This is a genomic window from Prevotella sp. tc2-28 (assembly GCF_900107705.1).
Lineage (GTDB): Bacteria > Bacteroidota > Bacteroidia > Bacteroidales > Bacteroidaceae > Prevotella.
Genome location: NZ_FNRE01000005.1, coordinates 1 through 57671 on the forward strand (window position 1 = coordinate 1; position 57671 = coordinate 57671).

Here is a 57671-nt window from a genome sequence, read left to right on the forward strand (position 1 = left end):
CAGGAGCATCACGCAGCCGTAGACCATGTTCGCCACGTGCTGCAGCGTGGGCTTGTTGCACGGGTACTTCTGCGTGTTGACGAATTCCTCCAACGTAAAGTGCTTACTGAGTCTTGTGTGCTCCATGATCGTTGCGCTTGATGATTTTGATGTATTGGTCGAGTCCGAAGATGGAGCCAGCCAACAGGAACGACTGCGCCACATAATAGAGCAGTCCGCCGGCGACGTCCTCGATGCTGACCACTTGATAGGCTACGAGCGCGATACTGCTCACGATGAGCAGCACCGCACAAGCATACTGAGAGATTTTGAATCGCGTGTTTTCCATCGTCGTTTTCAGAACACGAATTTCACGATTTCCTATCCGTTTTCTGTCCTTTGTCCCTTGCCAGCAGGAAGCTGATGACGAGCTCGATAAATGTCAGAATTGTTTTCCATGTCTTGTTCATAATCGTGTGTTTTTTAAGGTGAATTATTAGGGTTATTAGCATCTCTGTTGCTACGGCAAAGATACGAAAAAAAAGCGAGAAAAGCAAATATTCCGGGCATTTCTTTGCCGTTCAGGAATAAATTACTATCTTTGCCTGCGAATAAAGACCTAATAGGATGATGACTAATCAAGCTATAACGCAGCAAATCGTTGATTACTTCAAGACACAACCCGTCGTGAAGGTATGGATTTTTGGTTCCTATGCACGAGGTGAGGAGAACGCCCAAAGTGATGTAGATTTGTTGATTCAGTTCGACCACAGCACCCCCATTGGCCTGTTTTCTTTTGTCCGTATGCATCGTGAATTGGAAGAGCGCCTTGGACGTAAGGTTGACCTTGTAGAAGAAGGTACTCTTCGCCCTGCCGCTGCTGCCGCCGCTGCAAAAGACCTAAAGATAATCTATGAGAGAGGCGCTTAGAGACATAGATCGACTGCTCCATATCAAGGAGCGTATCGGAAACGTTATGAGCTTCCTTGAAGGAAAAACTTTCGAGGACATGAAGTCTAATGTCATGTGCTATCATGCTGTGGTTCATAACATCATGATTATTGGTGAAGCTGCAAATCTTCTCACCAAGGAATTCAGGGACAACCATCCCGAGGTGCCCTGGCGTGATATTGTTGATATGCGCAATGTGTTAGTGCATGGTTATTACACCACGAGTCCCATATTTATCTGGGAAACATACACTAAGGACTTGCCCGTTCTTCTGCAACAGATAGAGCAATATATCAAGGAGATGGAAATGAATTTATAATAATAACATTATGTTTAACCCTTTAAAACAGTAGTTGCCTATGGGCTGAGAGAATGATTTAATTAAAATGGACATATAGGATTTGAACATCCACTTTTAGATTCTTGTTCTAGAAAATCGCCAAATTTAATAGAACGTAATCAAGAACTGAAGTTGGAGTTCACGTCATTAGACGTGGGCTTTTACTCGTTTAAGATTACAAGGTGTTTGGCGATACCTCTAGAACGTAGACGAAGTAAATTGTCCACGTTTCTTTTTGTGTGTATTCAAACAAACAATAATAACTTAAAACAAAATCATTATGAAAAAAATTAAGATTTGGAGCATGATGATGCTCGTAGCAATGACACAAACAATGATGGTGGCTTGTGGTGGTGATGACAGCGATGGCGGTGGTAGTATAAGTCTTACTCCGTCTAGTGTGGTGATGTATTATGATGGCACTCAACAATTAAAGGCTGATGGGGCTACTAATTGGTTGTCGGAGGATGAGTTTGTTGCTAAGGTGGACCAAAACGGCCTTGTTTCTGGTAGACACGTCGGTACGACAACGATATTAGCAACCAATGGGAATAGTAAAGGGACATGTGAAGTGACAATTAAACCCAAATATAGTTTAGTTGATACGCCATTGTTTAAATGGGGAGCTTCAAAATCTGCTATTCAGTCAGATGAGACACATAAAATATACGAAATGTCGAACCTTGACGCATTAGTGTACGACTATACTTATGGCACCACAGCATGTTTAGTAATGTATGTTTTTGATAATGACAAACTGAAATCAGTAAATGCATTACTTAATAAATCAATGTATGCAACTGCAGGTTATTATCTTTTAGAACGCTATCAGCCTGTAGGAATAGGTAGTGGAACTGATGTCTATTTTATTGATGCTATGACAATGGAGGAAGCGAAGACTGCTGGTATGCTTGATTACCTTGACTGGAAAAATACCACTATGACAAGTATATTTTATACTGATATTTCAATAATAAAACAATCTTCAGCTCCTAAACGCAGTTTATTGCAAAGATTTAAAATTACTGAGGATATAGAGAAAGTTCTTCTAAATAAGATGGATTAATATTATCATTCAAGTACACAAAAGGGACAGTTCTTTTTGTGTATAGTTATTGAACTACAGAAATTCAATTCTGATCCATTTTGAACATTACCCGTGGCTATTGTGACCACGGGTATTTTTGTTATTAATGACAAAAGTACACAGGCATACTGGGAGATTTTGAATCGCGTGTTTTCCATCATTGTTTTCACAACCTTAACACACTGGCTGCTGAGATTTGTGCCTTTGATGGTGATGCAAGGATACTTGGATGACAAGTGCACAGCGTAACCTGTCCCGTTGTGCGTTTGTGTACTGAAAAGATTTTGACAAGGGTAAAAATGCCCTTTTTTAAAAATGTTAAAACCGGAAAGAAATCTTCCGTTGCATGATGGATTGTTGGCGGATTTTTTGTAATTTCGCAACCTCGTTTCGCCTTTCCGGAAGGCGGGATGATTTGCAACTGACGAACAATAATCTACTAATCAATTTTTTCTGGTTTTAATTATGATTGAAGCAATTTTGAAGCAGGGTAACGAGGACCCTTTACAGGAAGCAATGGCCTTTATGGCTCAGTTGATGAAACATTTCGGCACCATCCAGCAGGCGTTGGAGGAGAACGTGCAACTGAAGCAGCGGGTGGCTGCGCTGGAGAGCGAGAATGCCGCTCTGACGGAGACGCTGGAACAATGGAAGCATAACGACGAGTGGTCGAACCGTGTGACCTACGACAACGTGGTGGACCAGATAGCATCGCTCGAGGATGCGTCGAAGCGTGACGATGCGCGCAGGATGTTCGAGGCGCTGCTGAAGAAAAGCCAGGTGGCCCAGTTTCGCCGTGACATCAAGAAGCGCGTGAAGGAGTTGAACGAGGAGGGCGACACCTACAGCGACGCTCAGGTGGCCGAGGCGCTGGAGTCACTAGTGGGCAAGGGCCAGGTCATCGACGCCAAGTGGAAGTGGGCTGCCGTCTACTGGTATCTTCGTTGGACGTGCAACTACCCGGTGGATGTCAAGGAGTTCTGTGTCAGGATCAAGCGTCTTGAGCTAGCCATTCCCGATGACTGCGACTGCAGCTACGAGAGTATCCGCAAGATTTGCACGCTGTCGTTCATGAACTACGACCCGCGATGGATGGACGTGGTGCGAGTGAGCAAGAACGACCAGAGCATGTTTTCCCAATGTCGGGAAATCGTGCTGAAACTGGCTGAAGAGCTGGGCAAGACCGGTCTTCCGAAGGAGTAGATTTCCCAAATCCTTCCCAAATCCTTCCCAAAACGTTCCAGACCATCTGGGGCGTTTTTTTTATGCGTATTTTTGCACTCGGAATCCACCACCGGAGAAAAAGCTGAGCACGGCTCCGGGCACGAGATGAAGTACGCCTATCTATGTCATCGTGCATGTGCGAGAAGGCATTTTTATACCTATTATAATTATGTCAAAAGTACAAAACTCCAACCTTGAGGGTTGGCACCGTAACACGGATTTGTCCGTGAATCTGAAAACCATCCTGTACAGCGACCGCAAGATGAAACCATGTAAGGACTATCAGGGCGTGCTGCGCCTGGACGCCGAGGGCACCGTAGAAGAGTTCCTCAGCCGCGATGCACACTACACGTTTGTCGAGACGCTGCCCTGGACCACGAAGCGCAACCCGCGCCTCTTCAACGGCAAGTACATCTCTATCACGCGACGTCCTGACGGCAGCCTGCGCCCGAACTTCAAGCCGATGAACATCGGTAGTGACTTCAACCTAGAGCACTATGCCTTCAGGGTTTACCTGGAACTTCATCAGGCATTGAAAGGCCTGGTAGGGAATGAGTGAACCGACCCAAAATCACAGTATCACAAATCACAGTTTTAAAAAAGGGTACCCCCTATATCGGCTTCCCCTTCTTTTATTACTTATAACTTATTGATTATTAGATATATATATAATATATATAGATATAAAAGAGGGGAATGGGATACCCTTAAAAAAAAACTGTGATACTGTGATTTGTGATAGCATGGAATAATTAACAACTTAATTTATTAAGAATCAATGAATTACGATATTTTTAGTCGCACCGCTCCGGCGATGCCAAAGCCTGGAAAAGGCACAGAAATAGTGAAATTACTGCTCTCACAAGTCTCTAAAGGCATGCAGGAACCTATTCTTCCCATGACTTTACCTGCACTTGCTGCTCATGTATCTGGCGCAGAATTCAAGTATCCGGACAACAAATACTATGAATTATGTGGTCAGATGGGGCACTTGATAGGTCCTTCGGGCATAGGTAAGGATGAGTTGCACGATCTTGTAGAGGCTATTATGCGCTCTTTTCGCGACCATGATGAAGAAGAGTATAAGAAGCTGGAGAACTGGCAGCACGTGAAAAATACCAAAGGTGACAACAAGGACAAGCCCGACCGCCCCGAGGTGGCTATCTGGTTTCCACCGATTGACGTGACCAGCGCGGCATTCCTTCAGAACGCCCTGGGCTTGGAAAAACTGGGGGGCAGGACGCAGTATCTGAACCTGCCCGAGGTGGAGATGGTTGAAAAGATGTGTGGTGGACGCAAGAATGTCAGCGTGATGGTTCGTAATATCTTCGACCGCAAGCGTGTGGGTGCCCTTAGAGCTACTGCCGAGGGCGTGACGGGAAATCCTCTGATTCGGGCTAACCTGACGTTCAGCTCAGTCCCTGAGGTCGCCCGATTGTTCTACAAACGTGATATGACAAACGGATTCTTCGCCCGTATTCCTTTTGTCTACAAGGCACGTGGAGAGCGCAAGGGCAAGATTCCCCGCAAGGGTGAATATGACGAAGCGTTCCTCCAGAAGCTCGACGAATACCTGCTGCGCCTGGACAACTGCAAGGGGCGCTTTGTGGTTAAGCCGCTGAACAAGGTTGCCGACCAGTTGGCAGAAGAGATGGCCAGTTTAGCCGACCTTGCTGACGATGATGTGCTCTTTGAACTTTCGCACCGCAGTATCATTTCTGCATGGAAAAAAGCCGCTACGCTGTGGATACTGAACGACCAGACATGGACGCGCTCCATCGGCGAGTTTATGGTGTGGTTTTGTTATTACGACCTGTGGTCTAAAGTCAAGGTGTTTGGTGACATGTTTAAAGGCGGCGAAGCCTCAGAGGATGATTCACAGAAACGAGGTCCTAAGAACATGCTCGACAGTCTCCCCAACAGCTTCAACGAGGCTCAACTCGAAGCAATACGCTTGGAGTTTGGCAAGAGCAAGGAGGGTACTAAACATCAACTCAGTTCTTGGAAGAACCGCGGCTTCATCGAGTACTCCAGCGAGACTGGACTGTACACGAAAACGGAGAAATACCTGAAGATGTCTGATGTAAGAGGTAAGATGTAAGATGTAAGATGGAGAAGTATGAACTGCAAAAGCTTCGCGACCTGCCCATCGAGGGGGTCGCGGAGCGACTTGGACTCTATGTTTCGCGACATAAATGCCTGTGCCCGTTCCACGACGACCACCATGCCTCAATGTCGTTCCGCGTGAATAAGAACACCTATCGCTGCTTCGTCTGCGGAGCCTCGGGCGGACCGATAGACCTGGTGATGAACTATCTGAGGAAGGATTTTCTCGAGGCCATAAAATGGCTGCAGACCCTCCCCTCTGCCCCTCCCTATAGGGAGGGGAATGGTTACTCTTGCAATGGTATTTACTCCTCTCCCTACAGGGAGGGGTCGGGGGTGGGTCTCTTCGATGCCTCGCGCTACGAGCGCTTCTTTGAGCATCCTTGGCTGAACGACGAGGCGCGGCGGTTCCTCTTTGACGAGCGCAGGCTGGATGCGAGGGTGGTGCGCTGGTGCCGGCTCACCTCGTGGAAAGACCGGCAAGGGGTGCCGTGGCTGCAGATACCTTATTATAATCAGGAGGGGCAGCTCATTGGCGTGCAGAACCGCAACCTGATCAAAGGCGCCTTGCCTCGCTTCCGATTCCCGCAGGGCTCCAGGTGTGGCGTCTACAACCTGCCCGTGCTCAACATGCTGCAACCGGGCGACGACCTCTACATCACCGAGGGCTGCTCCGACTGCTGGGCGATGCTCTCAGCCGGTCACAAAGCCATCGCCATCCCGTCGGCCACGCTGCTGACGCGCAAGAACGCAGAGCAATTGTTATCGTTATCGTTATCGTTAACTTTCCACATGTACCCCGACCGCGATGCTCCCGGCGAACGCCTCTTTCTGCAACTGCGCGAGATGCTGCCCGCCTTGGTTCACCATCAACTGCCGCCAGACTGCAAGGACTTCAGCGAGTACTATTTGAAATTAAGAGCGAAGAATTAAGCGCCACTTATTGTGCAATAACATGCCCTTATCGTGCAATAAGGATGGGTTATTGACGATGCAAAAAAGCGTGTGTTTTTCTGCGAAAAAAGTGGTGGAAATGTTTGGTGGTTTCGGGAATTTTTTGTATCTTTGTAGTGTAGTTGAAAGGTAGTCTAATGCCATGAAACACACATAGTTAACTTTAGTTATTCACCATAAAAAACACAACAAAAGGTATGATTGAACTTTATCTTTCAAAGGTTACCGAGAATTCGGAATCTGAACAGGCGGGCAAGCTGTACGCCCGCGTGAGTTACAAACAAACCATGGACCTGCACGACATGGCTCACCACATGGCGGAACACAACACGGCCTTCTCCGAGGGTTTGATAGTGGGTGTGCTGACCGACTTCGTGAAGTGCGTGCGCGAGATGGTGCTCAACGGCAACACGGTCAAGGTGGGCAACCTGGCTATCTTCAAGGCTACCGTGGAGTCGAACGGGTTGGAGGTGCTCTACGATGCTCAGAGCGACAAGGTGGCTTCGGCTACGATGGGCACGCTGAAGGAGGGCGACAAGACCGGTCCCGCCGTGAAGACCATCAAGTTGCTGGCGCAGTCGACGGGCGACTTCACGCGCGAGGAGCTGAAGAAGGACGCCAAACTGGCGTGGACCGACAAGACCAAGGCGGAGATTGCAGCGGCTAAGGGGGACCCTAACCCTAACGCTAACCCTAACCCTAACGATAACGGGAACGGGAACGGGAACCCTAACGCTAACCCTAACCCTAACGATAACACTGGTGGCGACAACCAAGGCGGTGGCGGTGACAGCGGCAGCATTGTCGACGGAGTTGACGAGGGTTAAGCGACTGAACCTTAACCAATGGGAAGAGGGGACTGGCAACGATGCTGGCCCTCTTTTTGTTACTGACAAATTGACATAAAAATCCGTCATTTTGTCGGTCTTGCGCACTTCGGCACGTTGTTTGTCCGCCTATCGGCAGAAACGAATTAAAATAATAGGAGGACAAAAGTATGACATTAGACAAGTTTACGATTAAGGCGCAGGAGGCGGTACAGGAGGCCGTCAACACGGCGCAGCGCAACGGGCAGCAGACCATCGAACCGGTGCATCTGCTGGCGGGCGTACTGAACAAGGCGAAGGACGTGACCGCCTTCCTGTTTCAGAAGTTGGGTGTGAACGCACAGCAGATAGACATGCTGGTGCAGACGGAGCTGCAGCACTTGCCCCGCGTGACGGGTGGCGAACCATACCTGTCGGGCGATGCCAACCGCGTACTGCTGAAGGCGCAGGAATATGCGCAGAAGCAGGGCGACGAGTTCGTCTCTTGTGAGCCAATTCTATTGGCTTTACTGACCGACGGTGCCACCGCAGGCCGCATTCTGAAGGATGCCGGCATCACGGAGAAAGACCTGCGCGCTGCCATCCAGGAGTTGCGCCAGGGTCAGAAGGTGCAGTCGCAGTCTGCCGACGACAACTACCAGAGCTTGGAGAAATATGCCAAGAACCTGGTGGACATGGCTCGACAGGGCAAGCTGGACCCCGTCATCGGACGAGATGACGAGATACGCCGTGTGCTGCAGATCCTGTCGCGCCGCACGAAGAACAACCCCATACTGATTGGTGAGCCGGGTACGGGTAAGACCGCCATCGTGGAAGGACTCGCCCAGCGTATTGTGCGCGGCGACGTGCCCGAGAACCTGAAAGACAAGCAGCTATACTCGCTGGACATGGGTGCGCTGGTGGCTGGCGCGAAGTACAAGGGTGAGTTTGAGGAGCGCCTGAAGTCCGTCATCAACGAGGTGACGAAGGCCGAGGGTCGCATCATCCTCTTCATCGACGAGATTCACACGCTGGTAGGTGCCGGTGGCGGTGAGGGAGCGATGGACGCTGCCAACATCCTGAAGCCAGCCCTGGCCCGTGGTGAGCTGCGCAGCATCGGAGCCACGACGCTGAACGAATACCAGAAATACTTCGAGAAGGACAAGGCCCTGGAGCGCCGATTCCAGACGGTCATGGTGGACGAGCCCGACGAGCTGTCGGCCATCTCGATCCTGCGTGGTCTGAAGGAGCGCTACGAGAACCACCATAAGGTGCGCATACAGGATGATGCCTGCATCGCCGCCGTCCAACTGTCGGAGCGTTACATCTCCGAGCGCTTCCTGCCCGACAAGGCCATCGACCTGATGGACGAGGCTGCCGCCAAGCTGCGCATGGAGCGCGACTCGGTGCCCGAGGAACTGGACGAGATTATGCGTCGTCTGGCTCAGCTGGAGATTGAGCGCGAGGCGATTTCTAGAGAAACTAGAGATTCTAGAGAATCCAGCAAACTAGAGCAACTCGACCGCGAGATAGCCGAGCTGAAAGAGCAAGAAACCCAGTTCCGCGCCAAGTGGGAGGGCGAGCGCCAGCTCATCAACAAGATTCAGCAGGACAAGCAGGAAATAGAGAACCTGCGCCTGGAGGCTGACCGCGCCGAGCGCGAGGGCGACTATGGCAAGGTGGCTGAGATACGCTACTCGAAAATCAAGACGCTGGAGGATGACATCAAGTCGATACAGTCGCAGCTGGCTTCTGCCCAGGACGGCAATGCGATGGTTCGCGAGGAGGTTACTGCCGACGATATCGCCGAGGTGGTGAGCCGCTGGACGGGCATCCCCGTCACCCGCATGCTGCAGAGCGAGCGCGAGAAGCTGCTCAACCTGGAAGAGGAACTGCACAAGCGTGTCATCGGACAGGACGAAGCCATCACGGCCGTCTCTGATGCCGTACGCCGCTCACGTGCCGGACTGCAAGACCCGAAGCGCCCGATAGCCTCGTTCATCTTCCTCGGTACCACGGGTGTCGGTAAGACCGAACTGGCGAAGGCACTGGCAGAATACCTGTTCAACGACGAGACGATGATGACACGTATCGATATGTCGGAGTATCAGGAGAAGCACACCGTCAGCCGACTGATTGGTGCACCTCCGGGCTACGTGGGCTACGACGAGGGTGGCCAGTTGACGGAGGCCGTACGCCGCAAGCCGTACTCGGTGCTGCTGTTCGACGAGATAGAGAAGGCGCACCCCGACGTGTTCAACATCCTGCTGCAGGTATTGGACGACGGCAGGCTGACCGACAACAAGGGCCGTACCGCCAACTTCAAGAACACCATCATCATCATGACGTCGAACGCCACCCGTGAACAGCTGCGCGCAACGATGCGCCCGGAGTTCCTGAACCGTATCGACGAGATCATCACCTTCCAGCAGCTGACGCAGGAGCAGATAGCCGATGTGGTACGCCTGCAGATGAAGCGCGTGACCGACATGCTGGAGCCGCAGGGCATCCGCCTGGAGACTACCGACGCCGCCATCCGCTACCTGGCACAGGAAGGCTACGACCCCGACTTCGGAGCACGTCCTGTGAAGCGAGCCATCCAGCAACTGGTGCTGAACGACCTGTCGCGTAAGATATTGGCCGACCAGATAGACCGCGAGAAACCCATCATCATCGATGAGTTCGGCGACGGACTGGTGTTCAGGAACTAAGCCTAGCGCGTCAGCGAGAATTTGAGCGACAGTCCGAAATCGTGGGTGGTGGTAGGATAGCTGCTTGACGACAGCAACGGCGTGTTGGTCTGCCTGTCGTAATAAGCCGAGAGCGTCATCAGGCGCGACAAGGTATAGTCGGCCATGAACGACATCTTAAACGCTGAGTTACCGCTGGACGCTGCCGAGGTGCGCGTGGCAATGTCGCGGGTGATGGCAGCCTGGTCGCGCAGCGAGATGTCAAGGCGCAAGTTGAGGTCGTGGTTGATGCCCGACTTCCGATTACTGGTAGAACTGGTCTGAGTTGTCTGACTGGTTCTACTATTTTTTCCGCTCTGTGCCTTCCTGATCTTCCGCGTAGCCCCGCTGCCGAAAAGGCGGAAATCGCTGACCTTATAGCCGACGCCGATAACGATATCGTTGGAACGACTCTCGTTGATCTGCACACTGGTCATCGAGAGGTTCAGCACACGGGTGCGCCGATACTCAGCCTTGAGCGTCAGGTTGTTGAGGAAAGTGACATCAGCACCTATCAGCGGTGAGAACGACTCGTTGATGCTCACCGTAGGCACGTTCCACCCCAGCAGCGACGCCGTCTCCGTGCTGCTGGTATAGCTGCCGAGGGCGAAGATGCTCTTGTAGGAGTGGTTGAGGTTCACCGACTTGAAATGGTCGCTGAACCAGCGCAGCTTCGAGAGTCCCGAATAGCGGATGGTCCAGTTGGGCAACAACTTCCACAGCGACGGCATAAAGTCGAGCGAGCCGCGTCCGCTGGAGGTATAGGTATCCAGGAAGGCCGGTATCATGACCGCCGCGCTGTACTGCTTGACATCAGCCACCCCGTAGTGTTCCGCAGCCATCTGCTGGAAACGGGGCAGTGCATCGCAGAAGCGCTGGAAGACTGCCGAGGGATAGCCGCTATTGGCATCGCCCATGCCTTCGAAAGCCGACGAGATGGAGATGGTGGTCATGTTAAACGTGCCCGACTGGGTGGTAGGCATTCCGTGATACATATACTGGATGCGGCGCGAACGGCTCTCGGTGCGCGCTGCGTTGAGGTCAATCTTCAGGTCGCGGATGGGTTCCAGCGTGGCGCGCACCTGCAGGTCGGTAGTCTGGTTGGTGGAAGCCGGTGTGGCAATACTGTCGGCCATTACCAGCCAGTTGTTGTCAACCGCTTTCTGCAGATAAGAGTCGCCGACAACACCGAAGGCGAAGTCGAGACCTGGAGCCATCACGCCACCGGTGCGCTGTCCGAAGGCATCGCCGATATTCGGCTTAAATCCCGGCAGCGACATCGAATACTGGTTGCGGTAGCTGATGCCGATGGAGCGCACCATCATCAGCAGACGGGCAGCACTCTGAGCGGGCTTGTACCACCACGCATTCTCCAATGGCGGCTTGGCGGTGACGGTCAGCTTGACATCCACGCTGTCCACACCTTTTATCTTAATCTTATTCTGGTCTACCACCTTATATTTTATAGGATAAGAGTGGCCGTCCTTGGTGCGCGCGGTGACTATCAGGCGCTTGGTCTTCTTGTTGTGCGTCACGATGAAGGAAGAGTCAGGCAAGAGAGACAGCTCCTTCTGGAAGGAATTCTTGTTCTTCGGCAACGAGGCCTCTGCCTTGTTCTTGGCGGCATTGTCGTTGGTCTTGCCACTTGTCTTGGAGGTCTTGGGATCCTTCACTTCCTTGGGCTTCTTCGGAGCCTTGGTGATGGGTTTGCGGAAGCGGTCGTTGACCTTTTTGAGAAACGGGAAGTGGTTGTAGAGCGTCTCCATGTTGAAGTTGCCGTTGATGTTCAGCTGACGATTGTTGGAGATAGTGTTACCCAGATTGGTACCGTCGTTGAGTTCGGTACCCCTTACCCAGTTGTAGGTCGCATTATACGTCGCGTCAGAGGTTACCCAGTCGAAGATAGGCAACTTGTTGAGCGGCAACTGATAGGAAGCGGTGAACGTCTGGCGATAGTCGAGGGGGCGTCCGAAATGTTTGATGCTCTGCCAGACGGAGTCCTTCCAGGCCTCATAGTGGTCGGGATAGAGTTCCTTGTTTACGGGCAGGTTGCTCAGCGGCTGTTCGATTTCAGCCTGCGTACCCGACTGGAAGTTCATGTGCAGGTTGCGGGTGAAGTCCCATCGCAACGAGAAGCTACGGTTCCAGAGGAACTGCGAGTTGAAGGTGATGGGCAGGCGCGATCCTCCCAGGTCCTCCATGTTACGCTCCTGCAGCTCGTGGTAGACGCGCGTCATCTCCGTATTGAACGAGATGTTCTGCGGCAGCCAGTTGACGCCAAACGACTTAGGCAGCGCCATCCACTTCGACTTGCTCTTCGACTTGGCAAACGGTTCCCACGGCTTGTATACCGGCGAATAGGAATAGTTCAGCGAACCGCGCCACTGGTCTTCGCGCTCGTAGACCGTTGTCTCGCCCGACGTATAGCGGTGGGCGTGGCTGTAGGAGAAGGAGAAGTTGGCAGGGTCGTAAGGCATCGGGTGACGCTTGGTCTTGATGCCGAAACGCACGTTAGACAGCGAGAAGTTGGTGTTAGTGGTACGCGTCACGGCAATGCTCTCGATGGAGTCGCGCTCATGGGAAGTCATGGCGTCCAGGGCATCGTCCAGCTCCATGTCAGTATCCAGCGGGTTGTACTTCGGCCGGGTCTCTTCCTTCGTGACCGAATAATAGAGCGGAGCGGTCACCTTCATCTTGTCGGGGAAGAACTTACCCAGTTCAACATTGGTGGTCAGCGAGTAGGTCTTGTAGTTGTCCTTCGAGCGGGCTGCAACGCCATCCTCCAAACCACCGAAGCCCTCGGTGATAATCTTACCCGTCAGGTTGACGGTGGCCACGTCAGACAGTTGCATGTTCAGCGCTCCAGAGGCTGCCCAACCGCCGCTGCTCACCACATCCATCAGGCGCAGTTCGTTGACCCACACCTCACCCGACTTGATGGTACCCGAGAGGTTGCGCACACCAATCATCATGGTCTTCACCTCGCCCAACGAGGGGTTACCCATGATGCTCACCTTGTTGTTGGGACGGTCGGGATCGTAGTCGGAATAAAGCATCGAGTAACTGCCCGTACCGATGGAGCGTGCCTTGTTGCGTGCCTTCTTCAACCGCGTGAAGATAGAGAGGTCGATGTCCACCATATTCTCCTCGGGCCATACGGCGCGGCAGTCGTTCAGGTTATACTTGTTGTAGTCATTGCGGTCGGGGGTGAGTTTCAGCGGGACGACATACTCGTAGTAGTTGCTGGTATAGTCGTTACCCAGGCGCACGAAGACAGCCAGCTGGTCGTCAGCGAGGTTATAGTCGTCGATGAGATGGTTGGCATGTACGAACATCTGCATGCGCTGATAGAGGCGCAAGTCGAGGGTGGTATTGCGGTAGACAGCCTTGGACTCGCCCAAAGACAGGTTCTTCACCACCATGTTGAGCGCCTGCTCGTTAGCCTCCGTCAACTGGGGCTGCGAGGGGTCGGTAACGCGGGAGATGCCCGGAGGCAGCACGTAGTTGACCGGACGCTTATTGTTGTTTTCCTCGATGTTGACGGCGCTGACCACGATGTTGCCGCTGTTGCTGCCGGTAGTCAGCGGCTGATCGTAGATACGCCATTCGCCACGTACCAGGTCAAGCGAACCGAAGCGGAGCACGATGGGCTTGTTGAAGTGGGTCAGGAACATGCGCATGAAACGGATGCTGGTCAAGTCGACGGTACCTTCCTTGTAGCTGTACTGCGACAGAGGGATACGGAACTGATACCACTTGACCGTCTCGCGGTTTCCGTTGCGCAGCGTCACCGAAGCCTCGCGGATGTCGGTGATGAAGTTCTGACCCAGTTGCAGGTCCTGCGGACGGATGCTGACATGATACTGCAGGAAGCGCTCGTATTCGTTGAGGGTGTAGTCCTGATTGATATCCTCCACATCGGGGAATGTCTTGTAAGAGGAATCGTAGCCCTCCGTCTGCTGGTCGCTGTCCGGTGAGTTGCCCTGAGGCATGTTGATGCGCTTATAGCGGTCCAGGATAGATGTCTTGCGTTCGTCAAAGTCACTGCCGCGGAAGTAGTGGTAGTTATCGTTGGCAGGGTCATTATTCCACGCCTGGCGCACGCTGTCGTTGACCTGCACGTTCTGCAGGAAGGCCGCATAGGCAGGCTTGCTGCGCTCCTCCTCGTCGGTCAGTCCGTTCAGTCCGACATCCTGCTTGGCGCGCGCGCCGGTGGTGGTGGCAAAGGCATAGGTCTGGGTGGGCTGCACGGGAATCCTACCCCATGCCGTCTGCGTGAAAGAACCCGTTCCGTCAACAGGCATTCCACTCTCATAGAACTTCTTGCCATCGCGCAGGATATCCTCGCTGACCTCGCCCAGGTTGATATAGAGGTCGCCGCCGTAGTCTGACGCATCGCTCTCGTTTCGGCTGTAAATAAAGGGGTCGAGCATCCAGAACTCGATATACTCGACATTGGCTGCCTCGAAGTCGTTGGTGTCGAGCTTGCGCATCATTCCGCCCCAACGCTGGTAAGGATTGCGCAGCGTACCGTTCAGGTTGACATCGGTGGTGAGGTTATACGGACCGCGCTCCTCCGGATAGTAGGCCATGTTGAGCACGGGCAGCGTGTTGGTGGCACCGCTGTAAGTTGACTGGTTGCGGTTGGGATAGAGCTCGTTGACATAGACAGCACGCACATAGTGGTTGCTGAGCTGGTCAAGGTCGCTCTTGATATGGCTGGGCGTCAAGCTGGACGAGCGGTAGGTGAACAGCGGGTCAATGTTATACCAGGCCAGCAGGGCACGGTTGAAGCCGCTGGTCACCGAGTCGTTGTCGGCATATTCGGGGAACAACTTAGGCACACTGGAGATGACCCACGACTTAGGTTCCAGCACGCTGATGCCGTTCTTGGCATTCTCGAAGTCGTCGATATACGAAGCATTGTCCTGCGTACCGCTGGCCGTTCCGGCTATCAGGTGGGCAAATTCACCGGTGAAGGTTATCTGCGAAGGCGCGGTACAATGCAACAGCGGCAACTTGTCCAGCATTCGCGTCAGCCACTGGCTCTCGGTCTTCCAGTTGATGTTCAGGCCCCACAACGTGTTCTTCAACGGCTCAGAACCCATCACCACCTTGGAGGTGAGCGCCTGTTCGCTGAGGTGTTGCAGCGTACCGCCAATCTGTAAGTTCTTCGAGAACTCATACTCCCAGTTGAAGCCAAACATGCGCTTCCGCTGCATACCATACTCGGTATTGCTCTCCAGGGACACGTTGACTGCCGTTCCTGCATCGATGATGCTCTGGTTGAGGATGGTCACCTCACCGGCTGAATAGTCGACGCTATAATCTGAACCTTCCTTCAAGATGACACCGCCGGCAGTCACCACCACGGAGCCCTGCGGCACGTTATAGGCTCCCAGCGAGATGACGTTGGCTGAGGTGCCCTTGAACTGTCCGACCAGCTTGAACTTGTTCTTGTTCGTCATCTGACGGGCTGCCGTGCGGGTGGTATCGTACAACTCGTAGAAGGTGTATTTGGCAATGCTGTCCTCAGGGAGTCCACAGCGTCTCAGGAATTCCTCCAGAGTCTTACCGAAAGGCTCAGCAGAAGGGAAGAACACGCGACCGTTATGCACGGTGTAGCCTTCCACGAAGTCGAAATAGCCGTTAGGGTTGACGCGGTTGTTGTTGTCCAGGCGGTCACAGCCCAAGCCTCGCAACAGGGTGGTATTCTTCGAGCGTGAATCCGGGATATAGTTGAGGTAGACACCTGCCGTATCGCTCTGGTATTTGATGTCCAGACGGAAGCGGGTGCGCTCCACGGTAGATGCCAGGTAATACACGTTCTTCATCATCAGGTCCCAGTTAGCCTGATGCGGACTGTTGCTGGTATTCTTGAGGGCTTTGACATAGAGCGCCTGACTGACATTATCGCTCTGGTCGGCGGCAAACTCGCCCACCCTAAAGGTCTGTCCGCCATAGGTGTATTCGTAGGACACAGCGAGCACTTGGTCGGTCTGCAACGTGGTCTTCAACGAGATGTATCCCAAGGCAGCGTTGAGTGTATATTCCGAAGTGGTCAGCAAACGGGCAGAAGCCAGTTTCTCGTAGTCCTCACCGCCCTCGAAAGGCGCTGTCAGCACCGTACTTGTCTGGTCGATGTTACGGGCGTCTGCATAGGTTGTCGTCAGTTGCTGATACTCGTTGTTGGCATTGTTCTGCGGCAACTGCGACTGGTTCCCGCTACCACCCCACTTTCCGGAGGTGCTCTCGCCCAGTTCCGAGAATGCCACGATATTACGCGTGTTGGCAGTAGTACCGGTCTTGTTGGTCACCCACACCTCGATACGTGTCACGTTGATGCCGGTTGTCAGGTTAGGCAACTGCTGCATAGCGGCATCATAGCGCTCACGGAAATAGCGGGAGAGGAAGAAGTGGCGGTTCTCTTCGTAGTTGGCTACGTTGAGGTCGAACGGTGTCATCTGGGTGCCTCCCTTCGAAGAGACGCTCTTGGTCGTTGAGTTCTTCTGCGAGATGACGGTCTGCAACTTCAGCCTGCCGAACTGCATGTCGGTGCGGAGACCAAACAGACTGCTGGCTCCCTTGACCAGCGAGTTGTTAGAAGGGAAGGTGACGTTGCCTGCCTCTACCAGTTTGATAATCTCATCCTCCTTGCCTTCGTAGCGCAGCTTGATGTTCTTCGTGTCAAAGTCGAAGGTGGCATCGGTGTTGTAGTTCAGATTCATGTTCACCTTGTCACCCACCTTACCAGTCATGTTGAAGTTGATTTTCTCGTCGAAGTCAACAGCCTTCGTCTTGCGGTTGTTCTCAGGCAGCGAGGGATTGTCTACATTTTTCAGGTTGACACCCAATTTCAACTCTGCCGTTCCTTGTGTCTTGATGCGCACACCACCAGGACCGAAGATCTTTTCTGCGGGACCTAAATCGAAGTGCATATCGGTGAAATCGAACTTCTCCTTACCCTTGTTCGCCACATTGGCGGCATCTTTCTTGCGGAAGAAATCGCGCAGCTCACGTTTTTCCGACCATGCCTGATACTCTTCGGGAGTCATCAGCACAGGGGCATTCAGATAGCTGTCTCCTATCTTCGAGCCTATGACATACATGCCCGTGGAGTCGTTATAGGTCACTTCCTGACGAATGTTCTCGGGGAAGTGGAGGTCGATAGCCGACGAGTCAAGATCGGCTACCTCAATAGGTGCGGTCTTCTGAATCTTCCAACGGGGATGAAGCAGCGAGTCGGGTATCTCCTCATCTTCTGCATGTAATACAGGTTGCCCATGAGGCACAGGCTTCTGCTGTGTCTTGTCGTCCTGCGGAGGCATAGCCAGAGCGCTGATGCTCAACAGGATGGCGGAGATATAGGCAACGCGCTTCAACGATTACTTAATCTGTTTCAGCGCCAGCTTAACCACTTGCTCAACAGGCAGGTCGGGCTGTTCGGTGAGGATGGCTACAACGACCTTCTGAGTAGGAGCCGGAGCAAAGCCTAACATGGTGAGGGCACTGACGGCCTCGTCCTTCACGGCATTGTTGACAGGTGCTGCCATCGTTCCGCCAGCAGGTATCTCTTCAGCAATGCCCAGGGCTACAATCTTGTCGCGAAGGTCTACGATGATACGCTGTGCGGTCATCTTACCAATACCCTTGATGCCCTTCACCAGACGCTCATTACCCGTTGAGATGGCGTTGCACAACTCGGCAACACTCATCGACGAGAGCATCATACGCGCCGTATTCGGGCCCACACCGCTAACGCTGATGAGCAGTTCAAACATCTCACGCTCCTTCTTCGACACAAAACCGTACAACAAATGAGCATCCTCGCGGATAGACTCATAGACATACAACTTCACGTCCTTCTTGCCCTGAATGGCACTATACGTATTCAGCGAGATATTCAGCCCATAACCTACACCCGCAGTTTCGACAGTTGCCAATGCGGGGGTTAACTCTGTCAGTTCACCCTTAATGTATTCAATCATAAAAAACTAATATTATAATATTACACAAAAAAAACGGGCAGAAACGCCCGTTTATTGTGTTATAGCATCTAAAATGCTAAAAAAGCAAGTTTAGAATGCTGGGTAGAACCATGAGCCGGGAACACTTACGTTCTCCTTCATCCAATCCCAGTCAACAGGTGTAGCGATGATCATAGGAGCCTCGCCAGCCTTCGGGAACGGAATGTTGAACACAGCACCATTGTCCTTGTTTCTAACCTTGACAGAGATATTGTTGGTCAATGGGTTCCAGCCTTCGATATCAAACTTCTCCTCGAGATCCTTACCAAGCACACCCTGCATCTCAGGCAGTACAGTGTTACCAATGGTCAACTGGAAGGGCAGCAAACCACCCAGGTGACGCAGAACAGCACTCTGTGTCTTCTCAGTCTTAACCAGATCGTTAGCGGTTACCTCACCGTTGGTCAGCGTTCTCTTGTAAGTATCCTTCACATTCTCTGTTACATCAATAACAACATCGTTGAAGTCGAAGTCACCAATGCTACCCAGGTCTTCAACCATATAACGCTTGGTGGTAGATGACTCAACTGTGTACTCATCTTCTTCAACCTTGATTTCCTCGGGAACTGAGGGGTTACCTACGATTGCCAGAACGACATCATTGAAGTCACCGTCAGAATTTGCACCATTATTGTCCTCAATACCAACATACTTCACAATAGCATCCTTGTGCATCTCAATGCCCTCGGGCTTTGCATCAGTATCAACATAGATAGCCTGACCGTTAAAGGTACCAACAGAAGGCTTTTCTGTCTGTCCTTCCTTCACATTGGCAACGTAGATTTCAATCGGGGTGCCTACAGGAGCCTCTACATACAGACCATTCAGTGCTGCCGTTTGGCCTAATTCAAAAGTATAGCCATCAAACAGAGACCAGTGAACTTTACCTGTCAGCCACTCGCCATTGACATAGGCACGAGAAAAATCTGTCCAACTCTTTGAGTAAAGTTTTACGGGTTTTTCGTTGCCGACCTTCACATACAAATCATGAGTCCACATGCCCTGCACACTAACAGGATAGATGGTGAATGAGTTGCTGGGAGCAGTCAACACAACGGGAACGCCTTCATGCTTCGTACCATCGGGGAGCACCTTCTGGATGGCATCAAACAGCGGCTTGTTCTTTCCGATTGTACGGTTTGTCAGCTTATACTTACCAAAGCTATATTCTACATCATAGTCCAAACCAAATTCCAAACCTTTTACAAGCTTGGTTTCAATTGCAGTAGTAGCACGAGTCTGTGAAGCAGAGAGAGTCGTCAAGTCCCAAGACTGATCGAGACTGATTCCTTCATACGTGTTTACGAACTGCTGAGCATACTGAGCCTTCTGATTGCTCTCGATAGCAGCAGGATCGTAAAGGTTTGTTTCCTTTGTACAAGCCACCATTGAAAGGACGGCTGTACCGATAACTAACAGCTTTTTCATTTGAATAAAAATTTTAATGGTTTATTATTTAATCTAGAAAGTTCACACCTTCAATTGATTTCGACTGCAAAATTACACATTATTTTTAAAATAAGTGTTTTTTTTACCACTTTTTTTGAAAAAAAATTCAATTTCCTTGATATAAAGCATAAATTAAAGGACAGGATTTCGCATGCGACTCGAAAGTTTTTCGATAATTTTTAGGGCAAAATGTCACGATATTAAAGAAAAAGTAGTACTTTTGCAAGCAGAATTACAAAAATCGACCAACAAAGAAACAAATTATGAAGAAAATCAGAGCAGCCGTCGTAGGTTACGGCAACATTGGAAAGTACACCGTTCAGGCACTGGAAGCCGCTCCCGACTTCGAGATTGCAGGTATCGTACGCCGGAACGGTGCCGATGAAAAGCCAGCAGAACTGGCTCAGTATGAGGTTGTTAAGGATATCAAGGAATTGAAGAACGTTGACGTAGCCATCCTCGCCACCCCTACCCGCTCGTGCGAGGAATATGCCAAGCAGATACTGCCGCTGGGCATCAACACTGTCGACTCATTCGACATCCACACCAACATCCGCGGCTATCGCGAGCGTCTGATGGCCATCAACAAGGAGACGGGCACCGTGAGCGTTATCGCTGCCGGATGGGACCCGGGATCCGATTCCATCGTACGCACACTGATGCAAAGTCTGGCTCCTAAGGGACTGAGCTACACCAACTTCGGACCCGGTATGTCAATGGGCCACAGTGTCTGCGTACGCTCCAAGAAGGGTGTCAAGAATGCGCTTTCCATGACCATTCCTTTGGGGGAGGGTATCCACCGTCGCATGGTATATGTCGAGTTGGAGGATGGTGCCAAACTGGAGGATGTTGCTGCCGATATTAAGGCCGACCCCTATTTCGCCTCTGATGAGACGCATGTCTTCCAAGTGGAGAGCGTAGATGACGTTCGTGACATGGGACACGGGGTTAACCTTGTACGAAAAGGAGTCAGCGGACAGACACAGAACCAGCGCTTGGAGTTCAACATGCAGATTAACAACCCTGCTTTGACCGGTCAAGTTCTGGTCAATGTGGCTCGTGCATCCATGCGCTTGCAGCCTGCTTGCTACACGATGATTGAGATTCCTGTCATCGACATGCTTCCAGGCGACCGTGCCGACCTCATCGAGCACTTAGTATAACCCGCTCATTATCATACCTTCCATAAGAAAAGTGCCCCCTATTTCTGGAGGGCACTTTCTTTTTCTTTACCTTCAAACCATTCCAACCGTTTCAGGTAGTACTGGCGTAAGTCTTTCCACTTATAATAGGGGAACTGCCTGGTCTTTACAGGCAACGTTGCCTCACGTTCGTTCAGGAGCGCCTTCACCAGGATGTCGCCCTTGCCCGAGACAGGCCGGTAGAACACCAGTTGGATGTTGCACGCCATGGGATAAATCTTATAGTTGCGCCACACCTGATCGAGGTTTTCAAGGTCGTCCGTAACATAGCCGCAGTTATCCAACTCCAACAGGCAAGCCAGAGGCATCACACAAACCTCATGGCCGAAGCGTAGCACAGCACTGGTTTGCTTCGTAGTATCAGCCACCTGAATGATGTCCTTCAACAGGTTAGCCTGACAAAACGGCTGCACCACACCACCCAGCGGAGAAGCACCATAGTCAATATACCAGCCCATGTTACGGACACGCCACTGAGCATAGATTTCCTCATCGGTGAAATAGGAATAGAGGTCGAGTCCTAAGTCATGACTTTGCATATTAGCGGCAATGTCGAACAAGCTGGCAACGAAGTTAGCAGCCTTCACACTATCGGCAGCCCACTGAGCATCATTGAACAGCACACCCATCAACCGCTCAGGATGACTTTCCTTGAGCAACTTGTTTTCCAGCTCATGACGTATACTACGGGTGCTCTTGCGAACACTGTCAAGGAACTGCGACCGAGGCTGGTTCAGGTAATATTGCAAAGACTGGCTTACATCGTTATGAAACTGAGCCGTGGGATTGGCTGCAGCAATTTCTTCACACTCAGCCACCATCGAGAGGATACAGCGGATAACCACGGTAGAACGGGCATCAACAGGTAAACCTTCCTTCTTAAATATCTCAGGGAAGTTCTGAGCCATACGTTTTCCGATGCCATGGTGCTGGCGTTCACCAACAGTTGTAAGATCGCCTAGGCGCTTGATGGATGACTGGTAGATTATATCCACCTGGCGCATCACATCCTCGCCTGCAGTTGTCAACTTACCTTGCTCGCTTGCCTTGCGGAGCGTGTTCAGAACGCCAGTATACTGATGTTCATTGATCAGCCAACGAGACCCATGACGTCCGTAGTGGTTCATCAGGTAGGGTTCATAACCTTTCGGCGCTGGTGTGAGCGGTTTCGTGGCAGGGTAGTTGTCATAGTCAAGATAGTTACTTGCTGACAAGAACTTGTTAGCCTTAATTTCTTCGCGTGCTGTCTGAGCGCTCATCGTGAGCACCATGCAACAGGTCAGTAAGAGGACAGTCAGTCGTTTCATCATTTGTTTTGTGTTTTATGTTTCATCACTTTCTTGATTGTACCATTGGAATACCTTATAATATATATCGGTCCAAGGTCATAGAGTGTCTCAGGCAATTGCTGAGTGGTACGTTCTTCGATTCCTGTGGGTGTATCTTCCGTGAAGCGGAAGGAGGCCAAGCCGTTGGTAACGTCAATGTCGCGCACCGACTTGTTCATCAGCTTAGTGCCGTCGGTATTCTCGTTATTGAGCTTGGCAGCAGGCGTAGAGCGGTTGGTCAGTGAGTCGTTAGTCAGATAGGGATAGGCCCAATTTGAGATTAACGAAGTGGAATTGTTGGCATTGAAGATAGTATAACGCTGTATTTTGCTGCTGTTGGGAGTATCCGAAACACTTGTCCAGATGCTGGGGTCGAAGTCTATGTGGAAAATAATGAGCCCACTGCCGGGAAGAGCACTATCCCACCTTTCCTGCTGGCGGTTCTCCACCATGTAATACTCATTTTCATATCCTTCGTTGCGTATAAGATAGGCCACACCTTCTTCTGTCAAGGAAGGCATGTTGGTGATGGTAGTATTATACTCCAGTTCTGTTGGCGTGAGCCATCCCATCAACCAGCGCTCGTGGGCAGAATAGTTGGCAGGACAGAATCCCTTGCCATTGTAGTTGCCCGAGTCCATAAGATCCCATTCATCGACATATTTTACACTTCCACGATAAAAGTCAGGGAAGCCGAAGCAGTGGGAGTACTCGTGGCAGATGGTACCAAAGGAGGTCTTCACACTCGACGTATTAACCTCTTCCTGCACACAGCAGTAACAATCTACCAAGTACTGATTCTCACCATCGGTAACAGGAATGGGATTGCAATAGTCTCCTATCTCGGGGCCTTTCTGATGTTCGCTCATCCACCACTGATGGGGCCAGATGGTGTCACTGCCACCACCAGCATTCTGTCCCTTTCCAGCATAAACGATTAGCAACTGGTTAATGAAGCCGTCGCCGTTCCAGTCGTAGAGGCTCCAGTTGATGTTGCGCGTCTCCAGCTGCTCCATGATGTCCTGCACCAGATACTGTGAGTTTTCATCGGAGGAAGCATCGCTGGCATACTTCTTAGCATTGCCACTTACCTTCACATATACCAGGTCGAAGACGGGGCAGAACAGGTTGTAGCTCTGGGCGCAGAAGTAGTCGCGTATAGAACCTTGGAAGGAACCCTCCGCATAGCCCTCAGTATTGAAAATATTGTTCCACAATTCCAGCGTTGCAGTCTCGTCTTCCTTAAAATCCTTATCGGCATAGGCTACCATCACCACCAACTGATGAAGGTCGCCCACGTAGAAGTCACCACCCACCTGCTTAGGCTGGCCACCTGAAGCACCACGACGCAATGCCATACCTTCCGGTCTGGGTGTACCAACGCGACATCCACGTTGGATAATAACATCCTGTGCTGCTACCGAGATAGTCAGCAGCAGCAACAGGATTGCTGTTATCCATTTCTTACCTTTCACTTTACACTTTTCACTTCGAATTCGGGCACCAGGGCTTCAACTGCTTAAAGAAGTCATTGCCCTTGTCGTCTACCAGGATAAAGGCGGGGAAGTCCTCGACTTCTATCTTCCACACAGCTTCCATACCGAGTTCGGGATACTCCACGCACTCGATGCTCTTGATACTGCTCTGAGAGAGGACTGCAGCCACACCTCCAATGGTTCCGAGATAGAAACCGCCGTGCTTCTTACAAGCCTCAGTGACCACATCCGAACGGTTGCCCTTGGCAATCATCACAAGACTGGCACCATTAGCCTGGAACTCATCAACATAGGGGTCCATACGATTGGCTGTAGTCGGGCCCATCGAGCCACAAGGATAGCCCTCGGGAGTCTTGGCAGGACCAGCATACAACACAGGATACTTCTTGAAATAGTCAGGCATACCCTCACCGGCATCCAAACGGGCCTTTAGCTTAGCGTGAGCGATGTCACGAGCCACTATAATAGTACCTTTCAGGTTTACACGGGTAGAAACAGGATACTTGGAGAGTTCCTTGCGAACAGCATCGATACCTTCGTTGAGGTCAATCTCGATGCCCTTCGTACCCTCACCTGGTCTGCGCAGTTCCTCAGGAATCAGCTCCGTGGGGTTGCTATCCATCTTCTCCAACCAAATACCATCAGCGTTAATCTTTGCCTTGATATTTCTATCAGCCGAACAGCTGACACCCATACCGATAGGACAAGAGGCACCATGACGAGGCAGACGGATAACACGGATGTCATGAGCCAGATACTTACCACCAAACTGAGCACCCAAGCCAATCTTGTGTGCTTCCTTCAGCAACTTCTCCTCTAGGTCAATATCACGGAAGGCACGACCAGTCTCGTCTCCTGTAGTGGGCAGGTTATCGTAGAACTTGATGCTGGCCAACTTAACAGTCAGCAGGTTCTTCTCAGCTGACGTACCACCAATCACAAAGGCAATATGGTAAGGAGGACATGCTGCCGTACCCAGTGACTTCATCTTCTCAACGAGGAAAGGAATCAGCGTACCCTCGTTCTGAATGGTAGCCTTCGTCATCGGGTAGAAGTAGGTCTTATTTGCCGAGCCACCTCCCTTGGCAACCATTACAAACTTATACTCTGCACCCTCAGTAGCCTCGATGTCTATCTGCGCAGGTAGGTTACAACGAGTGTTCACCTCGTCATACATATTCAGAGGGGCATTCTGCGAGTAGCGCAGATTGTCCTGTGTGAAAGTATTGAAGACACCCAGCGAGAGAGCCTCTTCATCCTCGAAACCAGTCCACACTTGCTGTCCCTTCTCACCATGAATGATGGCGGTACCCGTATCCTGACAGAAAGGCAGGATGCCTTTAGCAGCCACCTCGGCATTGCGCAGGAACTGCAGGGCTACATATTTATCGTTCTCGCTAGCCTCTGGGTCAGTGAGGATTTTTGCAACTTGCTCGTTATGTTCACGACGCAGCATAAACTCTACATCGTGGAAAGCCTGCTGAGCCAGGAGAGTAAGTGCTTCCTTAGATACTTTAACAATCTGCTTGCCTTCAAACTCGGCAGTGGTTACGCCTTCCTTTGTCAGCAGGCGATACTCGGTTGTGTCCTTGCCCACCTGAAACATGGGGGCATACTTGAATTCTGGTGTTTTTGCCATAGTTGTATTTGCTTGTTAGTTATTAATATCCGAAAATATCTTCCAATGTCAAGCGACGGATAGGACCAATCTTCTCGAGTGACTTCATGTCGAGTTCCTTCTCGTCACCCAAAATGAGATAACGGTAAGGCTTGCGCGCCATGTTGCTCTGCTCGAAATTGATGATGTCCTTAAGGGTCATCTTCTGCATATCACGATACATTTTCTCGTTGAGGTCGTAGTCCAAACCTAACTTCTTCATCATGAGGTAGCTGTAGATGACGTTCATCTTGGTGATACGCTGAGAAGCCAGTTGCTTAATCACGGCATCCTTGGCAATCTGGAAGGCGGCTTCTGACTGCGGGATGGTATCCAGTATCTGGTGGAATTGACGCACGCAATCCATCATCTTGTCATTTTGGGTGATGATATGGGTGAAGAAGCTCTCCTTCTCGCCCTTCTTGGAGATGCGTCCGTAGTTGGCACCTGCATTGTAAGCCAAACCACGAGCCTCGCGAAGCTCCTGGAATACAATACCGTTCATACCTCCTCCGAAATACTCGTTGAAGAGTGTAATAGTAGCAGTCTCATCAGGATTGAAGTCGCGTCCCTCGTTGTGGTACATACGCATATAGATATTTTTGGCATCATAAGGAGCCATCCATATTTCATTCTGTGGGGTGAGCTGCTTGGTAAAAGGTTGTCCATGAGGAACAACAGCCAACTGCTTTGGTGTCTTATGGCTCTTGCTCAACTCGGCAGCAAGTTCCTTTTGACTCAGCGGACCGTAATACAGCACGGTGTGCTGCAACTGACAGAGACCACCTAACAGATTAAGCAACTGCTGAGGATTTGCTTGACGTAATTCGTCAGCAGTCATATCAGCACGACGCATATTGTGAGGACCATAGACGCCATAGCTGAACAGGTAGTCGAAACAGGTACGCTGGTCCTTCTTGGCATCATCGCGGTTTTTGAGTGTCAGTGCTACAAACTGATCGTATGAAGCCTTGTCGCCCTGTGCGTTATGCAGCACATTCTCCAACAGTTCCAGGGCTGCAGGCATGTTCTCGCTGAGTCCAGAGAGAGATATGTTCAGGTTATCGCTATTGACGCTGATGTTATAGTTGCAGGCCAGCTTATAGAACTGCTGCTTGATATCGGTAGCCGACAACTTCTTGGTACCTACGTACTCAAGATAGTTGGAGGCGATATCGTAACGGTTGTCATCCTCATGCCCGAAGTCGAAACGGAACACAAGATTGAACAGCTGGTTGTCGGTATTCTGCTTATACAGGAGGGGTAAGCCCTTCTTAACCTCGCCAACAGTGATGTCACGTTGGAAATCGAGGAACTGTGGCTGGATAGGCTCCACCTTGGCATTCTGGATATCCATCACGAAACGGCTTACTTGGTCACGATTGGTGGGAATTGGCGTGATGGCAGGCTTGTCAATCTTCTTCTGAAGGGTGTCAACACCTTGCTTCTTGAAGACAGTGGCATAACCATCGGTAAAGAAGCGGCGGGCGAAGTCGACAATCTGTTGCTTTGTCATGCGGGCAATACGCTCCGTCTGACCGACATGATGCTGCCAACTCTCACCATTGATAAAGGCGTTCATCTGCTGGCGGACGCGCCACGTGTTGTTGTCAAGGGCTCGCTGTTCGCTCAGTTTGCGGTTATTGATGACAGAGGGCAACAAGTCATCAGAGAAGCGGCCCTGCTTCAGATTCTCAAGTTCTGCCAGCATCAGCGAGCGTACCTCCTCCAATGACTGACCTGGCTTGGGCATTCCGATGAGTAGGAATGACGAATAGTCTTGTTGAGTCTGTGTGCCAGCCTGAGCCACCTGTACCTTCATCTGTTGGTTCAGGTTGAGGTCAAAGATACCTGCACGTCCATTGCTCAGCATGTCACCAATAACGTCAAGGGTGTCACACTGCAAGTCTGAGGCTTTCTTAGCCAGCCATCCCATCCACACTTGGTCAGCCTGCTGTCCGATAATAGTGGTGTCCGATGGAGCCGTGAGTTTGCGCTGGGCTGGGAAGACGGGCTGAGAGACGTCAGCAGCAGGCTTCCACTTTCCGAAATAGCGGTCAATGATGGCTACCACCTTGTCAGGATCAAAATCACCAGCCATGCAGATGGCCACGTTGTTGGGTACATACCACTTCTTAAAGTAGTTCTTAATATTCGTAATCGATGGGTTCTTCAGGTGGGCCTGAGTACCAATCGTGGTCTGCGTGCCATAGGGGTGTGTCGGGGTAAGTTTTTTGCCTAACGCACTCCATATCTTGTCACCATCATCTGTCAGGTACATGTTATACTCCTCATACACAGCCTCCAACTCGGTGTGGAAACCACGAATCACCATATGCTGGAAGCGGTCTGCCTGTATCTTAGCCCAGTTCTCTACCTCATTAGAGGGGATATCCTCGGTGTAGCATGTCACATCGTTAGAAGTGAAAGCATTGGTTCCCTGAGCACCGATAGCTGCCATCAGCTTATCATACTCATTGGGAATGAAATACTGGGCTGCAACCTGTGAGACAGAGTCAATCTCATGATAGGCCTTTTTGCGAGCAGCCGGATCCGTGAGCTTACGATAAGCCTCATAGCGCTGTTCTATTTGGTCGAGCAGAGGAGCCTCAGCAGTAGGGTTGTTGGTACCAAACTGCTTGGTGCCTTTGAACATCAGATGTTCCAAGTAGTGAGCAAGACCAGTAGTCTCAGCAGGGTCGTTCTTCGAACCAGTGCGAACGGCAATGTAGGTCTGGATGCGGGGTTTCTCTGGATTTACGGAGAGGTATATTTTCAGACCATTGTCCAACGTGTAGATGCGAGTCTTCGTCAGATCGCCATTCACTGTAGTGTACTTAAAATCTTTTGCCTGAACGGACATTCCCAATGCCATCAGACAGGCTGCAACCAAAAATTTAGTCTTCATAATCTGTTTCGTGGTCTAATTTTGAAATAAAGTCATCAAATACATCCTGCTCGACATCTCCCATCTCGAATTCCTTCTGGGCATCCTTGCGGATTTCAGCAATCCATGCACGACGGGCTCGGACATAGTCCTCACGGATGCGCTGCATGGCGGCATCATTCAACTCTTCAAGGCCATAGTAATCAAGAATCAGCTTGTAGGTCCACACCCATTGATACTCACGATAGTGGTCGTTAATATCATTGAAACGATCTAACACATCCTGGATGCTCTCAATGGTTCCGTTCTTGATATCGTCAATTAGGCGTTGCTCTTCGCTGGCAGGCAGCAACAGACCAGAGAGGTCGTTCCACTTGCCCTCGCCTGTCGTTGATGTCGGCTTGCCAAGAAAACCACCTTTAGCTGCGCGTTTCAGCACGGCCCCCATATAGATACGCAGGGCAATATCGTAATACTTGATACCCTTGGTCAGCGACGAAGCGTTGATAATGTATTCTTGGAAGTTATAGCTTGAAACGTTCTTTCCTCCAGCCTGGCGTAAAGACTCAAGGATATGCTTACCCTCTACAATTTCACCGACGGTAAAGGGAGAAAGCCAGTCGAAGTTTATAACACTCTTGCGACATGAACTGGCTCGTTTATCGCGCTTGGGCCATTTCTTGATATCGCGGTAGAGTCCCACCGTAGTGATATTACGGCCTGGCACGATATACATGGTCTCACCATAAGCCAACAGGTAGGCAAATGGCAGGCAACGCATGTCTGGATGGTTCATCAGTTTGCCGAAGCAGACAGAGAAAGCGCCAATCTTGGCAGGCATCAGCACATAGGCTCCTGAAGCAGTCTTGGAACCGCGTTCCAGTGTTCCATAGTGCATGGGCCCCATCTTGTAGGCGTGGTTGGAGAAATTGGTGTTAGAGCCGGCATTATAGAAAGAGAACTCACCACCGATGAGCAGGCTTGACTTATGGTGAGAAGCCGAGAATGGGCCGCAGAAAGCTGCACAGGCCTCACCGTTGGCCATATAGGAGTTGGCAAAGAACACACTGGCCTCTGCGGTAAAACCGTTGGTAATCTGGCAGGCCTCACCCACAAAGCAGTCCTGCATCTTCACTGAGTTGGTGATGCTGCAACCATTCGAGATAATAGAGTTTTCGCAGATAACACCTGTTCCAATATATACCGAGGCATCCTTCGAGCTCAGGATGGTACAATCAGAGAGCCTTGCCGCACCATTAATCTCGCAGTCGTCCTTCACAACGGTATTGGTAATCTCCTTGGAATTGATAATTTTCACACCATTGCCAATTGTGCCACGCTCTGGCTGGGTGAAGCGGATTTCTTCGTTGACAAGTCGCAGGAGGGTATCTTTCAACTGTTTGTCACTAAAGTGCTTGACCATGAATGCAGCCAACTGGGAATTCAGGTCATGGAACAGGACAACATTGCCATCGCCCATCTCGTTGAGCACGCTAACCAGATGACCTTCGCCAAAAGTGGCACCCTCGGTAGTCTCCATTGTGGAAACATTGGAGATATAGCAGTCATCACCAATAGTATAGTTATTGATGAAATTGCCAATCTTCTCTATCAAACAGTCGTCGCCCACCGTAACATTACGCAAGGTTGCATCGTTGATGCCCGAATGTTTGGTAAAGCCCTTGGTGACCTCTACCTGTTTCTCGAATTTGCCCAGACGAATATCACCATAGAATATCACGCGGTGGAAACCATAGGGCGAGAAAGCCTCATCCACCATTACTCTTGTCCAGTCCTCTGCCCAACAGCTGTTGTTCTCAAGGACGTTAATCTCATCTTGTGTCAGTTGTCTGTAATTTCTCATAAATAAGTATCTTGCAATGGTTATTCTTCTACTGTATACAAAAAGTCATTGTAGGGATATTTCTGAACGTGCAGCTCGCGGACTTTCTGATAAAGCACCTCGCGCAACTCTTCAATGTTCTGCTTCTCACGGGCAGAGATGAAAAGGCAGTCACCTTGCATCTTAGCCATCCACGTCTTCTTCAACTCCTCCAGTGAGATGTTCTCACGGGTGGGTGCTGTCAGGTCGTCCTCATCCTGCGGAGTCCAGGTATAGGCATCTATCTTGTTAAAGACCAACATAGAAGGCTTGTCTGAACAGCCTAGGTCAGAGAGTGTCTTCTCTACAACATTGATCTGTTCTTCGAAATCGGGATGAGAAATGTCAACAACGTGGACAAGCAGGTCGGCCTCGCGCACCTCATCAAGTGTTGACTTGAACGAGTCAACCAGATCGGTAGGCAGTTTACGGATAAATCCGACGGTATCAGCCAACAGGAAGGGCAGATTGTCAATGACCATCTTGCGTACGGTGGTATCAAGGGTAGCAAACAGCTTATTCTCTGCGAAGACCTCACTTTTTGACAACAGGTTCATCATCGTAGACTTGCCCACATTGGTATAGCCCACCAAGGCCACACGGATTAAGCGGCCACGGTTCTTACGCTGAGTGGTTTTCTGCTGATCAATCTCCTGAAGACGCTGTTTGAGCAGTGTGATACGATGCAGGATGATTCTTCGGTCCATCTCTAACTGAGTCTCACCAGGACCACGAAGGCCTACTGAACCTTTGCCGCCTCCGGAACCCGAACCGCCGCCCTGGCGCTCCAAGTGAGTCCATAAGCGTTGTAGGCGGGGTAGCATATAACGATATTGAGCTAGTTCGACCTGCGTCTTGGCCTCTGCTGTCTGGGCACGCATGGCAAAGATATCCAGGATGAGCGACGTGCGGTCCAGTATCTTCACTTTCAGTTCCGCCTCAATATTACGTATCTGCTTGGCTGACAGTTCGTCATCGAAAATAACCATACCCACAGGCTGTGTCTCGCCTGTAGGATCGTCATCAGCAGCCTCTTCCTGCATCTTGATGTATTGTCTGATTTCTTCCAGCTTACCCTTTCCCACATAGGTCACCTGACTAGGTCCTTGCACCCTTTGTGTAAAGCGTTTCACGGTGACGGCACCCGCCGTATCAGCCAGAAACTCCAGTTCATCCAGATATTCTTTTGTCTTGGCCTCATCCTGCTGTTGCGTAATCAGTCCGACAAGCACAGCCGTTTCCGCCTTGACCTCAGATATAACAAATTCCTTCATACATATTATATAATACGGATGCAAAGGTACAAAAAAAAATTCTGTTATGCATTCATCTTTCACAATTATTTTATAACTTTGCAGCCGGAAACAGTACAACTTTTTAAACAATTACTTATGAGAGTTATTATCGAATCAGATTATCAGAAAATGTCGCAATGGGCTGCTGAGCACGTCATTGAGCGTATCAATGCCTTTAAGCCCACAGCAGAGAAACCTTTTGTTCTGGGTTTGCCTACCGGCAGTTCACCCGAGGGAATGTATGCCTGTCTCGTCAAAGCCAACAAGGAAGGCCGTGTATCATTCAAGAATGTGCTGACGTTCAACATGGACGAGTATGTTGGACTGCCCGAGTCACATCCCGAGTCATATCACTCTTTCATGGCTCGCAACCTGTTCGACCATATTGACTGTCCCAAGGAGAATATCCATATCCTAAACGGCAACGCCAAGGATTTGGAGGCTGAGTGTGCCCACTACGAGGAGATGATTCAGGAGGCTGGCGGCATCGACCTGTTCATCGGAGGTATCGGTCCCGACGGACATATCGCCTTCAACGAGCCTTTCTCAAGCCTTGCTTCCAAGACACGTGTCAAGACACTGACATCGGACACCATCATCGCTAATTCACGCTTCTTCGACAACGACGTCAACAAAGTGCCCAAGCTGGCATTGACCGTAGGTGTGGGCACCGTAATGGCTGCCCGTGAGGTGATGATTCTCTGCAACGGACACCATAAGGCTCGCGCTTTGCAGGCTGCCATCGAAGGCCCCGTCTGCCAGGCATGGACCATCTCAGCCCTGCAGACCCATCAGCACGGCATCATCGTTTGCGACGAACCTGCCACAGACGAGTTGAAGGTCGCCACTTACAAATACTTCAAGGATATAGAAAAAGACAACCTTTAACGGTTGTCTTTTTTTACTTCTTATCTCTCAGTTTAAAGGAATTCTCTATACTGCTCACTTCGGAACTGAATGCCTTGTCTATCTTCAAGCGCTGCTCAATAGCCGAGCAACTGTGAATGACTGTAGAATGATCTCGTCCACCAATCAGTTGACCAATGCGTGAAGCAGGCATCTTGGTGTATTTCTGGGCGAGATACATCGAAATCTGGCGTACCAACACATAGTCACGTTTACGTGAGCGACTGAATATTGATTGCTGGCTGACACCATAATGGTTGCACACCTTGTCCAGAATATCATCAATGGTCAGCGGCTTGTTGTCTATCTTCACCGCGCGCTTGATGATTCGTTCAGCAAGCCGCATATCTATATTGGAATTATAGACAACACTATAGGCAAGAAGCGAATTGATAACACCCTCCAAGTCACGGACGCTACCATTGGCAGTCTCAGCAATAAACTGGATAACATCCTCAGGAATCTTCAGTCCATCACGACGACACTTTGCATCCAAGATATCCTTGCACAGCTGTACGTTAGGTTTCTCCAACTCGGCAATCAGACCGCAGGAGAAACGCGTCAGCATACGATCCTGCAACCACTTCAAATCCACTGGAGGACGGTCTGAAGCCAGAATGATCTGCTTTCCCAACCTAAACAAATGGTCGAAGATATGGAAGAAGGTAGCCACCGTCTTCTCTGCCGTTGCCCATTCCTGCACATCGTCAATAATGAGCACATCAATAGTCTGGTAGAAATTGATAAAATCGTTAACCGTATTCTGACGGCTGGCATCTGTAAACTGCACTTGGAACAGGCGTGCAGAAACATAGAGCACACGCTTGTGTTGGTACATCTCCTTACAACGGACACCAATCGCATTAATCAGATGAGTCTTTCCACAACCCGACGGACCAAAGACGAAGAAGGGGTTAAACGTTGACTTACCAGGATGCTCGGCAATAGACAGTCCCACAGTACGAGGCAACTTATTGGAGTCACCCTCGATGTAGTTACGGAAGGTCTTATGAATATCCAGCTGGGGATTCAAATCCTGAGGGGCAGCATCCAGCACCGTAGGAGCCTTGTTACCCCTGTTGGTAGCCGGAGCAGGTTCAATGGCTACGGGAGCCTCTGCCTCGACATCCTGTGAAAGGCCATTCGTCTTATCAGTAACAATGCGATAGGTCAGTTGGATTTGCTGACCGAAGCAACGTGTCAGCACTTTGCTCAACAGTCCCACATAGTACTGCTCCAAATATTCGTACACGTACATACTCGGTACCTGTACGAGCAAAGTCTGGCTGTCTTCGTCGTATTTCTCGAAGACGATTGGCGCGAACCAGGCCTTATATTGTTGCTCTGTGACGATTTCCCTTATCAGTGAAAGGCAGTTGTCCCAAAGCGCCTTTGGATTTTTTCCCATGCGGCGATACTACTTTATTTATTATTAAAGACGAAAATTGGTCTTACGTTTATTGTTTTCGAATGCAAAGTTCGGTATTTTTTTTGAAATGAACAAATGTGTCTTTTTTGTAGGCAAAGATACCACAATCCGTAACTTGTTAGTTTTAGGGATTTTATGCCTTTCAGACTATTTGCGCCACCTACTATCCTCTTGCAAAATTCCATACACTTGATTTGCAACAACTTAGCACAGAAATGCACATACTTCTATGCATGTGCACTCTGAAAATCCACCACGACTTGAAAGATACAAATATCAAGCAGTTGCAAGAAAATTGTAGAAACCATTTGATACGCCACTCTTATTTATACAAAATAAAAATAAGGCGCTTTTTTTAGTTATCTTTTCTTCCAAAAATGGAGAAGTGCACATACCTTTTGGGGTGTTCTTTCAAATCTATCAGCAGGGAGTCGGCAGAAGCCGCTGTGGAACTCAGGTTATGATAAAGCGTAGCATCACGCATCAGCAGTCCCAGTGTACCTTCGTTGCTGTTCAACCTCTGCGTCATCTGCTCCACATTGGCCAGGGTCTTATTCACCTTTTCAGTCATTTCTGCAATATCAATGGCAGCCAGGTTACCTGTCAACTGCTGGGTGTTGTCCAATACACCGTTTGTTTTCTGCATCATGGCAGGCATTTCCCTGTTCAGTGAAGCCGACAGGGTTTTCAGTTCCGCACTGGTTGCATTAAGATTGCCAGTCATCCCCTCCACGTTGTGCAAAGTGTTACGCAAGGCGGGATCAGCCAACAATGTGTTCAGACTAGCCATGATTGAATCGAGCTTAGGCAGCATGCGTTCTATGGCAGGCACCATGTCGCCCACCTTGTTCATCAGTCCCTGTTCCGTCATTCCGCTGATGGTGTCGCCCTTACTCAACATATGGATGGGGTCGTCAGACAACACTAAATTGATCTTGATGTTACCTAACAGGTCACTGGCCAGTTCAGCATGAGAGCCTTGCGGCACCCGCATGTTGTTGTCCAGTCCCAGTTCAGCGATAATCTTACCCTGAGGGTTATAGTCATAGCTAAGCGATTTGACGACGCCAACGCGATAGCCATTGGCGTATACCGGTGACGAGGAAGACAATCCGCTAACATCGTCGAAAGCGACATAGTACGACGAATCGCTGGAAAAGACATTCAGTCCTTTCAGGAACTGCAGTCCGTAAAACAATACGACGATGCCCACCAGGGCTATCAATGCTATTTTTACCTCCTTCGTAAAGAATTTCATATCTTGACTCTATTTATGGTTATTCCTATTCTTGAACTCTCTAATGGCTTCCTGTATATTCATCTTCTGCCCATTCTTGAAAGCGATGACAAAAGCCTCCGGGAACTGCTCCGATAGCGATTTGCGCAGTTGGTTAATCTCGTTATAGTTCTCTGATGCGCCCACCGTGTACTTAAAGAGTCCGCCTTCCTCGTAGTAATCTGCCTCCTGATGGCCTTTCAGACGACGGTCTGTGGCCTTCAGGCGCATACCGCTCGTCAGAATCTGCAACTTAAAGACAGGAGCCTCCGCACGAGGAGAGGTCTGTGGCGCGCTGACGGGCTGGGCTGCTGGGGTTTGCTGAGCCTCGGGAACAGGCTGCGAGACGGGGGTAGACGGTGCCTCAGGAGCAGGCTGTTCTACAGTTTCGGGTTGCTTGACCGGTTCGGGTTGTTTTACCGGTTCAGGTCGTTTGGCGGGTTCGGTTTGCTTGACCGTCTCGGGCACAACCGTCGGGATGGTGATATCCTGACGAGGTTCAGCCTTGTAGGGGACACTAATGTTCTTGTCATACTGGGCACGATAGTCCATAAATGCCTGATAGATTCCGCGACCTAACTGGTCGACGCCAGCAGTGGAATGCAAAAAACGCTCCTCATCGGGTGTTGAGATAAAGCCAAGCTCAATCAGACAGCTGGGCATCGATGTTTCGCGGAGCACCAGGAACCCCGCCTGCTTCACCCCTTTATTCTGACGACCGGCAGCGGCACACGTACGACGCTGGACATATTTGGCCAGGTCCACACTCTGCGCCATATTGCGGTCTTGCATGAATTCAAACATGATGTAGCTCTCAGAGGAGCGCGGGTCGAAGCCTTGATAGCGTTGCTTATAGTCGGTCTCTATCAGGATGACCGAGTTCTCGCGCTTGGCCACATCCAGGTTGTCAGCAGCACGATGCATACCCAGCGTGTAGGTCTCCAGACCTCTGGAGATGCGTCCCTTGGGCAACGCATTGGTATGGATGGAGATGAAAAGGTCGGCCTTGTTGCGGTTGGCAATATCTGCACGGGTATGCAAGGGCACGAACACATCCGTCTTGCGGGTATAGATGACGCGCACATCGGGACAGTTGCGCTCCACCAGTCTGCCAAAGGCAAGTGCCACATTCAGGTTGATGTGCTTCTCTTTGGTGATTGTGCCGATTGCTCCTGCGTCCGTGCCGCCGTGCCCGGCATCAATAACCAGTGTGAATTTCTTGTTTGCAGCCGATGCTACAGCCACAAACAAACACGTTATCCATATCAGCGCTACTAACCTATTCTTCATTGTGGGTGCAAAAATAATGATTTTCCCTCAGAAACACAGCACTTATACCTTAGTTTTATCATTTATTAAGTGTAACTCCACACTGGCTCCTGCACAATCCGCCCCCATCGGGGGATTCAGTTTCGTCAGTGTCACGTCGACGCCAGTCACTTGCGGGAAAGTGTCCATCACAGCCTTCCCGATACGTCCGGCAACGTGTTCCAGCAGTTGCGAGGGTATCTCCATCTGCTGTTTCACGACCTCGTAGAGTGTGGCATAGTTCAGCGTATCGGCAACGTCATCGCTCTCCGCGGGAAGGCTCAGATCCACCCCCACGCGTAAGGACACGGTGAAGTCTGCTCCCACCTTCCTCTCCTGGGGCATCACCCCATGAAAGGCATGGAAGCGGACTTCCCGCAGTATGATATAAGACTGGCTTATCCGCATCGTGACGATCCGCAGTTCTTACAAATCAGACAACCTTCCTGGTACACCAGACTTTCCGATCCGCAGTTAGGACACTTCTGTCCCTTGGCCTCGGTACCATCCACGATATATTTCTTCAAGGCACGCTCCACGCCGACCTTCCAGGTGTTAATGCTCTCAGATTTCAGCTGAAGACTGGAAACCAGTTTGATGACATGGTCGATAGGCATACGGTAGCGAAGCACGCCGCTAATCAGCTTGGCATAGTTCCAGTACTCCGGATTGAATTTCTCGCTCAGTCCTTCGACGGTGGTCTTATAGCCACGCTTGTTCTCAAACTGGAAGTCATATCGCTTCGTGCCGTCCTCGTTTATCTGCTTGATAATCTTTCCCTTCGTCACCGTCTTGGGCAACACGATACCTTCCTCGTCGTCCTGCAGACCGGTGAAGATTTCATAGGGATAGCCGTCCAACAGACCTACGAAGGCTACCCATTTATCCTTGTTGTTCTGGAAACGGACCACGTCGCACTCCAGTTCCTTCGGGCGAATCTCCGTCACCTCCGGATGCTTGCAGGGGGCATCCACCTTCTGCTCCATGTTATTGTCCTTCGTGGTGTCCTCTTCCTTGTCTTTCTTGTCTTTCTTCTCCACGCTGACCATCACCCCCGCACGACTTCCGTCACGATAGATGGTACAGCCCTTGCATCCTGAGCGCCATGCCTCCACATAAAGGCGGTTGACCAGTGCTTCGTCCACATCGTTGGGCAAGTTGACGGTGACGCTGATGGAGTGGTCTACCCATTTCTGGATAGCACCCTGCATGCGCACCTTCATCAGCCAGTCTACGTCATTGGCAGTTGCCTTGTTGTAGGGCGACTGGCTCACCAGTTCGTCAATCTCTTCCTGGGTGTATCGCTTCGTGGTGTCCATACCGTTGGCCTTCATCCACTCCATGAACTTCGGATGATATACGATATACTCTTCGAAGGAGTCGCCTACCTCGTCGACGAAGTCAACATGCACGTCGGTATCGTTGGGATTGACCTTGCGACGGCGCTTGTAGACGGGCAGGAAGACGGGTTCGATACCACTCGTGGTCTGCGTCATCAGACTCGTCGTACCCGTGGGGGCTATCGTCAGACAGGCAATGTTGCGTCGACCGTATTTCACCATGTCGGCATACAAGGTCTCGTCGGCCTGTTTGATGCGCTGGATGAACGGGTTGTTCTCCTCGCGCTGGGCATCGTAAACGGCAAAGGCACCGCGCTCACGCGCCATCTCCACGCTGGAGCGGTAGGCATTCAGCGCCAGTGTCTTGTGCACCTCCACGCTGAAGTCGGTAGCCTCCTGCGTGCCATAGCGCAGTCCCATGGCGGCAATCATGTCACCCTCGGCAGTGATGCCTACACCCGTGCGGCGTCCCATGCCACTCTTTTTCTTGATCTTTTCCCAGAGGTGCATCTCGGCACCCTTGACCTCCATCGACTGCGGGTCGCTTTCTATCTTCTGCATGATCAGGTCTATCTTCTCCAGTTCCAGGTCGACGATGTCGTCCATCAGTCGCTGGGCCTTCTGCACATGCTTCTTGAACAGCTCGTAGTCGAAATAGGCGTCCTTCTGGAAGGCGTTCTTCACATAGGAATAGAGGTTGATGCTCAGCAGTCGGCAGGAGTCGTAGGGACAGAGGGGAATCTCACCGCAAGGATTGGTGCTGACGGTGCGGAATCCCAGGTCGGCATAGCAGTCAGGAATACTCTCGCGAAGGATGGTGTCCCAGAACAGCACGCCAGGCTCGGCACTTTTCCAGGCGTTGTGCACGATTTTCTCCCAGAGAGCCTTGGCGGAGATTTCCTTCTTCACCTGAGGATGGTCGCCCACAATGGGGAATTGCTGCACATAGGTCTTGTCCTCCGTAGCACAGCGCATGAACTCGTCGTCTATCTTCACGCTGACATTGGCACCGGTCACCTTGCCCTCCGTCATCTTGGCGTCGATAAACGCCTCAGCTTCGGGATGCTTAATGCTCACGCTGAGCATGAGCGCACCGCGTCGGCCGTCCTGTGCCACCTCGCGCGTACTATTACTATATCGCTCCATGAAGGGCACAAGTCCCGTAGAGGTCAGTGCCGAGTTGTTCACCGGCTGTCCCTTCGGACGGATATGGCTCAGGTCGTGCCCCACTCCACCGCGACGCTTCATCAGCTGCACCTGCTCCTCGTCTATGCGCAGCACGGCGCCGTAGCTGTCGGCATCGCCGTCCAGTCCGATGACGAAGCAATTGGAGAGCGATGCTATCTGGAAATTGTTGCCGATGCCCGTCATCGGACTGCCTGCAGGCACGATATAGCGGAAGTGATCCAGCAGGTCGAAAATCTCCTGTGCCGTCATCGGATTCTTGTATTTCTGTTCTATCCGGGCTATCTCGTTGGCGATGCGCCAGTGCATCTGTTCGGGCGACTTCTCGTAGATATTGCCATAGGAGTCTTTCATGGCATATTTGTTCACCCACACACGGGCAGCCAGTTCGTCACCCTTAAAATAAGCCAAAGAGGCCTCGAAAGCCTCATCATACGTGTATTTTTGTTTTGTTTCCATATTTCAGTTAGTACCTTTAATGTGTGCAAAGGTACAAAGAAGATTTCTATTTCGGGCAACTTTCACGCACATTTTTACGGAAAAGAATGATGACACCTGCCCGTCTTCATCGTTTATAATTAAAAATGGAATGATGAAAGACAACAAAGCATTGATAGCCCATCTGAGCATGTTCGGAGCCTGTGCCGGATGGGGACTGATGGCTCCTGTGGGCAAGGATGCCATGACGCACGGCTTCGACGGCATCACCATGGTCACCTTCCGCGTGGTGGGAGCCTGTCTGCTGTTCTGGCTGGCCTCTCTGTTTGCGCCCAAGGAGCACGTTCCGCTGCGCGACAAGCTGATGTTCATCGGTGCCGGACTCTTCGGACTGGTGTGCAACCAGTGTTGCTACACCATCGGACTGAGCATCACGTCGCCCATCAATGCGAGCATCGTCACCACGTCTATGCCCATCTTCGCCATGTTGCTGGCAGCCATCATCCTGAAGGAGCCCATCACGGGGAAGAAGGCGACGGGCGTGCTGATGGGTTGCAGCGGAGCGCTCATCCTCATCCTGACCTCTGCCGCTCACGCCAGCGACAAGGTGGGCGACATCCGGGGCGACCTCTTCTGCCTCTTTGCCCAGTTCTCCTTCGCGCTGTACCTGTCGCTGTTCAATCCGCTCATCCGTCGGTACAACGTGTTCACCATCAACAAGTACATGTTCTCGTGGGCAACGCTGATGCTGCTGCCGTTCACGTTCGGCCATGTGTCGGAGGTGCTGGCCGAGCCCATACCTGCCAAGACGTGGTGGGAGGTGGCCTACGTCGTGTGCATCGGAACATTCTTCGGCTATATCCTGACCATGATAGGACAGCGCACGCTGCGCCCGACCGTCGTCTCGGTCTACAACTACGTGCAGCCCATTGTTTCCGTGGCTGCCTCGCTGCTGATGGGCATCGGCATCCTGAAGCCCACGCATGCACTGGCGGTCGTCCTGGTGTTCAGCGGTGTGTGGCTGGTCACGAAGTCGAAGTCGCGTCGCGACATCGAGATGGCGCGAAAGAAAAGCGAGGAAGCTCAATAGCCTCCTCGCTTTTATCTTGATCAGTATTCCTTCTTACTCCAGTAGTCTGCCAGCCACATCTCGAATGTGAGCATGCTGTAGGCCGGTATGTTACTCGTGGCGCTGCTGCCGTAAGCCAACTGGTAGGGGATGTAGGCTATGACATGGTCACCGACGTCCATGTGCTGAAGTACGGTGGAGAAGCCTTCGATGAAGCTGCCTACGCGTCCCTGGTAGGGGGTGCTGACCACAGGGTCGTACTTTCCGTAGAACGAGCTGTCGAAGATCAGTCCCTGCGCATATCGGGTGGATGGCTGCAGTCTGCCCGAATAGTGCACCTCGACGGTGTCGGTATAGAGCGGACATCCCGAACCGGTTCCCTCTTCCAGCACGCGCACCACCACATAGTCGGTGGGCAGGAACTCCTTTTCCGAGACATCCGGGCGCAGGCAACCCTTGTACAGCTTCCAGTCGCGCTCGCCGGCGGCTATCGACGCCTTGGCCTCGTTATACACTTTCAGGAAGGCCTGTTCGTTGGTGTACTGCCAGTTAGGATATTCCTCAACCTTGTCGTCAGACTCCTGGCAGGAGGCCATGAAGCCTAACAGCAGCAGCGGATAAAAGAACAACAGAATCCTTTTCATCATCACGTATTATTGCAGTTTCTTTAACAGGCTGACGATGCTCACCTTGTCTTCGATGATAGCGGCCAGGTCGCCGATGTTCACGCGCTCCTGCTCCATGGTGTCGCGGAAGCGGAGTGTCACCTTGCCGTCTTGCAGTGAGTCGTGGTCGACGGTGACGCAATACGGTGTACCGATGGCGTCCTGACGGCGGTAGCGCTTGCCGATGGAGTCTTTCTCGTCATACTGGCAGTTGAAGTGGAACTTCAGGTCGTTGATGATTTCGCGCGCCTTTTCGGGCAGTCCGTCCTTCTTCACCAGCGGCATGACGGCGAGCTTGACGGGAGCCAGTGCTGCTGGCAGTCGGAGCACGACGCGTGTCTCGCCGTTCTCCAGTTTCTCCTCGCAGTAGGAGTGACACATGATGGAGAGGAACATACGGTCTACGCCGATAGAGGTCTCGATGACGAACGGCGTGTAGCTCTCGTTGGTCTGCGGGTCGAAGTATTTGATGCTCTTGCCTGAGTATTTCTCATGCTGCGACAGGTCGAAGTTGGTGCGCGAGTGGATGCCCTCCACCTCCTTGAATCCGAACGGCATCTTGAACTCGATGTCGGTGGCGGCGTTGGCATAGTGGGCCAGCTTGTCGTGGTCGTGGAAACGGTAGTTCTCGGCGCCGAAGCCCAGTGCCTGGTGCCATGCCATACGCGTCTGCTTCCACTTGGGGAACCACTCCAGCTCGGTGCCGGGCTGTACGAAGAACTGCATCTCCATCTGTTCGAACTCGCGCATGCGGAAGATGAACTGTCGGGCTACGATCTCGTTGCGGAAGGCCTTGCCAATCTGGGCGATGCCGAAGGGTATCTTCATGCGGCCCGTCTTCTGCACGTTCAGGTAGTTGACGAAGATGCCCTGTGCAGTCTCAGGGCGCAGGTATACTTTCATCGAGCCGTCGGCGGAGGCGCCCATCTCGGTGGAGAACATCAGGTTGAACTGGCGCACGTCGGTCCAGTTGCGGGTGCCGCTGATGGGGCATACGATTTCCTCGTCCAGGATGATCTGCTTCAGCTCGTCCAGGTCGGGGCCCTGCATGGCGGCGGCGTAGCGGGCGTGCAGCGCGTCGCGCTTCTCCTTGGTTTCCTTCACGCGCTCGCTAGTTTCCATGTACTTGGCCTCGTCGAAGCTATCGCCGAAGCGCTTGCGGGCCTTCTCGACCTCCTTCTGAATCTTCTCGTCGTACTTGGCTATCTGGTCTTCGATGAGCACATCGGCGCGATAGCGCTTCTTCGAGTCGCGGTTGTCGATGAGCGGGTCGTTGAAGGCATCCACGTGTCCGCTGGCCTTCCAGATAGTGGGGTGCATAAAGATGGCTGAGTCGATGCCCACGATGTTCTCGTGCAGCAGTACCATTGATTTCCACCAATATTCCTTGATATTGTTTTTCAACTCCACGCCGTTCTGACCGTAGTCATAGACGGCTCCTAATCCATCGTAGATGTCACTGGAGGGGAACACGAAACCATACTCCTTGCAGTGACTTACAATCTTTTTAAATACGTCTTCTTGTGCCATAAAAATACTATAATTTCGAAATTATGGGTGCAAAGGTAGTGCAATTTGGGCGGATTACCAAAGGAAAACAAAAAAAAATCCCTCCGCGCTTCACAGCGGGGAGGGTGCAAAGAATCTAAAATATCCATGAATATGGTAAAAACCTATCATCCTTCATCGACACCATCGATGATGGTGCCGGAATCGCCGGGGGTATCGCCGGGGGTGCCGCCGGAATTGCCGGAATCGCCGGAATCACCGGGATTGCCGGAATTATCGTTAGCGCTAGTTCCCGTTGAACTGCCCGGTTTCTTTCCGCTGTTGATGTAGTATTGCCGTGCGTAGGCTTCGATGGCGTCGAGCTGTGAGATAACTTGTGTTCAAACTCATAATACTATAGTTTTATATCGGTTTTAGAATGAGAAAAGTCAATCTGAGGGGGTGTCCCGAGGGTTGTGACATACCCCCATTTCAATCTGAGGGGGTGTCCCGAGGGTTGTAACATACCCCCATTTCAATCTGAGGGGGTGTCCCGAGGGTTGTAACAGTGCCACATTTTCAAAATCCACCCTCGCACAGGGGATTTTACGCCCCTTGTGAGCCCGTTGCACCCCTGCAACCGAACGCAAATATACAAAATAATCCCACACGGTGGTGCTCACCGCGTGGGATTTTAGGCTTATTTAAGATTTCGAGGCTGTTTAGTAGCCTGCTCTTACGTATGCTGCACTAGATTGTCATTTCAATGCTGCAAAGCATAAGAACTTTTTCCCATAACGCCAAAGAACTTACGGGGAAAAATCTGCTGCGGAGGCAAAAGCAAGGCGCAAAATTTGCGCATATCGATTTTTTTCTGTATATTTGCACGAAAATTATTCCGATAACTATCAAAGAATGGACGACGAAATAAAAGACCAACTTTCCGAGAGCACCGAGGCGCACTCCGACTACACCCCCGTAAACCGATTCGACGCTGCTGCGGTACACCACCTCAGCGGCATGTACCAGAACTGGTTCCTGGACTATGCCTCGTATGTCATCCTGGAACGTGCCGTGCCGCACATCGAGGACGGACTGAAACCGGTACAACGACGCATCCTGCACTCGATGAAGCGCATGGACGACGGACGATACAACAAGGTGGCTAACATCGTGGGACACACGATGCAGTTTCACCCACACGGCGACGCTTCCATCGGCGACGCACTGGTGCAGATGGGTCAGAAGGACCTGCTGATAGACACGCAGGGTAACTGGGGTAACATCCTGACAGGTAACAGGGCGGCGGCTCCGCGATACATCGAGGCGCGACTGTCGAAGTTCGCACTCGACACGGTGTTCAACCCAAAGACCACCGAATGGCAGATGTCATACGACGGCCGCAACAAGGAGCCCATCACACTGCCCGTGAAGTTCCCGCTGCTGCTGGCGCAGGGCGCCGAGGGCATTGCCGTCGGTCTGTCGTCGAAGATTCTGCCCCACAACTTCGTGGAGCTGTGCGACGCGGCCGTCAGCTACCTGCACGGCGAGGAGTTCCACCTGTATCCCGACTTCCCCACCGGCGGAAGCATCGACGTGTCGAAATACAACGACGGACAGCGCGGCGGCGTGCTGAAGGTGCGTGCCAAAATCGAGAAACTGGACTCGAAGACGCTGGTCATCCGCGAGATACCGTTCTCGAAGACCACGGAGACGATTATCGACTCGATACTGAAAGCCATCGACAAGGGCAAGATCAAGGCACGCCACGTGGAGGACCTGACGGCTGCCAAGGTGGAGATACAGGTGCAGCTGGCGCCCGGCGTGTCGTCGGACAAGACGCTGGATGCGCTGTATGCCTTCTCGGACTGCGAAATCAACATATCGCCCAACTGCTGCGTCATCGAGGACAACAAGCCGCAGTTCCTCACCGTCAGCGACGTGCTGCGCCACTCGGTGGAACGCACGAAGGACCTGATACGCCAGGAACTGGAAATCCGCAAGGGCGAACTGCTGGAACAGCTGCACTTCTCGTCGCTGGAGAAAATTTTCATCGAGGAGCGCATCTACAAGGACAAGAAATTCGAGCAGGCGCCCGACATCGACACCGTATGCGAGCATATCGACGAGCGACTGACTCCGTTCTATCCGCAAATGGTGCGCGAGGTGACCAAGGACGACATCCTCCGACTGCTGGAAATCAAGATGCAGCGCATCCTGAAGTTCAACAAGGACAAAGCCGACGAACTCATGGCGCGCATCAAGGCGGAGATAGAAGAGATAGACCGCGATCTGGCAAACCTGGTGGAGGTGACCGCACAGTGGTTCACCTTCCTCAAAGAGAAATACGGCAAGGACCATCCGCGACTGACGGAGATTCGCAACTTCGACACCATCGAGGCTACCAAGGTGGTGGAAGCCAACCAGAAGCTATACATCAACCGACAGGACGGATTCATCGGTACGGGACTGAAGAAGGACGAGTTCGTATGCAACTGCTCCGACATCGACGACATCATCCTGTTCTACAAGGACGGCAAGTTCAAGATTGTCCGCGTGGCCGACAAGCTGTTCGTAGGCAAAAACGTGATGTACCTGAACGTGTTCAAGAAGAACGACCAGCGCACCATCTACAATGCCGTCTACCGCGACGGCCGCAAGGGTTTCTACTATATCAAGCGATTCAACGTGTCGAGCGTCACCCGCGACCGCGAATACGACATCACAGCAGGCACCGACGGGTCGCGCGTGGTGTACTTCACCGCCAACCCCAACGGCGAGGCTGAGGTCATCAAGGTGACACTCGACCCGGCACCGAAGCTGAAGCGCATCTTCTTCGAGAAAGACTTCTCGGAGGTGCTTATCAAAGGGCGATCGGCAAAGGGTAACCTGCTGACGAAATACCAGGTACACCGCATCGGACTGAAGAGCCACGGACACTCCACACTGGGAGGCCGCAAGGTGTGGTACGACCCCGACGTGAACCGTCTGAACTACGACGAGCACGGACGACTGCTGGGCGAATTCTACGACGACGACCAGATTCTGGTCATCCTGCAGAACGGCGACTACTACCTGACCAACTTCGACCCCAACAACCACTTCGAGGACAACATACAGCACCTGGAGAAATACGACGCGGACAAGGTTTGGACGTGCGCGCTATTCGATGCCGACAACCAGGGCTATCCGTATGTCAAGCGATTCCAGATGGAGGCCACCAAGCGCAAGCAGAACTACCTGGGCGAGAATGCCAACAACCAACAGCTGCTGCTGACGGACACTGCTTACCCGCGCCTGCTGGTGACCTACGGAGGCGACGACGACTTCCGCGGTTCCGAGGAGATTGATGCCGAGCAGTTCATATCCGTCAAGGGATTCAAGGCGAAGGGCAAGCGTCTCACCACCTTCCAGATTGAGAAGATAGAAGAGCTGGAGCCCACACGATTCCCCGAACCGCCAGCATCTTCCGACGAGGATGACGAGGAAGAAGAGCAAGAGACTGACCTGGACCCTGATGCCGGAAAGAGCCAGCAGGACGTCCTGGACGAGCTGACCGGTCAACTCACCCTCAACTTCTCACCCGATGAAACGTAAGCTCCTCCTTGCAGCACTCCTCTTCCCATTCGTCACCCTGGCAGCTCAAACGGGAGACAGCGTGAAGGTCATCACCAACAGTCAGATGATTGGACTGGGGGGCACTCACGTGCTCGACACCTACTTGTCGGACGAACACTTCAAGGGCTTCGGCATCACCTACCTGTCGCACACGGAACGACAGCGAACGGGAAGGCGATGGAGCACCATCCTGGAACATGAAGCCAACCTGTCGTCGGTCAAAGACCGCGCCAACAAGAAACAGGAACTGGAGGGGGCCTATAACCTGTATTGGGGAAAACTCTACCAGTGGCAACTGATGGACAACCACCTTAGGCTACAGGCTGGCGGACTGGTAAATGCCTCGCTGGGATTCATCTACAACACCTCCAACTCCAACAACCCCGCACAGGCCAGGGCACACCTGAACGTGATGCCCACGGTGGCTGGCAGTTACCGCTTCTGTCTGTTCAACAAGACACTGGTGGCGCGCTACCAGATGAGCATGTCACTCTGCGGCATCCAGTTCTCACCCAACTACGGACAGTCGTACTACGAGATATTCTCACGCGGCAACTACGACCATAACGTGGTGCCCACCACCTTCGTGTCGGCTCCCGAATGGCGACAGCTATTCACCATCGATGCGGCTCTCACCAAGCGGTTCACCCTGCGCATCGGCTATCTGGGCAACATGCAGCAGTCGAAGGTCAACGGTATCCGCCAACACATCTACACCCACCGCCTACTCATCGGTTTCACCAGAACGTTCTCCATAACCCATCACGCCTTATGAAAAAATATCTTGTCTTTCTGGTTTCTCTCGTCTTACTGGCGTCCTGCGTGGACACGGAAGAACGGCCAAACACACCTTCGGGCAACTTCGAGGCATTGTGGCAGATTATGGACGAGCACTACTGCTTCTTCGACTACAAACGGCAGGTCTACGGACTGGACTGGAACGAGGTGTATAACAAATATAAGGTACGCGTAAACGACAAGATGACGGAGACACAGCTCTTCGAAGTGCTGTGCAACATGCTCAGCGAACTGCGCGACGGACATGTCAACCTGACCTACTCGATGGACTACGGGCGCTATTGGGCGTGGCAGGAGGACTATCCCAAGAACTTCAGCGACTCGTTGGAGCGACGCTACCTCGGCACCGACTACAAGATAGCCAGCGGCATCTCCTACCGCGTGCTGGACGACAATATCGGCTACGTGCGCTACGAGTCGTTCCAGAAACCTGTCGGAGAAGGCAACCTGGACGACGTGCTCACCTACCTCGCCCTGTGTCGCGGACTCATCATCGACATCCGCAACAACGGGGGCGGCGACCTGACGACCGCAGAACTGCTGGCCGGAAGGTTCGTGCAGGAAAAGACGCTGGTGGGCTATATGCAACACAAGACGGGAACAGGGCACAACGACTTCTCCAGCATGGAAGCCACCTACCTCGAGCCGTCAAGTAACATCCGGTGGCACAAACCCGTATGCGTGCTCACCAACCGCAGCGTCTACAGTGCTGCCAATTCCTTTGCAGTCATGATGCACGCACTGCCAAACGTGACGCTGGTAGGCGACCACACGGGAGGCGGTAGCGGAATGCCTATGAGCAGCTCGTTGCCCAACGGATGGCCTGTACGCTATTCGGCTTGTCCGATGTATGACAACAAACAGCAGCACACGGAGTTCGGCATCGCTCCCGACGTGGCGGTGGGCATTGGTTCTTCGGGCAACGACGAGATTATTGAAACAGCAAGAAAAATACTCGTCAAGTAAAATTTTTCCATTTCTTTTGGTTTTTTGCTCGCTTATTCGTACCTTTGCACCCAATTCTGCGCCTGTGGCGGAATTGGTAGACGCGCTAGACTTAGGATCTAGTGTTTCCGACGTGCAGGTTCGAGTCCTGTCAGGCGCACAAAAGTCGGCATAGCTCAGCTGGTTAGAGTATCACCTTGACATGGTGGGGGTCCTTGGTTCGAATCCAAGTGTCGACACACAAAAACAAAATCAAGAGAAAATGCCCGTTTTCTTGTCTATTTCAAAAAGAATCATTATCTTTGCAGCCAATAACTACTTAGCGTAACCGAAACAATGGACAAAGAAAGCAACCAATCCATCATTTCCAAAGACGGCGTAAGCTATCTTGTACCCTTTATTCTTGTCACCTCATGTTTTGCCCTGTGGGGCTTTGCCAACGATATCACCAACCCGATGGTGAAAGCATTCTCCAAGATTTTCCGTATGAGTGTCACCGACGGGGCACTGGTGCAAGTAGCCTTCTATGGCGGCTATTTCGCCATGGCCTTCCCAGCAGCGATGTTCATCAGGAAATACTCCTACAAGGCGGGAGTGCTGATGGGACTGGGACTCTATGCAGTAGGTGCACTACTCTTCCTGCCTGCCTCGATGACGGGCATGTACTACCCATTTCTGGCTGCCTACTTTATCCTGACCTGCGGACTGTCGTTCCTGGAAACGAGCTGTAACCCGTATATCCTGTCAATGGGTACCGAGGAAACGAGCACGCGTCGACTGAACCTAGCTCAATGCTTCAATCCGATGGGATCACTATGTGGCATGTATGTGGCGATGAACTTCATACAAGCCAAGCTGAACCCGGCATCTACCGAGGAACGCGCACTGCTCAGCGACCAGGACTTTGCCGCTATGCGAGACAGCGACCTGGGTGTGCTCATCACCCCATACCTGATAATCGGAGCGGTGATCGCCCTGATGTTCATCGTCATCTTCTTCACGAAGATGCCGCATAATGCCGACCAGAACCACGACGTACACCCGCTGGCAACACTAAAGCGTATCTGCCATATCGACTACTACCGCGAGGGAGTCATCGCCCAGTTCTTCTATGTAGGCGTACAGATCATGTGCTGGACGTTTATTATCCAATATGGTACGCGCGTATTGATGAACGAAGGAATGACGGAGATTGACGCCGAGGTGATGTCGCAACGCTACAACATCATCGCTATGGTTATCTTCGTCAGTTCAAGATTCATCTGCACCTTCTTCCTGAAATACATCAACGCAGGTGCACTGCTGGGCATCCTCGCCACCGTGGGCGCACTGCTGACACTGGGTGTCATCTTCATCGACGGGCGCATGGGACTCTACTGCCTGGTAGCCATCTCGGCATGCATGTCGCTGATGTTCCCCACCATCTACGGCATTGCCCTGCAAGGACTAGGCGACGACGCCAAATTCGGAGCCGCCGGACTCATCATGGCAATCCTGGGCGGTTCGGTACTTCCACCGCTACAAGCTAACATCATCGACCAGCACACCCTGTTCGGCATGCCTGCCGTCAACGTATCGTTCTTCTTGCCGCTGGTATGCTTCCTCGTCATTATCGTTTACGGATACAGAACTTACACTAGAACAAAATAGTATTTATGGACAATTCTCAGAGTTATCTATTGCTGGCCTTTCGCCTGTTAGGCTCACTGGCCCTCCTCATGTATGGTATGAAAACCATGAGTGACGCCCTCCAGAAAATGGCTGGACCTCAGTTGCGTCACATCTTAGGAGCCATGACGACCAACCGCTTCACGGGAATGCTGACAGGTATCGGCGTGACTGCTGCTGTACAATCATCAACAGCCACCACCGTGATGACCGTCTCATTCGTATCTGCTGGACTGTTGACACTGGCACAGGCTATCTCCGTCATCATGGGTGCCAACATCGGTACCACACTGACTGCATGGATTATGTCGGCAGGATTTTCGTTTAACATCACCGACTTTGTCTATCCGGCATTCTTCATCGCCATCATCCTCATCTACCGTAAGAGCAATCGCGTGGTGGGTGACTTCCTGTTCGGTATCGCCTTCATGTTCCTCGGACTGGGCACCCTGCGTCAGACAGGTATTGACATGAACCTGGGACAGAACGAGTCGGTACTAGCCTTCTTCTCGTCGTTCGACGCACAGGCATTCTCCACAACCCTGCTGTTCCTGCTCATAGGTGGCATCCTGACGATGTGCGTACAGTCGTCAGCTGCCGTGATGGCAATCACCATGATACTCTGTTCGTCGGGAGTGCTGCCCATCTACCAAGGCATTGCCCTGGTCATGGGTGAGAACATCGGCACAACAGTCACTTCAAATATCGTAGCACTCTCTGCCGGAACACAGGCCCGCAGGGCTGCCTTTGCACATATGTTCTTCAACCTGTTCGGAGTCTGCTGGATACTCATGGTGTTCCGTCCGTTTGTCGATATGGTATGCGGACTGGTAGGCTACGACGTAACGATGACGAAAGACGTAGGCAATGCTGTATTTCTGGCTAATGCCGCCAAACTGAGCTTCGTACTGGCTGCCTTCCACACTTGTTTCAACCTGGTGAACACAGGTATCCTCATCTGGTTTATCCCCCAAATAGAGAAATTGGTCTGCCGCGTCATCAAGTCGAAGAAGGAGGACGAAGAGGAGGATACTCGTCTACACTATATCCAGGGCGGTCTGATGAAGACACCGGAAATCTCGGTACTGCAGGCTCAGAAGGAGATTACACTCTTTGGCGTCCGCATCCAGCGTATGTTCGGCATGGTGCGCGACCTGCTCGACGAGAAAGATGCCGACAAGTTCACCAAGCTGTATAGCCGTATTGAGAAATACGAAGGCATCAGCGACAACATGGAGATTGAGATTGCCCGTTATCTGGAACAGGTCAGCGACGCACACCTCTCTGATGAGACGAAACAGAAAATACGTTCCATGCTGCGTGAAATCAGTGAGATAGAGAGTATCGGCGACGCCTGCTTCAACTTGGCACGCACGATGAACCGTCTGATGCAGTCGAACAAGGACTTCACCGAGAAGCAGTACAAGGAATTGCGTAATATGATTCAACTGACTGACGACTCACTGACGCAGATGAACGTAGTCATGCAGGGCCGTTATGAAGAGGGCGAGCTCCGCACACCGGAAGGTCAGATTATCAACAAAAACGAGACGTTCCGCATTGAGAACGACATCAATACACTGCGTAACCAACTGAAGGCCGAGAACATCAAGGCTGTCAATGAACATGAATACGACTATAGCGTCGGCACGATGTACACCGACATCGTCAGCGAGTGCGAGAAACTGGGTGACTATGTCGTCAACGTCGTAGAGGCCCGACTGGGCAAGTAACAGGATTGTAATATCTTCGTAACCATAACTTAATACCGATTATTGGGTGGTGCAACGGAAATACCGTATCTTTGCAACATCAACCAATAATCGGTATTATTATGTTACAGACAAATCCAAACTATCTGATGATCAGCCTCCACATCCTGGGGGCACTCGGACTACTTATCTTCGGTATGAAGACGATGAGCGAGGCCTTGCAGAAAATGGCAGGGCCACAGCTCAGACACATATTGGCCCGGATGACAACCAACCGTTTCTCGGGTATGTTGACGGGAATGCTCGTCACTTCTGCCGTGCAGTCGTCATCCGCAACGACGGTTATGACTGTCTCGTTCGTCAATGCCGGTCTGCTGACATTGGCACAGGCCATCTCCGTCATCATGGGTGCCAACATCGGTACCACACTGACTGCATGGATTATCTCGCTGGGCTACAACGTAGACCTGACAAGCGTCGTCTACCCTGCCTTCTTCTTTGGCATGGTACTCATCTACCGACGCCGGCACCGCTACGCAGGCGACTTCCTGTTCGGCATTGCCTTCATGTTCCTGTCGCTCGTCATGCTGAGCACTTGCGGTAAGGCACTTGATCTGGCCAATAACCCTGATGTGGTGAACTTTTTCAGTTCGTTCGACACATCGAAGTACAGCACCATCCTCATCTTCCTGGTCATCGGTACCGTCATTACCTGTATCGTGCAGTCTTCTGCCGCCGTGATGGCCATCACAATCCTGCTATGCTCGACAGGAGTGTTGCCCATCTATCTGGGCATTGCCCTCGTCATGGGTGAGAACATCGGTACTACGGCTACCGCTAACCTGGCAGCACTAGGGGCTAACAGACAGGCGCGACGGGCTGCTCTTGCCCACCTTATCTTCAACGTGATAGGGGTCACCTGGATACTCTGTGTGTTCTATCCCTTTGTCGACATGGTGCTGGACCTGGCTAACGGAGCGTCGCTGCCCGTCGTGCTAGCCTTGTTCCACACATGTTTCAACGTCACGAACACAGCATTGCTCATCGCTTTCATCCCTCAGATAGAACGTATCTGCTACTTCCTGATCAAGGACGACCAAAAGGAACAGAAGGAGGAGTTCAGCCTGCAGTATATTGAGGGAAACGTGATGAAAACACCGGAAATCGCTGTCCTACAAGCACAGAAGGAGACGATACGCTTCGCCCAGCGTATGCAACAGATGTTCGCGATGGTCATACAACTGGCTGACACAAAAGACGACAAACAATATGACAAGCTGTTCGTCCGCATTGCCAACGAAGAAGATGTCTCTGACAAGATAGAACTGGCTATCGCCAACTATCTGGAGCAGGTCAGCAATGCCCATCTCTCCGACGATACTAAGGAGACGATACGCCGCATGATGCGCGAGATAGGTGAACTGGAGAGCATCGGTGACGCTTGCTACAACCTGGCACGTATCTTGAAACGCAGACGGGAGGCCGGACAAGCGTTTACCCAGGGACAACTAAAGAGCATCGGACAACTAATGACACTCGTAGACAAAGCACTGACGCAGATGAATATCGTCATGAGCGGTCATCACGGCACTCAACCGGCACACGAGACATACAACATCGAGAATGCCATCAACAGCCTGCGCAACCAGCTCAAAGACGAGAGCATGAAGGAGGTGAACGACCATACCTATACGTACATCATTGGTACCATTTACAACGACTTTATCAACGAATGTGAGAAACTTGGCGACTACGTGGTCAATGTTGTAGAGGAACGACTTGGAATTTCATAATTAATTTTGTATCTTTGCAGCCATGAAACGGATACTGATTGTCGATGACGAACGTGACCTGTGTGCCATCCTGGACTTCAACCTGCGATCGGCAGGATACGAAACCACTGTAGCTCACTCCGCTGAGGAGGCCTTGCAGCGAATGGAGACAGAACAGTTTCACCTGCTCCTATTGGATGTCATGATGGAGGGGATGTCGGGATTCGAAATGGCACGCCACCTGCGGCACTCCATCCCCATCATCTTCCTCACCGCAAAGGACACAGAAGAAGACATGCTGGAGGGATTCCTGCTGGGGGCTGACGACTACATCGCAAAGCCTTTCAGCATCAAGGAGGTACTGGCACGCGTGAAAGCCGTATTGGGAAGGACGTCGTCGGCAGAGACTTCACCTGAGACACTCTGCTACGAGGGACTGTGCATACACCTGCGTAGGAAAGTGGTGACGATGGACGGCAAGGAAGTCAACATCACACGTACGGAGTTTGAACTGCTGCTCCTGCTGTTACAGGAGCAAGGCCATGTGTTCAGCCGACAACAACTGATAGAACGGGTATGGCCCAAGGATGTCATCGTGACGGACCGTACGGTGGACGTAAACATCACACGACTACGCAAGAAGATAGGGCACTATGCCAACCATATCGTGACCAGACAGGGATATGGTTATTGTTTTGAACCATAAGCAATGAAAAAAATGAGTGAAGGAAGGAAGATGTTTCTAAGCGTGATGGCGATATTCCTGATATATGCCGTCATCTTCGTGTTGTTCGAAGACTACGACAGAAGCGCGCTCTCACCTTTTGCTGAACCCTCAGACTGGCACCTGCTCTTCTTCTCCATCTTCGTCATGAGCGGTCTAGGCTGGCTACTACACCGCTATGCATGCAGAATGGACGAACGCATCAGTCGAGAACAGGCCGCCAAGGAGAGTCGCATGCGCCGACAGTTGACCAACAACATTGCGCATGAACTGAAAACCCCCGTAGCCAGCATCCTTGGCTACACCGACACACTACTGCAGCATCCTGATGTGGACGAGGCTACTCGTCTGCAGTTTATCGAACGTACACATGCCCAAGCAGAGCGGTTGACTGCTTTGCTACAGGACATCTCAACCTTGAATCGCATCGACTATGCACCAGACCAGCTGACGATGGAACGTACCGACGTGTCCTGCCTGGTCAGCGACATCGTCCAGGAAACCTCCCTTACACTGACGAGACACCACATGACATTGCGCAACTGTCTACCAGGCGACATATGTATCAAGGGTAACCCTTCACTACTATACAGCATTTTCCGCAACCTTATCGACAATGCCATCAACTATGCCGGAGAAGGGACCACCATAGCTATCTCCGCAGAAGAGCAATCCGACTGCTGGAAGTTCCACTTTAGTGACAACGGACAAGGCATTGCCAACGAATTCCTGCCTCGCATCTTCGAACGGTTCTACCGGATTGACAAGGGACGCAGTCGCCAGCTAGGAGGCACCGGACTGGGACTTGCCATTGTCAAGAACGCCGTCCTGCTGCATGGGGGGACCATCACGGCAGAAAACATTTCGCCCCACGGCCTTCTCTTCGTTTTCACACTGAAGAAATAACCGTAGGGCGATATGCTATGGAGTCGTTGGAAATCAAGCCAACTGACCTACCGGCTTCCGCCAAAAGCGATAAGTAATGTCCTCAAACGAGCCGTCAGTGAGCTGACGATAAAGGCGCTGGTTGGTGGTGGGCGATTTCAATGGACCCAGATGATTGATGTAAGGACCTACCTTGATATAGTCGAAGTCCGACTTGTTAACAATCGAAGGTATGCGAATGCGACCACTATACCATGCCACATGAAACTGAGGATAATACTCGTGAATGTATTGGGCCAACTGGTTAACAGCCTTCGGGTCGGCATCACCACCCATGAATGAGATACAAGTGATGTCTGTACCATACTGATCAACAAACTGATCTATAGCATTCGTATCTAAGGGGATCCCGACGTCCTCCCACAGATAACGACTGTGGCAGCCCGGACAGTGACAAGGGCAATTAGAGATATTAATTGCCAATGTCACCTCGTCGGGTATCTCCTGAAAAACAATTCCTGTATTAACGTACTTAAGCATTTCGCAACAAGCTATTAGCCCTTATTTGTGTGCTCCTGCATGTGCATAGTAACGACGTGCAGCCTCTTCCTGACGAGCCTGGGAGAAATTTGACACACGCTTTAGGTAACCAATGATACGTGTCATATAGTCCACATTCTTGGAATGGCAGTGTGGGCACTCATGCAGATAGCGCTTGTCGATATGTCCGCAGTCGTTGCAGACAGTGTTGGGAATATTGAATGTAAAGTAGTTACATCCCTCCTGAGCAGCCACCTTCAGCAGGTGCAGGTACTGCTGCTTAGACAGGTGCTCGTCCAGATTCATGTGCAAGGCGGAGCCACCTGTGAGGTGCTCGATATAAGGAGCGCCATGCAACTTAAACTTATCAATGACGGAAAGCGATTCATCCTCAACAACATAGAAATAGGAGTTATAGCAGTCGCGCGGCACTAGATAACCGTCCTCACGATCCCACTTGGCATGCTTCACGCCAACATTCTCGGCAGGAATCATCTCGCAGTTGAACATCACATCCTTTGAACGATACTGTTTGTTGTACTTCTCAATCAGTCCGAGAATGCCTTGTACAAAGTGCTTATAGTCTTCGTTAGGTGTTATCTTCAGTCCCATGAATTCTGCTGCCTCTACCAGTCCGTTGATACCAATGGTCAGATACTGACGACCGATGTTGATATAACCTGCATCGAACAGGGGTAGCATGCCATGCTCCTGCAACTCTTTCAAATTCTCGTTATAGGCCAGCTGCACCTTATGGCAGAGGTCAATGACGCCGGCAAGATACTCCAGATAGTCTATCTTATGGTTGACTGCATACTGGACACAACGATTCAGGTTGATGGTCAGCACCGACTTGGAACCTGTAGAAACGCCACCTGCTCCTAACGTATAGGAGAAACCATTGTCAGTAATCTCATTGCGTAGACGACAACAAGAAGAAAGAGAGTCTGCATTATCACTCATATAGGTAAAGAACGAGTGTCCTTCACTGTACATCTCAGCCGTGAAGTCGCCCCACTCCTTGTCTTTACACTCACCATTCTCGTCGACGAGCAGTGCCATCGTTTCAACTGGGAAGGTCAACAAGGTCTTTGTACGCTCCTGATTGAACCATTTCATGAAACGCTTCTGAAGCCAGGAGAGTCCATCCCAATCGGGCTGCGAGCCATCGGGGAAATAGAACTCACCAAAGATGCTTTGGAAGTAATATTTGTCGTAATAGGCTACGTTCCAGAACACAGCCTGATAGTTGCGAGCACCAGTGGGTTGGTTGAGCGAGTACACAATCTGTTCGAAGTAGTCAGTGATGACCTTGTCTATGGTACGTTTCTTCAACGAGAGGTCTGCTTGCTGCTCGGGATGCTGCCAATAGTCTTTGCCATATTCCTTGCCTATAAAATAGTTCATATACATCAGGAACTCGGGAGTTGCACAGGCACCAGCCAGCATAGAACTGACCATAAAGACCATATTAATGAAACCACCCGCGAAAGACTTGAGGTTGGTAGGAGCGGTCGAATTGCCACCGATAGCCGTAGTACCGCTGATCAGCCAGGGATACATGGTGATGGATGCACAGTAATTAGCCAACGAGGTCTCGTCATTCTTGTATATAAAATGGTGAGTCAACTTGTCGATATATTCGTCTGCCAGTTCCTTACCGTACATTTTCTTGATACGCTCGGTAAGCAGACGACGGTTCAGACGGATAAAGTTTGACTTAGGCAACTCGCCAATCAGCGTAGCAATGTTCTTATGCTCTACGTTGGCATTGGCGTCAAACTTAGAAGCAGTTGCCGCATTGGCAGACTCCATATAGTCGCTCAGGAACTGCAACTTAGCCAAAGTTTCACGATCTTCAGTGTGGGCCTGACGATACAACATAAAAGACTTGGCCACTTTATAGTGTCCTTCTCGCATCAATGCTTCTTCCACCTGATTCTGAATATCCTCAACCTTAATATCATCCTTGATATCCAGATGGCTGAGTATTTTGGAAATCGTTCCAAGATCAGCAGGAACATTCACACTATCGAATGCTTTTACTATCGCATTCATGATTTTGTCCAACGAGAATTGGTCTTTTGTGCCGTCTCTCTTAGTAATGGTAAAATTTTTAATTTCCATTTTATCTTTCTATTTTTCTTTAGTTATGGTCTCTCTCTTCCCTGTAAAGTTTTCCTTTTTGGACAACTTTTTGTTTTTCGATTTCCAAAAAGTTTCCCGTTTTGGTAAACCCGAATCGATTGCAAAGGTACAAAAAATAACAGAATTGTGTGTACAATTCCATAAGAAATATATGCAAAAAATAGTTAATCCCCCGTAAATCCTCTATTTACAGGCTAAGGCCATAAGTCTGTTTCACTTCACTCATCACAAAAGTGCTTTCGATGGAAGACAGGTTCTCTATCTCTCCCAATTTATTAAGGATAAACTCTTGATATTGTTTCATATCACGCGCGCGAACCTTTAATAAATAATCATAGGCTCCTGAGGTGTTATAGCA

41 protein-coding genes and 2 tRNA genes (1 of these 43 running past the window's edge) are annotated in these 57671 nt (G+C 51.3%); 23 read left to right on the plus strand and 20 right to left on the minus strand.

Features of this window, described 5'->3' with window-relative positions; genetic code table 11:
• Nucleotides 1-103: 103 nt before the first annotated feature.
• Entirely contained in the window at nucleotides 104-328 is a 225-nt protein-coding gene (locus BLU47_RS05650) for a hypothetical protein (RefSeq protein ID WP_091959658.1), read from the minus strand.
• Between the two features lie 278 nt (nucleotides 329-606).
• Between BLU47_RS05650 and BLU47_RS05655 the strand changes: the two genes are divergently transcribed.
• From BLU47_RS05655 to BLU47_RS05695, 9 genes are all read left to right on the plus strand, one after another.
• A complete protein-coding gene (locus tag BLU47_RS05655) occupies nucleotides 607-909 on the plus strand; it encodes a nucleotidyltransferase family protein (RefSeq protein WP_091959661.1) in 303 nt (100 codons plus the stop codon).
• The gene (locus BLU47_RS05660; protein WP_091959664.1) at nucleotides 893-1249 is read left to right on the plus strand and encodes a HepT-like ribonuclease domain-containing protein; all 357 of its coding nucleotides are present in this window, start codon (nucleotides 893-895) and stop codon (nucleotides 1247-1249) included. Before BLU47_RS05655 ends, BLU47_RS05660 begins: the two co-directional genes overlap by 17 nt.
• Nucleotides 1250-1550: 301 nt before the next feature.
• On the plus strand, nucleotides 1551-2336 hold the full coding sequence (locus BLU47_RS05665) for an Ig-like domain-containing protein (RefSeq protein ID WP_091959667.1): 786 nt from the start codon (nucleotides 1551-1553) through the stop codon (nucleotides 2334-2336).
• A 486-nt stretch (nucleotides 2337-2822) separates the two neighbouring features.
• Entirely contained in the window at nucleotides 2823-3560 is a 738-nt protein-coding gene (locus tag BLU47_RS05670; RefSeq protein WP_091959669.1) for a hypothetical protein, read from the plus strand.
• A gap of 190 nt (nucleotides 3561-3750) precedes the next feature.
• Nucleotides 3751-4140 (plus strand): hypothetical protein, encoded by a 390-nt coding sequence (locus BLU47_RS05675; RefSeq protein WP_091959671.1) that lies wholly within the window; start codon nucleotides 3751-3753, stop codon nucleotides 4138-4140.
• A 219-nt stretch (nucleotides 4141-4359) separates the two neighbouring features.
• The gene (locus BLU47_RS05680) at nucleotides 4360-5682 is read left to right on the plus strand and encodes a hypothetical protein (protein WP_143025483.1); all 1323 of its coding nucleotides are present in this window, start codon (nucleotides 4360-4362) and stop codon (nucleotides 5680-5682) included.
• An 8-nt stretch (nucleotides 5683-5690) separates the two neighbouring features.
• Nucleotides 5691-6620 (plus strand): CHC2 zinc finger domain-containing protein, encoded by a 930-nt coding sequence (locus tag BLU47_RS05685; RefSeq protein ID WP_091959677.1) that lies wholly within the window; start codon nucleotides 5691-5693, stop codon nucleotides 6618-6620.
• 218 nt (nucleotides 6621-6838) lie between these two features.
• Entirely contained in the window at nucleotides 6839-7468 is a 630-nt protein-coding gene (locus tag BLU47_RS14735; RefSeq protein WP_091959680.1) for an HU family DNA-binding protein, read from the plus strand.
• A gap of 170 nt (nucleotides 7469-7638) precedes the next feature.
• Nucleotides 7639-10158, plus strand: coding sequence for an ATP-dependent Clp protease ATP-binding subunit (locus BLU47_RS05695; protein WP_091959682.1), 2520 nt, complete (start codon nucleotides 7639-7641; stop codon nucleotides 10156-10158).
• 2 nt (nucleotides 10159-10160) lie between these two features.
• Here the strand turns inward: BLU47_RS05695 and sprA are convergent, their stop codons facing one another.
• The 3 genes from sprA to BLU47_RS05710 all read right to left on the minus strand — a co-directional run bounded on the left by sprA (nucleotide 10161) and on the right by BLU47_RS05710 (nucleotide 19631).
• Nucleotides 10161-17504 (minus strand): T9SS outer membrane translocon Sov/SprA, encoded by a 7344-nt coding sequence (sprA, locus tag BLU47_RS05700; protein ID WP_091960156.1) that lies wholly within the window; start codon nucleotides 17502-17504, stop codon nucleotides 10161-10163.
• A gap of 57 nt (nucleotides 17505-17561) precedes the next feature.
• Nucleotides 17562-18164: a Holliday junction branch migration protein RuvA gene (ruvA, locus tag BLU47_RS05705; RefSeq protein WP_091959685.1), complete on the minus strand. Its 603-nt coding sequence runs from the start codon at nucleotides 18162-18164 to the stop codon at nucleotides 17562-17564.
• Between the two features lie 90 nt (nucleotides 18165-18254).
• Entirely contained in the window at nucleotides 18255-19631 is a 1377-nt protein-coding gene (locus BLU47_RS05710; RefSeq protein ID WP_091959688.1) for a hypothetical protein, read from the minus strand.
• Between the two features lie 284 nt (nucleotides 19632-19915).
• Between BLU47_RS05710 and BLU47_RS05720 the strand changes: the two genes are divergently transcribed.
• The gene (locus tag BLU47_RS05720; protein ID WP_091959693.1) at nucleotides 19916-20815 is read left to right on the plus strand and encodes a diaminopimelate dehydrogenase; all 900 of its coding nucleotides are present in this window, start codon (nucleotides 19916-19918) and stop codon (nucleotides 20813-20815) included.
• A gap of 38 nt (nucleotides 20816-20853) precedes the next feature.
• On the opposite strand, the gene BLU47_RS05725 is transcribed toward BLU47_RS05720, so the two are convergent.
• From BLU47_RS05725 to hflX, 6 genes are read right to left on the minus strand one after another with little or no spacing between them, the layout of a single operon-like run.
• On the minus strand, nucleotides 20854-22164 hold the full coding sequence (locus BLU47_RS05725) for a histidine phosphatase family protein (RefSeq protein WP_255402105.1): 1311 nt from the start codon (nucleotides 22162-22164) through the stop codon (nucleotides 20854-20856).
• Nucleotides 22161-23657, minus strand: coding sequence for a M6 family metalloprotease domain-containing protein (locus BLU47_RS05730; RefSeq protein WP_091959696.1), 1497 nt, complete (start codon nucleotides 23655-23657; stop codon nucleotides 22161-22163). Before BLU47_RS05730 ends, BLU47_RS05725 begins: the two co-directional genes overlap by 4 nt.
• Before the next feature lie 10 nt (nucleotides 23658-23667).
• Entirely contained in the window at nucleotides 23668-25317 is a 1650-nt protein-coding gene (locus BLU47_RS05735; RefSeq protein ID WP_091959699.1) for a fumarate hydratase, read from the minus strand.
• 22 nt (nucleotides 25318-25339) lie between these two features.
• Entirely contained in the window at nucleotides 25340-28243 is a 2904-nt protein-coding gene (locus BLU47_RS05740) for a M16 family metallopeptidase (protein WP_091959701.1), read from the minus strand.
• Complete coding sequence (locus BLU47_RS05745) at nucleotides 28233-30086, minus strand: DUF4954 family protein (RefSeq protein ID WP_091959704.1); 1854 nt, start codon at nucleotides 30084-30086, stop codon at nucleotides 28233-28235. Before BLU47_RS05745 ends, BLU47_RS05740 begins: the two co-directional genes overlap by 11 nt.
• A 20-nt stretch (nucleotides 30087-30106) precedes the next feature.
• Complete coding sequence (hflX, locus tag BLU47_RS05750; RefSeq protein WP_091959707.1) at nucleotides 30107-31378, minus strand: GTPase HflX; 1272 nt, start codon at nucleotides 31376-31378, stop codon at nucleotides 30107-30109.
• A 117-nt stretch (nucleotides 31379-31495) separates the two neighbouring features.
• Between hflX and nagB the strand changes: the two genes are divergently transcribed.
• Entirely contained in the window at nucleotides 31496-32287 is a 792-nt protein-coding gene (gene nagB / locus BLU47_RS05755) for a glucosamine-6-phosphate deaminase (protein WP_091959710.1), read from the plus strand.
• Nucleotides 32288-32300: 13 nt separating this feature from the next.
• Here nagB and dnaA read toward each other — a convergent pair whose 3' ends face one another.
• From dnaA to BLU47_RS05780, 5 genes are all read right to left on the minus strand, one after another.
• A complete protein-coding gene (gene dnaA, locus BLU47_RS05760; protein ID WP_091959714.1) occupies nucleotides 32301-33713 on the minus strand; it encodes a chromosomal replication initiator protein DnaA in 1413 nt (470 codons plus the stop codon).
• Nucleotides 33714-34089: 376 nt separating this feature from the next.
• Complete coding sequence (locus BLU47_RS05765; protein WP_091959718.1) at nucleotides 34090-34992, minus strand: MlaD family protein; 903 nt, start codon at nucleotides 34990-34992, stop codon at nucleotides 34090-34092.
• A gap of 9 nt (nucleotides 34993-35001) precedes the next feature.
• Complete coding sequence (locus tag BLU47_RS05770; protein WP_091959721.1) at nucleotides 35002-36300, minus strand: N-acetylmuramoyl-L-alanine amidase; 1299 nt, start codon at nucleotides 36298-36300, stop codon at nucleotides 35002-35004.
• A 42-nt stretch (nucleotides 36301-36342) separates the two neighbouring features.
• Nucleotides 36343-36726 (minus strand): dihydroneopterin aldolase, encoded by a 384-nt coding sequence (gene folB / locus BLU47_RS05775; RefSeq protein WP_091959724.1) that lies wholly within the window; start codon nucleotides 36724-36726, stop codon nucleotides 36343-36345.
• A complete protein-coding gene (locus BLU47_RS05780; RefSeq protein WP_091959727.1) occupies nucleotides 36717-39302 on the minus strand; it encodes an adenosylcobalamin-dependent ribonucleoside-diphosphate reductase in 2586 nt (861 codons plus the stop codon). The genes folB and BLU47_RS05780 overlap by 10 nt, the downstream gene beginning before the upstream one ends.
• 133 nt (nucleotides 39303-39435) lie before the next feature.
• Here BLU47_RS05780 and BLU47_RS05785 point away from each other — a divergent pair, with 133 nt between their 5' ends.
• Nucleotides 39436-40371 (plus strand): DMT family transporter, encoded by a 936-nt coding sequence (locus BLU47_RS05785; protein WP_091960161.1) that lies wholly within the window; start codon nucleotides 39436-39438, stop codon nucleotides 40369-40371.
• A gap of 20 nt (nucleotides 40372-40391) precedes the next feature.
• Here the strand turns inward: BLU47_RS05785 and BLU47_RS05790 are convergent, their stop codons facing one another.
• The gene (locus BLU47_RS05790; RefSeq protein ID WP_091959729.1) at nucleotides 40392-40997 is read right to left on the minus strand and encodes an FKBP-type peptidyl-prolyl cis-trans isomerase; all 606 of its coding nucleotides are present in this window, start codon (nucleotides 40995-40997) and stop codon (nucleotides 40392-40394) included.
• Between the two features lie 6 nt (nucleotides 40998-41003).
• Entirely contained in the window at nucleotides 41004-42545 is a 1542-nt protein-coding gene (locus BLU47_RS05795; RefSeq protein ID WP_091959732.1) for a glycine--tRNA ligase, read from the minus strand.
• A 126-nt stretch (nucleotides 42546-42671) separates the two neighbouring features.
• Between BLU47_RS05795 and BLU47_RS14535 the strand changes: the two genes are divergently transcribed.
• The 11 genes from BLU47_RS14535 (at nucleotide 42672) to BLU47_RS05845 (ending at nucleotide 54646) form a co-directional block, all read left to right on the plus strand.
• Nucleotides 42672-42854 carry a hypothetical protein gene (locus BLU47_RS14535; RefSeq protein ID WP_143025485.1) on the plus strand — a complete coding sequence of 61 codons (183 nt, stop codon included), beginning with the start codon at nucleotides 42672-42674 and terminating at the stop codon, nucleotides 42852-42854.
• Between the two features lie 564 nt (nucleotides 42855-43418).
• Entirely contained in the window at nucleotides 43419-46100 is a 2682-nt protein-coding gene (locus BLU47_RS05800; RefSeq protein ID WP_091959734.1) for a DNA gyrase/topoisomerase IV subunit A, read from the plus strand.
• On the plus strand, nucleotides 46090-46896 hold the full coding sequence (locus tag BLU47_RS05805; protein ID WP_091959737.1) for a DUF3316 domain-containing protein: 807 nt from the start codon (nucleotides 46090-46092) through the stop codon (nucleotides 46894-46896). The genes BLU47_RS05800 and BLU47_RS05805 overlap by 11 nt, the downstream gene beginning before the upstream one ends.
• Nucleotides 46893-47885: a S41 family peptidase gene (locus tag BLU47_RS05810; protein ID WP_091959740.1), complete on the plus strand. Its 993-nt coding sequence runs from the start codon at nucleotides 46893-46895 to the stop codon at nucleotides 47883-47885. The genes BLU47_RS05805 and BLU47_RS05810 overlap by 4 nt, the downstream gene beginning before the upstream one ends.
• Nucleotides 47886-47943: 58 nt before the next feature.
• Nucleotides 47944-48024, plus strand: a tRNA-Leu gene (locus BLU47_RS05815).
• A 5-nt stretch (nucleotides 48025-48029) separates the two neighbouring features.
• Nucleotides 48030-48103, plus strand: a tRNA-Val gene (locus BLU47_RS05820).
• A 97-nt stretch (nucleotides 48104-48200) separates the two neighbouring features.
• Nucleotides 48201-49514 carry an L-fucose:H+ symporter permease gene (gene fucP, locus BLU47_RS05825; protein WP_091959742.1) on the plus strand — a complete coding sequence of 438 codons (1314 nt, stop codon included), beginning with the start codon at nucleotides 48201-48203 and terminating at the stop codon, nucleotides 49512-49514.
• Between the two features lie 5 nt (nucleotides 49515-49519).
• Nucleotides 49520-51265: a Na/Pi cotransporter family protein gene (locus tag BLU47_RS05830; RefSeq protein WP_091959745.1), complete on the plus strand. Its 1746-nt coding sequence runs from the start codon at nucleotides 49520-49522 to the stop codon at nucleotides 51263-51265.
• Nucleotides 51266-51366: 101 nt separating this feature from the next.
• Nucleotides 51367-53037 carry a Na/Pi cotransporter family protein gene (locus BLU47_RS05835; RefSeq protein WP_091959748.1) on the plus strand — a complete coding sequence of 557 codons (1671 nt, stop codon included), beginning with the start codon at nucleotides 51367-51369 and terminating at the stop codon, nucleotides 53035-53037.
• 22 nt (nucleotides 53038-53059) lie between these two features.
• On the plus strand, nucleotides 53060-53722 hold the full coding sequence (locus tag BLU47_RS05840; protein ID WP_091959750.1) for a response regulator transcription factor: 663 nt from the start codon (nucleotides 53060-53062) through the stop codon (nucleotides 53720-53722).
• Between the two features lie 252 nt (nucleotides 53723-53974).
• A complete protein-coding gene (locus tag BLU47_RS05845) occupies nucleotides 53975-54646 on the plus strand; it encodes a sensor histidine kinase (RefSeq protein ID WP_369796970.1) in 672 nt (223 codons plus the stop codon).
• A gap of 33 nt (nucleotides 54647-54679) precedes the next feature.
• On the opposite strand, the gene nrdG is transcribed toward BLU47_RS05845, so the two are convergent.
• The 3 genes from nrdG to BLU47_RS05860 form a co-directional block, all read right to left on the minus strand.
• Nucleotides 54680-55165, minus strand: coding sequence for an anaerobic ribonucleoside-triphosphate reductase activating protein (nrdG, locus tag BLU47_RS05850; RefSeq protein ID WP_091959755.1), 486 nt, complete (start codon nucleotides 55163-55165; stop codon nucleotides 54680-54682).
• 21 nt (nucleotides 55166-55186) lie between these two features.
• Complete coding sequence (nrdD, locus tag BLU47_RS05855) at nucleotides 55187-57292, minus strand: anaerobic ribonucleoside-triphosphate reductase (protein WP_091959758.1); 2106 nt, start codon at nucleotides 57290-57292, stop codon at nucleotides 55187-55189.
• Nucleotides 57293-57500: 208 nt separating this feature from the next.
• Nucleotides 57501-57671, minus strand: partial view of an Lrp/AsnC family transcriptional regulator gene (locus BLU47_RS05860; RefSeq protein WP_091959761.1) — the 3' end only. 294 nt of this gene lie beyond the right edge of the window; 171 of the gene's 465 nt are visible here — the last part of the coding sequence; the start codon falls outside the window, past its right edge — the gene reads right to left on this strand; it ends in the stop codon at nucleotides 57501-57503.

Excerpts from the sequence above, each read along its gene's own strand:
- BLU47_RS05795 (WP_091959732.1), bottom strand. The coding sequence starts at position 42,545 with ATGGCACAAGAAGACGTATTTAAAAAGATTGTAAGTCACTGCAAGGAG.
- ruvA (WP_091959685.1), bottom strand. The coding sequence starts at position 18,164 with ATGATTGAATACATTAAGGGTGAACTGACAGAGTTAACCCCCGCATTG.
- BLU47_RS05745 (WP_091959704.1), bottom strand. The coding sequence starts at position 30,086 with ATGAGAAATTACAGACAACTGACACAAGATGAGATTAACGTCCTTGAG.
- BLU47_RS05665 (WP_091959667.1), top strand. The coding sequence starts at position 1,551 with ATGAAAAAAATTAAGATTTGGAGCATGATGATGCTCGTAGCAATGACA.
- BLU47_RS05685 (WP_091959677.1), top strand. The coding sequence starts at position 5,691 with ATGGAGAAGTATGAACTGCAAAAGCTTCGCGACCTGCCCATCGAGGGG.
- nrdG (WP_091959755.1), bottom strand. The coding sequence starts at position 55,165 with ATGCTTAAGTACGTTAATACAGGAATTGTTTTTCAGGAGATACCCGAC.
- BLU47_RS05655 (WP_091959661.1), top strand. The coding sequence starts at position 607 with ATGATGACTAATCAAGCTATAACGCAGCAAATCGTTGATTACTTCAAG.
- BLU47_RS05660 (WP_091959664.1), top strand. The coding sequence starts at position 893 with ATGAGAGAGGCGCTTAGAGACATAGATCGACTGCTCCATATCAAGGAG.
- nrdD (WP_091959758.1), bottom strand. The coding sequence starts at position 57,292 with ATGGAAATTAAAAATTTTACCATTACTAAGAGAGACGGCACAAAAGAC.
- BLU47_RS05790 (WP_091959729.1), bottom strand. The coding sequence starts at position 40,997 with ATGATGAAAAGGATTCTGTTGTTCTTTTATCCGCTGCTGCTGTTAGGC.
- BLU47_RS05770 (WP_091959721.1), bottom strand. The coding sequence starts at position 36,300 with ATGAAGAATAGGTTAGTAGCGCTGATATGGATAACGTGTTTGTTTGTG.
- dnaA (WP_091959714.1), bottom strand. The coding sequence starts at position 33,713 with ATGGGAAAAAATCCAAAGGCGCTTTGGGACAACTGCCTTTCACTGATA.
- BLU47_RS05675 (WP_091959671.1), top strand. The coding sequence starts at position 3,751 with ATGTCAAAAGTACAAAACTCCAACCTTGAGGGTTGGCACCGTAACACG.
- BLU47_RS05845 (WP_369796970.1), top strand. The coding sequence starts at position 53,975 with ATGCGCCGACAGTTGACCAACAACATTGCGCATGAACTGAAAACCCCC.
- BLU47_RS05785 (WP_091960161.1), top strand. The coding sequence starts at position 39,436 with ATGAAAGACAACAAAGCATTGATAGCCCATCTGAGCATGTTCGGAGCC.
- BLU47_RS05725 (WP_255402105.1), bottom strand. The coding sequence starts at position 22,164 with ATGATGAAACGACTGACTGTCCTCTTACTGACCTGTTGCATGGTGCTC.
- BLU47_RS05670 (WP_091959669.1), top strand. The coding sequence starts at position 2,823 with ATGATTGAAGCAATTTTGAAGCAGGGTAACGAGGACCCTTTACAGGAA.
- BLU47_RS05680 (WP_143025483.1), top strand. The coding sequence starts at position 4,360 with ATGAATTACGATATTTTTAGTCGCACCGCTCCGGCGATGCCAAAGCCT.
- nagB (WP_091959710.1), top strand. The coding sequence starts at position 31,496 with ATGAGAGTTATTATCGAATCAGATTATCAGAAAATGTCGCAATGGGCT.
- BLU47_RS05650 (WP_091959658.1), bottom strand. The coding sequence starts at position 328 with ATGGAAAACACGCGATTCAAAATCTCTCAGTATGCTTGTGCGGTGCTG.
- sprA (WP_091960156.1), bottom strand. The coding sequence starts at position 17,504 with ATGCCTCCGCAGGACGACAAGACACAGCAGAAGCCTGTGCCTCATGGG.
- BLU47_RS05720 (WP_091959693.1), top strand. The coding sequence starts at position 19,916 with ATGAAGAAAATCAGAGCAGCCGTCGTAGGTTACGGCAACATTGGAAAG.
- BLU47_RS14735 (WP_091959680.1), top strand. The coding sequence starts at position 6,839 with ATGATTGAACTTTATCTTTCAAAGGTTACCGAGAATTCGGAATCTGAA.
- fucP (WP_091959742.1), top strand. The coding sequence starts at position 48,201 with ATGGACAAAGAAAGCAACCAATCCATCATTTCCAAAGACGGCGTAAGC.
- BLU47_RS05735 (WP_091959699.1), bottom strand. The coding sequence starts at position 25,317 with ATGGCAAAAACACCAGAATTCAAGTATGCCCCCATGTTTCAGGTGGGC.
- BLU47_RS05830 (WP_091959745.1), top strand. The coding sequence starts at position 49,520 with ATGGACAATTCTCAGAGTTATCTATTGCTGGCCTTTCGCCTGTTAGGC.
- BLU47_RS05800 (WP_091959734.1), top strand. The coding sequence starts at position 43,419 with ATGGACGACGAAATAAAAGACCAACTTTCCGAGAGCACCGAGGCGCAC.
- BLU47_RS05780 (WP_091959727.1), bottom strand. The coding sequence starts at position 39,302 with ATGGAAACAAAACAAAAATACACGTATGATGAGGCTTTCGAGGCCTCT.
- BLU47_RS05840 (WP_091959750.1), top strand. The coding sequence starts at position 53,060 with ATGAAACGGATACTGATTGTCGATGACGAACGTGACCTGTGTGCCATC.
- hflX (WP_091959707.1), bottom strand. The coding sequence starts at position 31,378 with ATGAAGGAATTTGTTATATCTGAGGTCAAGGCGGAAACGGCTGTGCTT.
- BLU47_RS05710 (WP_091959688.1), bottom strand. The coding sequence starts at position 19,631 with ATGAAAAAGCTGTTAGTTATCGGTACAGCCGTCCTTTCAATGGTGGCT.
- BLU47_RS05810 (WP_091959740.1), top strand. The coding sequence starts at position 46,893 with ATGAAAAAATATCTTGTCTTTCTGGTTTCTCTCGTCTTACTGGCGTCC.
- BLU47_RS05695 (WP_091959682.1), top strand. The coding sequence starts at position 7,639 with ATGACATTAGACAAGTTTACGATTAAGGCGCAGGAGGCGGTACAGGAG.
- BLU47_RS05740 (WP_091959701.1), bottom strand. The coding sequence starts at position 28,243 with ATGAAGACTAAATTTTTGGTTGCAGCCTGTCTGATGGCATTGGGAATG.
- BLU47_RS05835 (WP_091959748.1), top strand. The coding sequence starts at position 51,367 with ATGTTACAGACAAATCCAAACTATCTGATGATCAGCCTCCACATCCTG.
- BLU47_RS05765 (WP_091959718.1), bottom strand. The coding sequence starts at position 34,992 with ATGAAATTCTTTACGAAGGAGGTAAAAATAGCATTGATAGCCCTGGTG.
- folB (WP_091959724.1), bottom strand. The coding sequence starts at position 36,726 with ATGCGGATAAGCCAGTCTTATATCATACTGCGGGAAGTCCGCTTCCAT.
- BLU47_RS05805 (WP_091959737.1), top strand. The coding sequence starts at position 46,090 with ATGAAACGTAAGCTCCTCCTTGCAGCACTCCTCTTCCCATTCGTCACC.
- BLU47_RS14535 (WP_143025485.1), top strand. The coding sequence starts at position 42,672 with ATGAATATGGTAAAAACCTATCATCCTTCATCGACACCATCGATGATG.